Source organism: Vreelandella lutescens, from assembly GCF_014640815.1.
Classification (GTDB): Bacteria; Pseudomonadota; Gammaproteobacteria; order Pseudomonadales; family Halomonadaceae; genus Vreelandella; species Vreelandella lutescens.
The window spans coordinates 55,491-113,161 of sequence record NZ_BMHM01000003.1 but is presented as its reverse complement, the minus strand read 5'-3'; the positions used below and the strand labels follow the sequence as shown (position 1 = coordinate 113,161).

The 57,671-nt window shown below is 57.5% G+C and carries 52 protein-coding genes and 2 tRNA genes (2 of these 54 cut by a window edge); 28 read left to right on the top strand and 26 right to left on the bottom strand.

Translation table 11 applies throughout. The features are described from left to right. From nadA to purL, 8 genes are all read right to left on the bottom strand, one after another. Positions 1 to 188: the 5' portion of a quinolinate synthase NadA gene (gene nadA / locus IEW65_RS08115; RefSeq protein ID WP_188638985.1), read on the bottom strand. Its footprint begins 841 nt before the window's first position; the window shows 188 of its 1,029 coding nt (coding positions 1–188); it begins with the start codon at positions 186 to 188; its stop codon lies off the left edge, out of view. A gap of 353 nt (positions 189 to 541) precedes the next feature. Further along, positions 542 to 617 (bottom strand) — tRNA-Lys (locus tag IEW65_RS08110). Between the two features lie 103 nt (positions 618 to 720). Further along, positions 721 to 796, bottom strand: a tRNA-Lys gene (locus IEW65_RS08105). 138 nt (positions 797 to 934) lie between these two features. Beyond that, positions 935 to 1,810: a 23S rRNA pseudouridine(2605) synthase RluB gene (gene rluB / locus IEW65_RS08100; protein ID WP_062361996.1), complete on the bottom strand. Its 876-nt coding sequence runs from the start codon at positions 1,808 to 1,810 to the stop codon at positions 935 to 937. Next, on the bottom strand, positions 1,803 to 2,597 hold the full coding sequence (scpB, locus tag IEW65_RS08095) for an SMC-Scp complex subunit ScpB (RefSeq protein ID WP_188638984.1): 795 nt from the start codon (positions 2,595 to 2,597) through the stop codon (positions 1,803 to 1,805). The genes rluB and scpB overlap by 8 nt, the downstream gene beginning before the upstream one ends. After that, positions 2,594 to 3,550 carry a segregation and condensation protein A gene (locus tag IEW65_RS08090; RefSeq protein ID WP_188638983.1) on the bottom strand — a complete coding sequence of 319 codons (957 nt, stop codon included), beginning with the start codon at positions 3,548 to 3,550 and terminating at the stop codon, positions 2,594 to 2,596. Before IEW65_RS08090 ends, scpB begins: the two co-directional genes overlap by 4 nt. 66 nt (positions 3,551 to 3,616) lie before the next feature. Then, positions 3,617 to 5,425, bottom strand: a complete 1,809-nt coding sequence (gene radD, locus IEW65_RS08085; protein WP_188638982.1) for a DNA repair helicase RadD — start codon at positions 5,423 to 5,425, stop codon at positions 3,617 to 3,619. Positions 5,426 to 5,454: 29 nt separating this feature from the next. After that, the gene (gene purL / locus IEW65_RS08080) at positions 5,455 to 9,381 is read right to left on the bottom strand and encodes a phosphoribosylformylglycinamidine synthase (RefSeq protein ID WP_188638981.1); all 3,927 of its coding nucleotides are present in this window, start codon (positions 9,379 to 9,381) and stop codon (positions 5,455 to 5,457) included. A gap of 176 nt (positions 9,382 to 9,557) precedes the next feature. Between purL and mltF the strand changes: the two genes are divergently transcribed. Next, on the top strand, positions 9,558 to 11,024 hold the full coding sequence (mltF, locus tag IEW65_RS08075; RefSeq protein ID WP_188638980.1) for a membrane-bound lytic murein transglycosylase MltF: 1,467 nt from the start codon (positions 9,558 to 9,560) through the stop codon (positions 11,022 to 11,024). Positions 11,025 to 11,029: 5 nt separating this feature from the next. On the opposite strand, the gene tadA is transcribed toward mltF, so the two are convergent. After that, positions 11,030 to 11,485 (bottom strand): tRNA adenosine(34) deaminase TadA, encoded by a 456-nt coding sequence (tadA, locus tag IEW65_RS08070; RefSeq protein ID WP_268234714.1) that lies wholly within the window; start codon positions 11,483 to 11,485, stop codon positions 11,030 to 11,032. Between the two features lie 108 nt (positions 11,486 to 11,593). Between tadA and IEW65_RS08065 the strand changes: the two genes are divergently transcribed. Beyond that, positions 11,594 to 12,415 carry an acyl-CoA thioesterase gene (locus IEW65_RS08065; protein ID WP_188638978.1) on the top strand — a complete coding sequence of 274 codons (822 nt, stop codon included), beginning with the start codon at positions 11,594 to 11,596 and terminating at the stop codon, positions 12,413 to 12,415. Between the two features lie 76 nt (positions 12,416 to 12,491). Here the strand turns inward: IEW65_RS08065 and IEW65_RS08060 are convergent, their stop codons facing one another. Next, positions 12,492 to 13,763: a malic enzyme-like NAD(P)-binding protein gene (locus IEW65_RS08060; protein ID WP_188638977.1), complete on the bottom strand. Its 1,272-nt coding sequence runs from the start codon at positions 13,761 to 13,763 to the stop codon at positions 12,492 to 12,494. A 487-nt stretch (positions 13,764 to 14,250) separates the two neighbouring features. After that, positions 14,251 to 14,466, bottom strand: coding sequence for a 50S ribosomal protein L31 (rpmE, locus tag IEW65_RS08055; RefSeq protein WP_106373773.1), 216 nt, complete (start codon positions 14,464 to 14,466; stop codon positions 14,251 to 14,253). A gap of 145 nt (positions 14,467 to 14,611) precedes the next feature. Between rpmE and IEW65_RS08050 the strand changes: the two genes are divergently transcribed. The 13 genes from IEW65_RS08050 (at position 14,612) to tatC (ending at position 27,103) form a co-directional block, all read left to right on the top strand. Continuing rightward, on the top strand, positions 14,612 to 16,867 hold the full coding sequence (locus tag IEW65_RS08050; protein WP_229755507.1) for a primosomal protein N': 2,256 nt from the start codon (positions 14,612 to 14,614) through the stop codon (positions 16,865 to 16,867). Positions 16,868 to 17,010: 143 nt separating this feature from the next. Further along, positions 17,011 to 18,696, top strand: a complete 1,686-nt coding sequence (argS, locus tag IEW65_RS08045; RefSeq protein WP_188638976.1) for an arginine--tRNA ligase — start codon at positions 17,011 to 17,013, stop codon at positions 18,694 to 18,696. 3 nt (positions 18,697 to 18,699) lie between these two features. Next, entirely contained in the window at positions 18,700 to 19,458 is a 759-nt protein-coding gene (locus IEW65_RS08040; RefSeq protein WP_188638975.1) for an SPOR domain-containing protein, read from the top strand. A gap of 161 nt (positions 19,459 to 19,619) precedes the next feature. Beyond that, positions 19,620 to 20,153 carry an ATP-dependent protease subunit HslV gene (gene hslV, locus IEW65_RS08035; protein ID WP_044630495.1) on the top strand — a complete coding sequence of 178 codons (534 nt, stop codon included), beginning with the start codon at positions 19,620 to 19,622 and terminating at the stop codon, positions 20,151 to 20,153. Positions 20,154 to 20,163: 10 nt separating this feature from the next. Further along, positions 20,164 to 21,486, top strand: a complete 1,323-nt coding sequence (gene hslU / locus IEW65_RS08030; RefSeq protein WP_188638974.1) for an ATP-dependent protease ATPase subunit HslU — start codon at positions 20,164 to 20,166, stop codon at positions 21,484 to 21,486. Positions 21,487 to 21,573: 87 nt separating this feature from the next. After that, the gene (locus IEW65_RS08025) at positions 21,574 to 21,957 is read left to right on the top strand and encodes a gamma-butyrobetaine hydroxylase family protein (RefSeq protein ID WP_054641528.1); all 384 of its coding nucleotides are present in this window, start codon (positions 21,574 to 21,576) and stop codon (positions 21,955 to 21,957) included. A gap of 121 nt (positions 21,958 to 22,078) precedes the next feature. Beyond that, positions 22,079 to 22,834, top strand: a complete 756-nt coding sequence (gene ubiE / locus IEW65_RS08020; RefSeq protein ID WP_188638973.1) for a bifunctional demethylmenaquinone methyltransferase/2-methoxy-6-polyprenyl-1,4-benzoquinol methylase UbiE — start codon at positions 22,079 to 22,081, stop codon at positions 22,832 to 22,834. 43 nt (positions 22,835 to 22,877) lie between these two features. Next, a complete protein-coding gene (locus tag IEW65_RS08015) occupies positions 22,878 to 23,531 on the top strand; it encodes a ubiquinone biosynthesis accessory factor UbiJ (RefSeq protein WP_188638972.1) in 654 nt (217 codons plus the stop codon). After that, positions 23,531 to 25,153 carry a ubiquinone biosynthesis regulatory protein kinase UbiB gene (gene ubiB, locus IEW65_RS08010; RefSeq protein WP_188638971.1) on the top strand — a complete coding sequence of 541 codons (1,623 nt, stop codon included), beginning with the start codon at positions 23,531 to 23,533 and terminating at the stop codon, positions 25,151 to 25,153. Before IEW65_RS08015 ends, ubiB begins: the two co-directional genes overlap by 1 nt. 52 nt (positions 25,154 to 25,205) lie before the next feature. Then, complete coding sequence (locus IEW65_RS08005) at positions 25,206 to 25,559, top strand: phosphoribosyl-ATP diphosphatase (RefSeq protein WP_188638970.1); 354 nt, start codon at positions 25,206 to 25,208, stop codon at positions 25,557 to 25,559. Between the two features lie 24 nt (positions 25,560 to 25,583). Continuing rightward, positions 25,584 to 25,856, top strand: coding sequence for a Sec-independent protein translocase subunit TatA (tatA, locus tag IEW65_RS08000; protein ID WP_044630489.1), 273 nt, complete (start codon positions 25,584 to 25,586; stop codon positions 25,854 to 25,856). Between the two features lie 3 nt (positions 25,857 to 25,859). Further along, a complete protein-coding gene (gene tatB, locus IEW65_RS07995) occupies positions 25,860 to 26,324 on the top strand; it encodes a Sec-independent protein translocase protein TatB (protein WP_188638969.1) in 465 nt (154 codons plus the stop codon). Continuing rightward, on the top strand, positions 26,321 to 27,103 hold the full coding sequence (tatC, locus tag IEW65_RS07990; protein WP_188638968.1) for a twin-arginine translocase subunit TatC: 783 nt from the start codon (positions 26,321 to 26,323) through the stop codon (positions 27,101 to 27,103). The genes tatB and tatC overlap by 4 nt, the downstream gene beginning before the upstream one ends. A gap of 88 nt (positions 27,104 to 27,191) precedes the next feature. Here tatC and elbB read toward each other — a convergent pair whose 3' ends face one another. Continuing rightward, positions 27,192 to 27,851 (bottom strand): isoprenoid biosynthesis glyoxalase ElbB, encoded by a 660-nt coding sequence (gene elbB / locus IEW65_RS07985; protein WP_188638967.1) that lies wholly within the window; start codon positions 27,849 to 27,851, stop codon positions 27,192 to 27,194. A 160-nt stretch (positions 27,852 to 28,011) separates the two neighbouring features. On the opposite strand from elbB, the gene hemB reads away from it, so the two are divergent. Beyond that, entirely contained in the window at positions 28,012 to 29,019 is a 1,008-nt protein-coding gene (gene hemB / locus IEW65_RS07980; RefSeq protein WP_188638966.1) for a porphobilinogen synthase, read from the top strand. A gap of 124 nt (positions 29,020 to 29,143) precedes the next feature. Beyond that, on the top strand, positions 29,144 to 31,345 hold the full coding sequence (ppk1, locus tag IEW65_RS07975; protein WP_188638965.1) for a polyphosphate kinase 1: 2,202 nt from the start codon (positions 29,144 to 29,146) through the stop codon (positions 31,343 to 31,345). A 55-nt stretch (positions 31,346 to 31,400) separates the two neighbouring features. On the opposite strand, the gene metE is transcribed toward ppk1, so the two are convergent. After that, positions 31,401 to 33,698, bottom strand: a complete 2,298-nt coding sequence (gene metE, locus IEW65_RS07970; protein WP_188638964.1) for a 5-methyltetrahydropteroyltriglutamate--homocysteine S-methyltransferase — start codon at positions 33,696 to 33,698, stop codon at positions 31,401 to 31,403. A gap of 99 nt (positions 33,699 to 33,797) precedes the next feature. On the opposite strand from metE, the gene IEW65_RS07965 reads away from it, so the two are divergent. Next, positions 33,798 to 34,736, top strand: a complete 939-nt coding sequence (locus IEW65_RS07965) for a LysR family transcriptional regulator (protein WP_188638963.1) — start codon at positions 33,798 to 33,800, stop codon at positions 34,734 to 34,736. On the opposite strand, the gene IEW65_RS07960 is transcribed toward IEW65_RS07965, so the two are convergent. Together IEW65_RS07960 and IEW65_RS07955 are read right to left on the bottom strand one after the other, a co-directional pair. After that, positions 34,699 to 36,321, bottom strand: a complete 1,623-nt coding sequence (locus IEW65_RS07960; RefSeq protein ID WP_188638962.1) for an ATP-binding protein — start codon at positions 36,319 to 36,321, stop codon at positions 34,699 to 34,701. The two genes, IEW65_RS07965 and IEW65_RS07960, sit on opposite strands and share 38 nt — an antisense overlap. Positions 36,322 to 36,336: 15 nt before the next feature. Then, complete coding sequence (locus IEW65_RS07955) at positions 36,337 to 37,095, bottom strand: winged helix-turn-helix domain-containing protein (protein ID WP_159343173.1); 759 nt, start codon at positions 37,093 to 37,095, stop codon at positions 36,337 to 36,339. Positions 37,096 to 37,322: 227 nt separating this feature from the next. Between IEW65_RS07955 and IEW65_RS07950 the strand changes: the two genes are divergently transcribed. Further along, complete coding sequence (locus tag IEW65_RS07950; RefSeq protein ID WP_188638961.1) at positions 37,323 to 37,466, top strand: hypothetical protein; 144 nt, start codon at positions 37,323 to 37,325, stop codon at positions 37,464 to 37,466. Positions 37,467 to 37,543: 77 nt separating this feature from the next. Here the strand turns inward: IEW65_RS07950 and IEW65_RS07945 are convergent, their stop codons facing one another. The 3 genes from IEW65_RS07945 to IEW65_RS07935 form a co-directional block, all read right to left on the bottom strand. Beyond that, positions 37,544 to 37,723 carry a PLDc N-terminal domain-containing protein gene (locus tag IEW65_RS07945; protein WP_188638960.1) on the bottom strand — a complete coding sequence of 60 codons (180 nt, stop codon included), beginning with the start codon at positions 37,721 to 37,723 and terminating at the stop codon, positions 37,544 to 37,546. A 71-nt stretch (positions 37,724 to 37,794) separates the two neighbouring features. Beyond that, complete coding sequence (locus tag IEW65_RS07940) at positions 37,795 to 38,310, bottom strand: retropepsin-like aspartic protease family protein (RefSeq protein WP_188638959.1); 516 nt, start codon at positions 38,308 to 38,310, stop codon at positions 37,795 to 37,797. Between the two features lie 15 nt (positions 38,311 to 38,325). After that, the gene (locus IEW65_RS07935) at positions 38,326 to 39,672 is read right to left on the bottom strand and encodes an MFS transporter (protein WP_188638958.1); all 1,347 of its coding nucleotides are present in this window, start codon (positions 39,670 to 39,672) and stop codon (positions 38,326 to 38,328) included. A 143-nt stretch (positions 39,673 to 39,815) separates the two neighbouring features. Between IEW65_RS07935 and IEW65_RS07930 the strand changes: the two genes are divergently transcribed. The 3 genes from IEW65_RS07930 to IEW65_RS07920 are packed head-to-tail and all read left to right on the top strand — an operon-like array spanning position 39,816 to position 42,611. After that, the gene (locus IEW65_RS07930) at positions 39,816 to 40,619 is read left to right on the top strand and encodes a substrate-binding periplasmic protein (protein WP_188638957.1); all 804 of its coding nucleotides are present in this window, start codon (positions 39,816 to 39,818) and stop codon (positions 40,617 to 40,619) included. Next, entirely contained in the window at positions 40,612 to 41,349 is a 738-nt protein-coding gene (locus tag IEW65_RS07925) for a substrate-binding periplasmic protein (protein WP_229755506.1), read from the top strand. The genes IEW65_RS07930 and IEW65_RS07925 overlap by 8 nt, the downstream gene beginning before the upstream one ends. Further along, positions 41,346 to 42,611, top strand: coding sequence for a GGDEF domain-containing protein (locus tag IEW65_RS07920; protein WP_229755505.1), 1,266 nt, complete (start codon positions 41,346 to 41,348; stop codon positions 42,609 to 42,611). Before IEW65_RS07925 ends, IEW65_RS07920 begins: the two co-directional genes overlap by 4 nt. A gap of 34 nt (positions 42,612 to 42,645) precedes the next feature. On the opposite strand, the gene IEW65_RS07915 is transcribed toward IEW65_RS07920, so the two are convergent. Next, the gene (locus tag IEW65_RS07915) at positions 42,646 to 42,792 is read right to left on the bottom strand and encodes a hypothetical protein (protein WP_188638956.1); all 147 of its coding nucleotides are present in this window, start codon (positions 42,790 to 42,792) and stop codon (positions 42,646 to 42,648) included. Between the two features lie 44 nt (positions 42,793 to 42,836). Next, entirely contained in the window at positions 42,837 to 44,462 is a 1,626-nt protein-coding gene (locus IEW65_RS07910; RefSeq protein ID WP_188638955.1) for a BCCT family transporter, read from the bottom strand. Positions 44,463 to 44,730: 268 nt separating this feature from the next. On the opposite strand from IEW65_RS07910, the gene IEW65_RS07905 reads away from it, so the two are divergent. Further along, positions 44,731 to 45,081, top strand: a complete 351-nt coding sequence (locus IEW65_RS07905) for a hypothetical protein (protein ID WP_188638954.1) — start codon at positions 44,731 to 44,733, stop codon at positions 45,079 to 45,081. On the opposite strand, the gene IEW65_RS07900 is transcribed toward IEW65_RS07905, so the two are convergent. From IEW65_RS07900 to trmB, 6 genes are all read right to left on the bottom strand, one after another. Further along, positions 45,078 to 45,971 (bottom strand): AEC family transporter, encoded by an 894-nt coding sequence (locus IEW65_RS07900; RefSeq protein WP_188638953.1) that lies wholly within the window; start codon positions 45,969 to 45,971, stop codon positions 45,078 to 45,080. The genes IEW65_RS07905 and IEW65_RS07900 overlap by 4 nt on opposite strands. Positions 45,972 to 46,190: 219 nt before the next feature. Beyond that, a complete protein-coding gene (gene glnE, locus IEW65_RS07895) occupies positions 46,191 to 49,181 on the bottom strand; it encodes a bifunctional [glutamate--ammonia ligase]-adenylyl-L-tyrosine phosphorylase/[glutamate--ammonia-ligase] adenylyltransferase (RefSeq protein ID WP_188638952.1) in 2,991 nt (996 codons plus the stop codon). A 53-nt stretch (positions 49,182 to 49,234) separates the two neighbouring features. Further along, entirely contained in the window at positions 49,235 to 49,606 is a 372-nt protein-coding gene (locus IEW65_RS07890; protein WP_188638951.1) for a diacylglycerol kinase, read from the bottom strand. A gap of 26 nt (positions 49,607 to 49,632) precedes the next feature. After that, the gene (dacB, locus tag IEW65_RS07885) at positions 49,633 to 51,111 is read right to left on the bottom strand and encodes a D-alanyl-D-alanine carboxypeptidase/D-alanyl-D-alanine endopeptidase (RefSeq protein ID WP_188638950.1); all 1,479 of its coding nucleotides are present in this window, start codon (positions 51,109 to 51,111) and stop codon (positions 49,633 to 49,635) included. Positions 51,112 to 51,122: 11 nt separating this feature from the next. Then, positions 51,123 to 51,452 carry a DMT family transporter gene (locus IEW65_RS07880; RefSeq protein ID WP_188638949.1) on the bottom strand — a complete coding sequence of 110 codons (330 nt, stop codon included), beginning with the start codon at positions 51,450 to 51,452 and terminating at the stop codon, positions 51,123 to 51,125. Then, positions 51,449 to 52,114, bottom strand: a complete 666-nt coding sequence (gene trmB, locus IEW65_RS07875; RefSeq protein WP_188638948.1) for a tRNA (guanine(46)-N(7))-methyltransferase TrmB — start codon at positions 52,112 to 52,114, stop codon at positions 51,449 to 51,451. Before trmB ends, IEW65_RS07880 begins: the two co-directional genes overlap by 4 nt. Before the next feature lie 220 nt (positions 52,115 to 52,334). On the opposite strand from trmB, the gene IEW65_RS07870 reads away from it, so the two are divergent. The 5 genes from IEW65_RS07870 to IEW65_RS07850 all read left to right on the top strand — a co-directional run. Continuing rightward, complete coding sequence (locus IEW65_RS07870) at positions 52,335 to 54,215, top strand: beta-ketoacyl synthase (protein WP_188639441.1); 1,881 nt, start codon at positions 52,335 to 52,337, stop codon at positions 54,213 to 54,215. Next, positions 54,215 to 54,709: a pantetheine-phosphate adenylyltransferase gene (coaD, locus tag IEW65_RS07865; protein WP_188638947.1), complete on the top strand. Its 495-nt coding sequence runs from the start codon at positions 54,215 to 54,217 to the stop codon at positions 54,707 to 54,709. The genes IEW65_RS07870 and coaD overlap by 1 nt, the downstream gene beginning before the upstream one ends. A 72-nt stretch (positions 54,710 to 54,781) precedes the next feature. Further along, positions 54,782 to 55,030 (top strand): YfhL family 4Fe-4S dicluster ferredoxin, encoded by a 249-nt coding sequence (locus IEW65_RS07860; protein WP_039182874.1) that lies wholly within the window; start codon positions 54,782 to 54,784, stop codon positions 55,028 to 55,030. A 3-nt stretch (positions 55,031 to 55,033) separates the two neighbouring features. After that, a complete protein-coding gene (locus tag IEW65_RS07855) occupies positions 55,034 to 56,350 on the top strand; it encodes an MATE family efflux transporter (RefSeq protein WP_188638946.1) in 1,317 nt (438 codons plus the stop codon). A gap of 173 nt (positions 56,351 to 56,523) precedes the next feature. Then, a protein-coding gene (locus IEW65_RS07850; protein ID WP_188638945.1) for a short-chain fatty acid transporter crosses the window boundary here: on the top strand, positions 56,524 to 57,671 show its 5' portion. Its footprint extends 163 nt past the window's final position; the window shows 1,148 of its 1,311 coding nt (coding positions 1–1,148); it begins with the start codon at positions 56,524 to 56,526; the stop codon falls past the right edge of the window.

Genomic DNA, 57,671 nt, shown 5'->3' with positions numbered 1-57,671 from the left:
CCGGTCTCTTCAGCCAGCTGCTGAATAGCATCGTCGGTGTAGTAGTGTGCGACCAGTACAGCGTTATTGGCCTTGAGCAACTGCTTGATTTCAGCCACTCGCGCCTCGTCTTCCGCAGGAATACGGGTAGGACAGTACGGGCTTGGTAGCGGAGCGTCTAGCTCAGCTTGGGAGGTCATAATAGTCATCGTGTCTACCACTGTGACGAACAGGGAATCCCCCTGTTAAACACCAGTCACGGCGTATGCGCTCCGCATGCGCCGCACTCGGGGTAACGGCCGCTGCGTCTCTCGCGGTGGCACGTCACCAGCCTGGCTCCATAAGAGCCAGGGCTGCCGTGACATCTTCGGCAGCCAAACGATCTATCGATTCTTAAATCACCACCACGTTGTTAACCACTCTTCCACTATGGCGATCACGCAATTGTCATGACATTGTGGTGGAGAATGGCTGCCTGCTGCAAGCAGAAAGTCACGCTGCGGCGCGGCAAAACGTGCATAGCAAAACGCCCCTGGCAGCAAGCTACCAAGGGCGTTAAATTTGGTGGGTCGTGTAGGATTCGAACCTACGACCAATTGATTAAAAGTCAACTGCTCTACCAACTGAGCTAACGACCCAAATTTTGCTGCACTAACATGCAATGACTAGCAATACACTGCTAACTTTCATCAAAACAAAGCATTGAGCAGATCACTACCTGATGCGTTTGTCTGTTTCGGATGGTGGGTCGTGTAGGATTCGAACCTACGACCAATTGATTAAAAGTCAACTGCTCTACCAACTGAGCTAACGACCCGTCCGAACGGATGCATATAGTACGGATACGGCTTGTGAATAGCAAGCCCTTTTTTACCTTTCGTCTATATTCATTACTCTGCACGACACCAAAAAACCGCCACGCCGTGCAGAGCGTACTGCTTGAACCGCGCCTAGCTTAACCGCGTTTAGGTTTCGGCTTGCGCATCGCCTGCACCGGACGACGCTTATGCTTGTCGCGGCTCCAGCGATTTTTCTCATCCGGCGTCAACTCAGGCACTTTGCGCGTTTCCAGGTTGGCAAGCGTCGCTAGGTCGTCCACCTCATCCTGGGATAGCTCTACCCACTCGCCCGCTTTGGCGCGCTTATCGAGGAAGATGTTGCCGTAACGCACACGCTTCAGGCGGCTCACCGTAAGCCCCTGGGATTCCCACAGACGGCGTACTTCGCGGTTGCGGCCTTCCAAGATCACCACGTGGAACCAGGTGTTGATGCCTTCTCCACCAAACTCCTGCACGTCGGTAAAGCGCGCCGGACCATCTTCCAGCATCACACCGTCGACCATCGCGACAATATGTTCACGCTTGACGTCGCCCATGACGCGCACCGCGTATTCACGCTCTACCTGGGTAGAGGGGTGCATCAAGCGGTTGGCCAGCTCACCGTCGGTGGTGAACAGCAGCAAGCCGCTGGTGTTGATGTCCAAACGGCCAATCGCAATCCAGCGCTCGCCTTTCAGGCGCGGCAGGCGTTCAAACACCGTGCGGCGGCCTTCCGGGTCTTTACGGGTGCACAGCTCGCCTTCTGGCTTGTTGTACATGATCACGCGGCGCGGCACTTCTTCTTCCGGGCGCAGCGTCACCGGGCGGTCATCAAAGCTGACCTTATCCCGCGCTTCCACTCGGTCGCCTAGCTTAGCGACTTGGCTATTGACCTTCACGCGACCGTCGGAAATGGCGGTTTCCATTTCACGGCGGGAACCAAGCCCGGCGCGGGCCAGCACTTTCTGCAGCTTTTCGCTGGTGGGCGGCGTGGTGTTGTTACTTTCACTCATGGTCGTCTGACCTCACATCGTTGGTCTGCGTGCCAGCGTCCTCATGTTGGCGCTGCGCACGTGCCGCTAGCCGTGCCTCTAAATCGGCAAAACTGAGCGGCTGGGTTAACGCCGTCTCGGCGTGGCGGTCGGCACTCTCTGCCGACGTGTTCTCATCTTTCTGGGGTGGCGCATCCTGCACGCTTTGCGTCGTTTCGTCCAGTGCTGGCGGCGGGTTTTGTTCAGTTGACGCCTCCCCTAGGGAAAGCGCTTCGCTATCGTCGCCGTTGACCAAGGTATGCATGGGCGGCAGCGCATCTAAGGTTTTTAGGCCGAAGTCATCGAGAAAGCTGCGCGTGGTGGCATACACCGAGGGGCGGCCTGGCACGTCCCGGTGGCCTACCACGCGTATCCAGCCGCGCTCCATTAGCGTGCGAATAATCGAACTGCTAACGCTGACACCGCGCACCTCTTCGATATCGCCCCGAGTAACCGGCTGACGGTAGGCAATCAGCGCCAGCGTTTCCAAGAGTGCTCGAGAGTAGCGCTGGGGGCGCTCGTCCCACAGCCGCGACACCCAGTGAGCCAAGCGCGGACGAATGCGTAGCTGGAAGCCAGAGGCGGTCTCTACCAGTTCGAGCGCGCCATTATCGTGGCGCAGCGCCAGCCGCGACAGCGCGTCCCTAAGCGCTTTTCGGCTGGGGCACTCTTGTTCTAAAAATAGCGTTTCCAGGCGCTCAACCGGCAGCGGCTCACCCGCGGCCAGCAGCGCTGCTTCAATAATATCGTCTAACGTGGTGTCTCTCACCGCGACTCCTCGTCAGATTCAAACGCGGACTCTTCAAATGCCGAGGTGGCATCGCCCTGCTCCTCTTCCAAACGCTCGAAAGCGTCCTCTTCCTCATCGGCCAGCGCTGCTTGGCGGGCGCGAACGTGAATGGGTGACAGCGGCGCGTTTTGGACAATCTCAATCATGGCTTCTTTGGCCAGCTCTAAAATAGCCATAAAGGTCACGACCACACCGGCCTTACCCTCTTCCAGGGTAAACAGCGCCTCGAAGGGGGTGTAGCGACCGCTCGCGCCATCCTGGCTGAGCTGCTCCATGATTTTCAGCATCCGCTCGCGGGTAGAAAGCACTTCCCGGCTGATCTGGTGGGCCTGGGCCAGCTCGGCGCGCTTGAGAATATCGGAGAGCGCCCCCAGCAGCTCATCAAGCTCTACATCGGGATGGATCACCCGCGTTTCCAGCGGCGGAAGGCCCGCCTGTACGCTGAACCAGTCCCGACCTACTCGGGGTAGCGTATCCAGCGCCTCAGCGGCTTCTTTCAGGCGCTCATACTCCTGTAAGCGACGAATCAGCTCGGCACGAGGATCTTCTTCCTCCTCGCCCTCTGCTTTTGGCGGGCGCGGCAGCAGCGTGCGGGATTTAATCTCTGCCAGCATCGCCGCCATCAGCAGGTACTCCCCGGCCAGCTCAATCTCCATGGACTTCATCAACTCCACGTACTCAATGTACTGGTGGGTAATGGTGGCCACGTTAATGGTCAGGATATCCAGGTTTTGGCGACGAATTAAATACAGCAGCAGATCCAGCGGCCCTTCAAAGGCTTCCAGAAACACCCGCAGCGCTTCCGGAGGAATATAGAGGTCTTCCGGCAGCTGAGTAATCGGCTCGTCAAACAGACGCCCAAGCGCCTCCACGACCGGTTCGGCAGCAAGGTCGATCATGGGATTATCAATGGCGCTTGGCGTCTCGCTCACGCGGGTCGAATCCTTGGTTAGTGTCTCAAACAACGGCAGTGTAGCAGCGCACCTAGGGTGCGGCATCTAACCCGCCTCAGCGGCTTTACGGTAGCGGCCCGTATAATCAAACAGTTTATCGCGAATTTGAAAATGGCGGCCCACCTTTCGCCCCACTACAAAGTCCGGATGGCGCAGGCGTCGCTGCTCGCTCACTACCTCTTCGGGCGTCATCGGCTGCCATTTGCCGCCGGGTGCGCGCAGGTGAGAACGCAAAAATACGGCATAAAACGCACGGCGTTGGGCTGGGGTTTCCAGCGCAAACCACTCACTCAGGCTTTCGCCATCTTCATCATGGTAGGTGGCTTTCAGGCGCGGCAGGCCACGCCCATTGGCGGTCGCCTCCAACTGCATACCACTCACTCGCAGCACTTTGGCATCTTTAAGCTTCAGCGCATCCTTCAGCTTATCGTCGGCGTCCACCAGCAGCTTCTCGCAACCGTGGCAGCGGCGAGCGGCAATATCGTTTTCAGCACCGCACTCGTCGCACACTTTAAAGCGAAAACGAAACTCGCACTGGCGGCGGCGACCCGCGTCATCCTCCATCAGCCCCTGGCAGCGGCGGCCAAAGTGCTCAATCACCAGCTCGCCATCACGCTTTCCCCAGAACAGGTTTGCGTGCCCACAGTCCGGGCAGGCCACTTGCACCGGTTCGCTGTCGCTATCCGGCTTGGGCTCGCCGACTTCCGGGGCGTAAAGGTCCCAAGGGTTGCCTGCATAGTCGAGAATCAAGCACTCTTTTTTGCCGGGCGAGAGACGCAGCCCTCGCCCTACCATTTGCTGATAAAGGCTAACCGACTCGGTCGGCCGCAAAATCGCAATGAGATCCACATGGGGGGCATCAAAGCCTGTCGTCAGCACCGCCACGTTCACCAGATACTTCAACTGGCGCGCTTTAAAGGCGTCAATCAGCGCGGTGCGCTCGGCCGAGGCGGTCGCACCGGTAATCAGCGCGGCCTGCTCGGTGGGCAGGTAGCCCATGATCTCTTCGGCGTGAGCCACCGTGGCGGCGAAAATCATCACCCCCTGGCGGTCGGCAGCGTACTCCACCACCTGGGCAATGATGCCCGGCGTGGCGCGGCTGCCCGCCACCACACGGTTGAGCTCTTCTTCCCGAAACAGCCCGCTGGACGAGGGCGCAAGCGCCGAGAAGTCGTACCCCTCAATGGCCATATCCAGCCGCTTGGGCGCGGCCAAAAAGCCCTGCTTGACCATCAGGCGCAGCGGCTGCTCAAACACGCAGTCGGCAAAAAAGCTCTCTTCTGAACCACGCACCATGCCGTGGTGGTGGCGATGGTAGATAAATCCTTGGCCCAGGCGAAATGGGGTGGCCGTGAGTCCGAGAATTTTCAGCTGTGGGTTTTGGCGCTGAAGATGTTCAATCACCTGTCGGTAGCTGGAATCCTCTTCTAACGACACGCGGTGGCACTCATCGATCACCAGCAGCGTGAAGCTGGCATCGTTAAACTGCTCCAGGTTGCGCACCACCGACTGCACCGAGCCAAACACTACTTGGCGGCTTGCCTCTTTGCGCTTTAATCCGGCGCTGAAGATATCCGCCTCCAAGCCGTAGGCTTGATACTTAGCGTGGTTCTGCTCTACCAGCTCGCGCACGTGCGCCAGCACCAGTACCCGCCCACGGGCAAGTCTCGCCAGTTCAGCGATCACCAGTGACTTGCCGCTGCCGGTGGGCAGCACCACCACGCCTGGGTCGCTGGTGGCGCGAAAGTGGCCGACCACCCGCTTCACCGCCTCTTTTTGATAGGGGCGCAGCGAAGGCGCGGCCGCGTTAGCCAAGAAAGGCGGCCCGGAGGCCGCCTTTTCAGGATGTGTCATCCATCACCTTTCGGGTTGGTCACATAACGTTAGCCCAGCCATACCCGCGCATTGCGGAACAGGCGTAGCCAAGCGCCATCGTCGGTCCACTCCGCCGGACGCCAGGAGTTAGTGACCGCACGGGTCACCCGCTCGGGGTGAGGCATCATGATCGTCACCCGGCCATCCGGCGTGGTCAGGCCAGTGATGCCTGACGGCGAGCCGTTGGGGTTGGCCGGGTAGCGAGTGGTCACCTGGCCGTAGTTGTCGATGTAGCGCAGGGCAATTTGGCTGCTCGACTGCATGCTGCGCAGGTGCGCCGTGTCGCGGAACTCGGCGCGGCCTTCTCCATGCGCCACGGCGATGGGCAGCGTTGAGCCTTCCATGCCTGCCAGCAGAATCGAGGGGCTTTTCTCGACGCGTACCATGGCCACTCGAGCCTCGAACTGCTCCGACTCGTTGCGCACAAACGCAGGCCAGTTTTCTGCACCGGGGATCAGCGTTTTGAGCTGGGAGAGCATCTGACAGCCGTTGCACACACCCAGCGAGAAGCTGTCGTCACGGGTGAAAAACGCGGCAAACTGCTCGCGGGCGCGCTCGTTGAACAGTACCGATTTCGCCCAGCCGCCGCCTGCGCCGAGTACATCGCCGTAGGAGAAACCGCCACAGGCCACTAAGCCTTTGAACTCCTCCAGCGAGACACGGCCTTCGAGGATGTCGCTCATGTGCACATCCACCGCGTCGAAGCCCGCTTTGTGGAAGGCCCAGGCCATCTCTATCTGACCGTTAACGCCCTGCTCACGCAGCACGGCCACCGCCGGTTTCGCGGTGTTGATATAGGGCGCGCTGATATCGTCGTTGATATCGAAGGTCGGCGCGGCGCTGAGGCCCGGGTCGCGAACGTCGAGCAAGTTGTCGAACTCGTTCTTCGCACACTCCGGGTTATCCCGCAGCGCCTGCATGCGGTAGCTGGTTTCTGCCCAGGTGCGCTGGGTTAGCTGGCGGGTGGTTTCCAGCAGCGGCTCTTCAAACAGCGTCACCCGCACTTGGTCGTCGTAACGCGGGCGAGCAATCACGCCGCAGGTTTCAATACCCGCCATGGCGAACTGGGTCAGCACCTCTTCGGTGTGCTGACGATTGACCTGAATCACCGCGCCCAGCTCTTCGGAGAACAGCGCGTTAAAGGCTTCTACCGGCTCATCGATCAGCCAATCAAGCTTGATCTCAAGCCCTGCGTGCCCTGCAAACGCCATTTCCAACAGGGTGACCAGCAGGCCGCCGTCGCTGCGGTCGTGGTAGGCCAGCAGCTTGCCGTCGCGATTCAGGCCTTGGATCACTTCAAAAAACGCTTTCAGATCTTCCGGGTCGTCCACATCTGGGCAGGCGTCACCCACCTGACCATACACCTGCGCCAGCGCCGAGCCGCCTAAACGGTTCTGGCCGTTACCCAGGTCGATCAAAATCAGATCAGACTCGTCTTGCTCCAGATTGATCTGCGGGGTGAGCGTCGCCAGCGCGTCGGTCACCGGCGCAAAACCGGTCACCACCAGCGACAGCGGCGAGGTAATGCTCTTCTCGTCAGTATCGTCGCCCTCTTGCCACGCGGTGCGCATGGACATGGAGTCCTTGCCCACCGGCACGGCAATACCCAGCGCCGGGCATAGCTCCATACCAACGGCATGAACCGCGTCATACAGCGCCTGGTTTTCACCGGGGTGATCAGCCGCGCTCATCCAGTTAGCGGAGAGCTTGATATCCGACAGCTTGGCAATCGGCGCAGCCGCGAGGTTAGTAATGGCTTCCGCCACCGCTAAACGCGCGCTGGCGGCAGGGTTAATCAGCGCCACCGGCGGGCGTTCGCCCATCGCCATGGCTTCACCGGCGTGGGTGTCGAAACTCGCGGTGGTGACCGCTACGTCGGCCACCGGCACCTGCCAGGGCCCGACCATCTGATCACGAGCCACTTGGCCGGTGATGGAACGGTCGCCAATGGTAATCAGGAAGCTTTTCGAGGCCACCGTAGGCAGACGCAGCACCCGATCCATCGCTTCGCGCAGGTCCAGGTTATCCAGCATCACGCCCGACAGCTCAGGGGTCTGGCGCTCAAACGAACGAGTCATCTTCGGCGGCTTGCCAAACAGCACGCTCATGGGCAGATCGACCGGTTTGGTCTCAAAGTGGCCGTCGCGCACTTCCAGGTGATGCTCCGCCTGGGCTTCGCCCACCACCGCGTAGGGGCAGCGCTCGCGCTTACACAGCGCGTCGAAGGTGTCCAAATCGTCAGGGGCCACTGCCAGTACGTAGCGCTCCTGAGCTTCGTTACACCAGATTTCCAGCGGGCTCATGCCGGGCTCGGCGTTGGGCACCGCGCGCAGGTTAAACAGGCCGCCACGGTTGCCATCTTTAACCAGCTCCGGCAGGGCGTTAGACAGCCCGCCTGCCCCCACGTCGTGAATAAAGCGAATGGGGTTGTTGTCGCCCAGCGCCCAGCAGCGGTCGATGACTTCTTGGGCACGACGCTCGATTTCCGGGTTCTCCCGCTGAACAGAGGCGAAATCCAGATCCGCACTAGACTCGCCGGACGCCATGCTGGAGGCCGCGCCGCCACCCAGGCCAATCAACATCGCCGGGCCGCCCATCACGATTAGCTTGCCGCCGACCGGAATCTCGCCTTTTTGTACGTGCTGAGCGCGGATATTGCCGTAACCACCGGCAATCATAATCGGCTTGTGGTAGCCGCGACGCTCGATGCCGCCTTCGCTTAGCGCATCCTGCTCGTAGGTGCGGAAGTAGCCGGTCAGGTTAGGGCGACCAAACTCGTTGTTGAACGCGGCACCGCCAATCGGGCCATCCAACATGATATTCAGCGCGGACTGCATACGCTCGGGCTTGCCGTAGTCGAAGGCTTCCCAGGGCTGGACAAATTCAGGAATGCGCAGGTTAGACACGGTAAAACCGGACAGGCCTGCCTTCGGCTTACCGCCAATGCCGGTCGCGCCTTCGTCACGAATCTCACCGCCGGAGCCCGTCGCAGCACCCGGGAACGGCGCAATTGCCGTGGGGTGGTTGTGGGTTTCCACCTTCATGAGAATGTGGATTGGCTCTTGGTGAGCGTCGTAGCTGGCGCGCTCGCCTTCGGCACCGGTAAGCGGCGTGGGGAAGAAGCGTCCGCCGTGGCTGCCTTTGATGACCGCCGCGTTATCGCTATAGGCGGAAAGCACGTTATCCGGAGAGGTCGCGAAGGTGTTTTTAATCATCTTGAACAGCGAGTGGCTCTGGGCCTCGCCATCGATGATCCAGTCCGCATTGAAGATTTTATGGCGGCAGTGCTCTGAGTTCGCCTGGGCGAACATCATCAGCTCCACGTCGCTTGGGTTGCGGCCTAGCTCAATAAACGCCGCAACGAGGTAGTCGATTTCATCATCTGCCAGCGCAAGGCCAAGTTCACGGTTAGCGTTAACGAGAGCATCGCGCCCGCCTTCCAGAATATCCACGCTGCCCAGAGGGGCCGGCGAGTGGTGGGCGAAGAGCTTGGCAGCCTCTGCGACATCGGCCAACACGTTTTCCGTCATGCGGTCGTGGAGCAGCGCGCTAATCGTCTCCAGCTGTTCAGCGCTGGGCGTACCGCGCAGCCCGACACGGTAATCGATACCGCGCTCAATGCGGCTGACCTGAAGCAGCCCACAGTTATGGGCAATATCGGTTGCTTTAGAGGACCACGGTGACTGGGTGCCTAAGCGCGGGACGACCAGAAAGCGCTGAGCGTTATCAGGGCTCTCTTGATGCTCGCGGTTGCCGTACTCCAGCAGTTTTACCAACCGCTCCTGGGCGGACTGATCAAGCTCTTCGTGGTGGTCAATGAAGTGGACGTAATGGGCAGACAGCGCCTCCACCTCCGGAACACGGTCACGCAACACCGTTAACAGCCGTTCATGGCGGAAGGCAGAAAGGGCGGGTGCGCCTCGCAGTTCGAGCATATCTGGGAGCCTCTAAAGCAGGAAGAGTTCGAGCAGGAAATCACCGGGCCGCAAAGCGACCATCACACGGACTAAGCCCTATGATACTGGAAAGCGGCGGTCACACGAAATCAACAAGGTGACAGCGTCTATCAGGCTGGGTATCGTGGCAGACTGTTCCATGTTGACAAGCCACCATGCCGACATTGATTTACCAACATTTTATCGCCTCTTACCGGGCGTATTTCGCGATGATCGCGACACTTTTCCTTATTTTGGTGCCGCGCAGCGCGTCGATACCAAGCGGTGAACATTTAGCGCAGATTAACGCCAAAGAGTTCATCACGATCCATACCCGTAATACGCCCACCACCTATTATGAAGGCCGACAAGGGCCTACCGGCTTTGAGTATGAGCTAATGCACCGCTTTGCGGACTATCTGGGCGTTAGCCTCAATCTCAATGCAAGCCATCATCCAGAGAGCGTACTTCCCGCTGTGCGCGCACAGGGGGACCTAGGTGCCGCCGCCCTGCCACTGCTGGCCGATTCACCCGGCATTCACTACACCCGCTCCATTATTCAAATGCAGCCGCTGGTGGTATATCGCCGAGGACTTAACGGCATTGATGAACCCGCTGATCTCGTCGGCCTGGAGCTTGGCACGCTGAGTGAAGCGGGCACCAGCCAAGCGCTGTTAGTGCTACAGCGTGACTACCCCAACCTCACCTGGAAGGAGTCTCACGAGCTGGAAGTCGCTGAGCTGCTGGCCCGGGTAGAGAGCGGTATATTAGACGCAGCGATTATTTTTGATCACCAGTTCCGCTTAAACCGGCTATTTTTTCCTAACGTCGAACGCGGATTCTTCTTAGGTGAGCCGCTCTCTTTAGCCTGGGCAGTGCCCAGCGGCCGTGGGCTGGGGCTATTAGAGGCTGCTAACCGGTTTTTGCAGGGACTTCAGGAAAACGGCACGCTGGAGCAGCTTGTGAGCCGCTATTTTGGCCACGACGACTACCTTGAGTACGTAGGTACACGCACGTTTCTTGCCCACCTCGATGAGCGCCTGCCCAACTATACCGAGCTATTTAAGCAGGCTGCCCGTGACACTGGTTTTGATTGGAAGCTGCTGGCCGCTGTGGGCTATCAGGAGTCGCACTGGGACCCAACGGCCGTCTCCCCCACTGGCGTGCGCGGCCTGATGATGTTGACTAACCCCACCGCCAGCGAAATGGGCGTAGCCGACCGTACCGACGCCGCACAAAGCATTGATGGTGGTGCGCGCTATCTGCGCAGTATTAAGGACCGCCTACCGGAAAGCATCACCGGGGATGACCGCCTTTATATGGCCATGGCGGCTTATAACGTAGGGCTTGGGCATCTTTATGATGCGCGTAAAATTGCCGAGATGCGTGGCGGCGACCCGGATAACTGGCAGGATGTGCGAGCAGCGCTACCGCTATTACAGCAGCGTGAGTGGCATAGCCAGACCCGTCACGGCTATGCCCGTGGCGGCGAGCCGGTGATCTATGTGCGTAATATTCGTCGCTACTACGAGATGATTGAGTACGTGGAGCGCAGTCGACAGCAGTTCTTCCAACTAGAACAAACGCCCACCAGCGAAGAGCCGCTCCTGCTGTTCGATATTATTCCACCGATTGAGCAGTAGCCGCGCTAACGCTTCTCGGCAAAAAACTGCTTGAGTAGCCTTTTGGCAGGTGCCGCTAGCACGCCGCCCGTAATCTCTATCTGGTGATTGAACCAGGGCTGGGCAAGCAGATTCGCTTTTGATTCCACCATACCGGTGCGCGGCTCGGCCGCGCCATACACCAGTCGGGCAATACGGGCATGCACCATGGTGCCTGCGCACATCATGCAAGGCTCTAGCGTCACAAACAGCGTGCAGCCTTCTAAACGGTAGTTGCCCAGCCGCTGCCCCGCCTCGCGCAGGGCACGCACTTCGGCATGCCCGCTGGGGTCGCAGCTTGCCAGCGGCGCATTATGGCCTGCGCCAACTACCTCGCCATGGGCATCGACTACCACGGCCCCCACAGGCACTTCGCCAGCGGCAAACGCCAGGTGCGCTTGGTCCATGGCACGGTGCATGTAAAATTCATCGCTGCGTAACAAGGCAAACTCCGCTAAGGTAGCAAAACGATCGTTTTAATAGCGTGATGGCCGCACTGGGTGCGCTTGCAATCATCGGCGGGAAAACAGACAGCACCAAGGATACAGAGAATGAACGACGCGCTGAAGTCACTGGTCAACTTGTTAGAGCTTGAGCCTCTTGAAGAGACGCTATTTCGCGGCCAGAGCCAAGATTTGGGCTTTCCCCAACTGTATGGCGGCCAGGTTCTGGGCCAAGCGCTTGCCGCCGCGGCGCGCACGGTGCCGGATGAGCGTCGCCCGCACTCCCAGCACGGCTATTTTTTGCGCCCTGGTGACCCGCACCGCCCGGTGGTGTACCAAGTCGATACCATTCGCGACGGCGGCAGTTTTACCACTCGCCGCGTCACCGCCATTCAAAAAGGGCGACCGATCTTTTTCTGCAGCGCTTCTTTTCAGAGCGCTGAAGAGAGCATCAATCATCAGCGGGCCATGCCACAAGTGCCCACGCCGGAAGCGCTTATCGAGAGCGGCGATGCCAAGCACGCGCGCTTCCCCGGCCACCCAATCGAGTTTTTACACTTGAAGGATAACCCGGACAGCGCGTCACCCGCTGGCCAGTGCCTGTGGTTCCGCTTTGCCGGTGGGCCGCTACCGGATGACCCGGCGCTGCATCGTCACCTGCTCTCTTATGCGTCAGATTTCAATCTGCTGACCACCGGCCTGATTCCCCACGGCATTAAGTACACCGACCCCAAACTGCGCATTGCCAGTCTCGACCATGCGATTTGGCTGCACGAAGATACACGGCTGGATGAGTGGCTGCTCTACGCCATCGATTCCCCCTGGACAGGCGGCGCACGGGGCTTGGCGCGGGGCCATATTTATCGCCGCGATGGGCGTTTAGTCGCCTCGACGGCGCAAGAGGGGCTGGTGCGCTATCCGCAGCCTTGAACCGCTGAAGCGATAAAAACAGCAACGCCCGCAGTCAGCGGGCGTTGATGATGTCGTTCTGAACTCAGCGGCCTAATTACCCACCATACACATCATTAATAGTTTTCAGCGGGTAGTGGGCTGGGTACGGCTTGCGGGCAACGCCGGAGTCGACCGCTGCCTGGGCTACTGCAGATGACACACGCGCCAGCAGGCGGATATCCACCGGGGTGGGAATGATGTATTCGCGGCCAAAGCTCATCTCGGTACGCTCGTAGGCGTTCAGCACTTCCTGGGGCACCGGCTCACGGGCCAGGTCTTTCAATGCATGAACAGCGGCCAACTTCATGGCTTCATTAATGCGCGTTGCGCGTACATCCAGCGCGCCGCGGAAGATGAACGGGAAGCCCAGCACGTTGTTCACCTGGTTCGGGAAGTCCGAACGGCCGGTGGCCATGATCACATCCGGGCGCGCTTCGCGGGCTACGTCCGGGTGAATTTCCGGGTCGGGGTTGGTGCAGGCGAAAATCACCGGGTCAGCGGCCATTTTCTTCACCTGATCCGCAGAGAGCAGGCCCGGGCCAGAAAGGCCGATAAACACGTCCGCGCCGTCGATGGCGTCGTCCAGCGTGCGCATGTCGGTATCACGGGCGAACTCAGCCTTGTACTCGTTGATGCCGTCACGGTCAGTGTGAATGACGCCGCGACGATCCAGCATGACCAAATTCTCTTTCTTGGCACCACAAGAGATCAATAGGCGCATGCAGGCAATAGCAGCCGCCCCTGCGCCCATGCAGACGATTTTCACATCTTCGATGCGCTTGCCCGCGATATCCAGCGCGTTGAGCATACCGGCAGCGGTCACAATCGCCGTGCCGTGCTGGTCATCGTGAAAAACAGGAATGCTGCAGCGCTCAATCAACGCTTTTTCGATCTCAAAGCACTCAGGCGCTTTGATGTCTTCCAGGTTAATGCCGCCCCAGGTATCGGCAATACGGGCAACGGTGTCGATAAACGCCTGCGGGTTCTCGGCATCTACTTCGATATCGACGGAGTTAATGCCCGCAAAGCACTTAAACAGCACGCCTTTGCCTTCCATCACCGGCTTACTGGCCAGCGGGCCAAGGTTACCCAGACCCAGAATAGCGCTGCCATCTGAAATAACCGCGACTAGGTTACCTTTGCCGGTATAACGGTACGCATTTTCCGCTTCGCGAGCGATTTCGCGAACCGGTTCAGCGACGCCTGGGCTATACGCTAGCGCCAAATCCCGCGCTGTCGCGGTGGGCTTGGTCAACTCCACGGAAAGCTTACCGGGGATCGGCTTAGCGTGATAATCCAAAGCTGCCTGCTTATTTGCATCCGTCATAGTTAAGGTCTCATCAGCCTAAAGTAGAAAAGTTGTATCAGAATATAGAAAAAACCTAGGCGCCTCAAGCACGTAGTAAACTTACCTACGAAACGACCGTTTTAGCTACATTCCCCTCAATTTCGGAACTTTTCCACGTTATTTGCTGCAACTTATGCATCCAGCCATCAGCTATAAAGGTTTCCTTATTGATGCAGCGCAGTATTTTTGGAAATAAATTCCAATACGAACAACAGAGGTTATCCACACCCCGTTGGCGCAAACACCCTGTGGAAAAGATAACAAGAGGCAGGAAAAGGACCGCGCTAGAGAAGCAACACGTTAAGCAACGTGCAGTTCGCAAGTGGCAACACACTCAGGTAGCAGGAGCGCTAATAAAATGAAGCAAATAAAAAGGGTAGCCCCTTAGGGACAAAAAGCCCACGCCATGGCGTGGGCTTTTGCACAGAGCACAGTGTGTGCCTGCGATAGGCTAAATCCGTTAGGATTAGCCGCGCTTGACTGCAGCGCCGAAACGCTTGTTGAAGCGCTCTACGCGGCCACCAGTGGTCGCTTGCTTCTGCTTACCCGTGTAGAAAGGGTGGCAGTTGGAGCACACGTCCAGAGAGAAGTCCTGACCAGAGGTAGAACCGACCTGGAAGCTTGCACCGCAAGAACAGTTGGCGGTGACCGTGTTGTAATTCGGGTGGATACCTTGTTTCATCTTGAGCCTCGTAAGCTATATGCCGCCACCTGATCCATTGCCAGGCACCGCATACGGGTGTGAAAAAACTGCTAACCGGTTAGCCGCTTGATCCGATAGATTCAGAGCGGCCGCGCATTCTAGCAAACTAAACGCCGGAGGCCAATTGTCCGATTCTGTTTCTGCCCAGCCATCGTCACCTGGGCTGCCTAAGGGCGCTTTTCAGGTGCTCAAGGTCGCGCTACCGTCGCCACTAAGACGCCTGTTTGACTATTTACCCGCACCGCGGGCACCCGCCTGTGGCTGGCAGCCTGGGCTGCGGGTCAGGGTGCCGTTTGGTCGCCGCGATGTCGTCGGTGTGGTGGTGTCTTTGGCTTCCGGCAGTGAACTGCCGCGCTCGCAGCTGCGGGCCATCGGTGAAGCGCTGGATGATGCCCCGCTACCCAGCGACTGGCAGTGGCTGTGCCACTTCGCGGCGCGTTATTATCAGCACAGCCTGGGCGATACCCTGCAGCATGCCATGCCCGCTAGGCTGCGCCAGGGCCACCCCATGGCGGGGCGCACCCAAACCCTGTGGCTTCCGCTACCCAACGATGAAACAGCGCTGGCACGCGCGCCTAAACAGGCAGAGCTTTATGCGCTTCTTCGCCAGCACCCCCACGGGCTGCCGGGCCGGGCCGTGAGCGCCCACGGCTTCACGCGGGACCAGCTATTAGCCTTGCAAAAAAAAGGCTTTACCCAACCACAAGAGATCACCCTCACCGCCGCTCAGCCTACCGGCGGAAGTTTACTCGCCTCGCCGTCGCTGCCGCTCAACCGTGAACAGGCCACTGCGCTATCCGTGCTGCATGAAAAACTCGACGGCTACCACCCCTGTTTACTGGAAGGCGTGACCGGCAGCGGCAAAACCGAGATTTACCTACAGCTCATCGAAGCGCTCGCTGCCAAAGGAAAGCAGTCCCTGGTACTTGTGCCTGAAATCGGCCTTACACCGCAAACGCTAGCGCGGTTCAAAAGCCGCTTTCGCGTACCGGTGGTGGCGCTGCACTCCGGGCTTACCGACCCAGAGCGCCTGGATGTATGGGAAGCCGCTGCCAGCGGCCGCGCGCTGGTGATTATTGGCACCCGCTCAGCCATTTTTACCCCGCTGGCGAACCCCGGCGCGATCATCGTCGATGAAGAGCACGATGGCTCTTACAAACAGCACGACGGGCTGCGCTACCACGCTAGGGATTTAGCCGTTGCCAGGGCGCACTACCACGGCATTCCCCTATTATTGGGCAGTGCGACGCCCTCGTTTGAAAGCCTGCAGCAGGCGCTTACGGGCGCTTATCGACACCTGCGGCTAACCCAGCGGCCCAGCCGTCACCCGCCCGCTAAGTTAGAGCTGATCGACCTGCGCCACCAGCGCCGCCAAGGGGGGCTGCTGCCCAACGCGATTAAAGCGATTAAGAGCACGCTCGCGGCGGGCAAGCAGGCGCTCATCTTTATCAATCGGCGTGGCTTTGCGCCGAGCCTGGCCTGCCACAGCTGCGGTTGGATGGCCGAGTGCAGCCAGTGCGATGCGCGCATGACGCTACACCGCCAGCCGCCGCTGCTGGCCTGCCACCACTGCGACAGCCGCCGCGCCCTGCCGGATGCCTGCCCAGACTGCGGCAGCGGCGACTTACGTGCGCTGGGTAGCGGCACCGAACGCACCGAGGAGACGCTACAAGGGCTGTTCCCTGACACCACCGTCCACCGCATTGACCGCGACAGCACACGCAAAAAAGAGAGCTTTGAGCAGGTGCTCAAGGAAATTCAGCGCGGCGAGCCCTGCCTACTGGTGGGCACTCAAATGCTCGCCAAGGGCCATCATTTACCGCATGTCACCTTGGTGGTGGTCGTCAATGCCGATGGCGGCCTTTATGCCGCGGACTTTCGCGCCCTAGAGCACAGCGCACAGCTGCTTGAGCAGGTTGCCGGGCGCGCAGGCCGCGCCGCCCACCCTGGCCGCGTGCTGGTGCAAACCCTCCACCCGGATGACCCGCACCTAGGCCAATTGGCCGAACATGGCTACGGCGCACTGGCCCGCAACCTGCTGGAAGAGCGCCGCATCGCCAAGCTGCCGCCGTTTTGCTTTATGGCACTGCTACGCGTAGAAAGCCCGCAGGAGCAGGCGGCGCTCGCTCTGGCTCAGCAAGCCGCACAGGCGCTGCGCCAGTGGCTGAAGGACGCCCAGGTACCCGTGCGCTGCCTGGGCCCCGTACCCGCCCCCATGGAGCGTCGCCAAAACCGCTACCATATCCACGTCATGCTCACCGCTGACAAACGCAGCCACCGCCACGCCGCCGCTAACTGGCTAGTGCAGTGGTTAGAAGCCAACCGAGAGGCGCGCAAAGTGCGCTGGTCGATCGACATTGACCCACAAACGCTGGCCTAGCGGCTAGCCTTGTCATAAGGCTTCCCCCGTACGTAACGGAATACGGCTTTGAAACTGCGCGCCAATTGCCGATAATGAGCGCTTTGCCGCTGCATTACCTGGGCGCATGCACACGCCGCCACCGACGACATCCGGATATTTAAATGAAAGATACGATTATTTCTCTGCTCGAAGGCGCGGTTGACGCGCTCAAGCACCAAGGCGTGCTGCCCGACGATTTAAAACCCGCCATTAAGGTGGACCCCACGAAAGACAAGGCCCACGGTGACTACGCCACCAACCTCGCACTGATGTTGGCGAAGCCTTCCGGCATGAAGCCTCGCGAGCTGGCCGACACCCTCGTCGCCGCGCTGCCCGCCAGCGACGCCATTCAAAAAACCGAGATTGCGGGCCCTGGGTTTATCAACTTCTTTGCCGCCGCCGACGCTGCTGCACAAATCGTTGCTCAAGTGTTGGATAGTGGCGATGCCTTTGGCCGCAGCCTGATCGGCAAAGGCGAGAAAGTGCAGGTGGAGTTTGTCTCCGCTAACCCTACTGGCCCGCTCCACGTCGGCCACGGCCGCGGTGCAGCGATTGGCGATAGCCTTTGCCGCCTGCTGGAAGCCACCGGCTACGATGTCACCCGCGAGTTTTACTACAACGATGCCGGTGCTCAGATTAAAAACTTGGCGCTGTCCGTTCAGGCACGTACCAAAGGCCTTGGCCCCGACGATGCCAGCTGGCCGGAAGATGGCTACCGCGGCGAGTACATCGTGGATGTTGCCAATGACTATATGGCGGGCAAAACGGTCACCGCAGATGACCGCGAAGTGACCGCTAAAGCGGATGCGGATGATTTAGACGCCATTCAAGCCTTTGCCGTTGCTTGGCTGCGCCGCGAGCAGGATTTAGACCTCAAAGCCTTTGGCGTTGAGTTTGACGTCTACTTCCTGGAGTCCTCGCTTTACGAAAAAGGCAATGTCGACGCCACCGTCGAGAAGCTGGTCGCCAACGGCCACACCTATGAAGAAGACGGCGCGATGTGGCTGCGCACCACCGACTTTGGCGATGACAAAGACCGCGTGATGCGCAAGCGCGAAGGGGGTTACACCTACTTCCTGCCCGACGTCGCCTACCACCTGAATAAATGGCAGCGCGGTTTTAAAACCGTGATCAATGAACAGGGGGCTGACCACCACTCCACCGTCACGCGCGTACGCGCAGGCCTGCAGGCGCTGGAAGTGGGCATCCCACAAGGCTGGCCCGATTACGTGCTGCACCAAATGGTGATGGTGACCCGCTCAGGCGTTGAGGTAAAACTGTCCAAACGCGCGGGCAGCTACGTCACCATTCGCGATTTGATTGATGAAGTAGGCCGCGATGCCACGCGCTTCTTCCTAGCCGCTCGCCGCGCCGATTCCCAGCTGACCTTTGACATTGATCTAGCGCGCTCGCAGTCAAACGACAACCCGGTGTATTACGTGCAGTACGCCCATGCGCGGGTATGCAGCATGCTGCGCAAAACCGAAGATGCCGGCCAACCGTTTGACCACAGCGTCGCCATGGCCAATTTAGCACTACTGGATAGCGACCAGGAGAAAGCCGTTCTTAACCGCTTGGCCCGTTACCCAGAAGTGGTTGAGCACGCCGCAAAAAACCGCGAGCCTCAGCAGGTTGCCCAGTACCTGCTGGATTTAGCCGGTGACTTCCACACCTGCTATAACGCGGTCAAGGTCATGGTTGATGACGACACGCTGCGCAACACCCGCCTAGCCCTTGGCCTGGCAACCCGCCAAGTGCTGCGCAATGGTCTGGACCTTATGGGTGTTAGCGCACCCGAGGAGATGTAGTCCATGGCCAGCCCGCGCACTAAGCCCACCCGCCGTGGAGCCACGTCGCAGCGTAAGTCCGCCCGCCGCTCTGGGGGCGGGCTACGCATTCCCGGCTGGCTGTGGGGGATTGTAGGGGTGGCCGCTGGTTTTTTTCTCGCCCAGCACCAGCACGGCACCGCCCCCTGGCAAGATCAGCAGGAGGTTCCTCAGGCGACGGTACTGCCAAAACCCTCGGGTAGCGATGAGCGCAGCGCCGCACGGCAAACCGAAACGCCCGCCGAGCCCGCTATGCCTACGTTCGAGTTCTACACGCTGCTGCCTGAAACTGAAGTCATTGCTCCCGGCGGAGCGATTCCTTCGACTATCACGCCCCCGACCATAGCAGCCAGTGATGCAGACGCAGGCGATACGGCAACCGATCGCACAGAACCAGCCACCAGCAGCGCGGATGATGACCCCATTGCGCAGGTGATTGCCGCCAACACCCGCCCCAACGAGCAGGCCGCTGCCGCTCAGCAGGCACCGGCGGCCAATACCAGCACGCCCAACCGCTATATGCTGCAGGCCGCGTCATTTCGTGAAATTGGCGATGCCGAACAACTGCGCAGCCGGCTGCGTAACCTAAGCCTGCTGGCACAGATCAGCGAGGTGCAGGCCAACGGCGATACCTGGCATCGGGTTCAGGTTGGCCCTTACGATGATACCCGTGAGCTCAACCGCGCTCAGGACTTGATGAGCACCCAAGGCATTGAGCCGCTGCTGATTCAGCTACAGAATTAGCCAGCAGGGCTTAGCAGGCCCGCTTAATCTTGATGGCTTTCGCTTGCGGGCGGTTGATTTTTTATCAGCCGCCCGCATTTTGTTGGGAATCGCTTTTTTTACGGCCGCCCAGGGTGGCCGATCAGTCATCGGGAGCACGTCTCCCCCAAGGAGTTATCTCCATGACCACGATTGTTTCCGTTCGCCGCGGTAATCAAGTAGCCCTCGCGGGCGACGGCCAAGTCTCGCTTGGCAACACCGTGATGAAAGGCAATGCCAGCAAAGTGCGCCGCCTTTACCGTGGCAAAGTGTTAGCCGGTTTTGCCGGTGGCACCGCTGATGCCTTTACTCTGTTTGAGCGTTTTGAAGCGCAGCTTGAAAAGTATCAGGGCCATTTAACCAAGGCAGCGGTTGAGCTTGCCAAAGATTGGCGCACCGACCGCGCGCTGCGCCGCTTAGAGGCCCTGCTGGCCGTGGCTGACCACAGCGCCTCGCTGATCATTACTGGTAACGGTGATGTGGTTGAGCCAGAGCGCGGCATTATCGCGATTGGCTCAGGCGGCAACTTTGCCCAGGCCAGCGCCCGCGCGCTGCTTGAGAACACCGAGCTTTCCGCCCGGGAAATTACCGAAAAATCCCTCGCCATCGCTGGTGACATCTGCGTATTCACCAATCACCACGTGACGCTCGAAGAGCTGAACATCAACGAACGTTGAGGCCACTTTAATGACCCAGATGACACCCCGCGAAATCGTCCATGCGCTGGATCAGTACATTATCGGCCAGCAAGATGCCAAGCGCGCCGTTGCCATTGCTCTGCGTAACCGCTGGCGTCGCATGCAGCTCGACGACGAGCTGCGCCCGGAAGTGACGCCAAAAAACATTCTGATGATTGGCCCCACCGGCGTGGGTAAAACCGAAATTGCCCGCCGGTTGGCGAAGCTGGCCCGCGCGCCGTTTATCAAAGTAGAAGCCACCAAGTTCACCGAAGTGGGCTACGTGGGCCGCGACGTCGAGTCAATCATCCGCGACCTGATGGAAGCGGCGATCAAGATGGTCCGCGAGCACGCCAAGGAAGAAGTCGGCCACCGCGCCGAAGACGCCGCTGAAGACCGCGTACTCGACGCCCTGCTGCCGCCGCCCCGTGGCCAGGAAGATAAGCCCCGCGAAGATAGCGGCACCCGTCAAACCTTCCGCAAAAAGCTGCGTGAAGGCCAGCTTGACGATAAAGAGATCGATATTGAGATCTCCTCTCACGGCCAAGGTATCGACATCATGACCCCGCCGGGCATGGAAGAGATGACCAGCCAACTGCAGAGCCTGTTCTCCAACATGGGCCAGCAGAAGCGTGAGCAGCGCCGCGTGACCGTGAAAGAGGCGCTGGTGCTGCTACGTGATGAAGAGGCCGGCAAACTGGTCAACGAAGAAGAGATCAAAGCCCGCGCGGTGGAAGCCGTTGAGCAGCACGGCATTGTGTTCCTGGACGAGATCGACAAAGTCGCCAAGGGCAGCGGCCAGTCCAGCGGTGGCGAAGTCTCCCGTGAAGGCGTGCAGCGCGACCTGCTGCCGCTGATTGAAGGCTCGACGGTCTCAACCAAGTACGGCATGGTCAAAACCGATCACATTCTGTTTATCGCCTCCGGTGCTTTCCACCTCTCGCGCCCTTCTGATCTGATTCCGGAACTGCAGGGTCGTTTGCCGATTCGCGTTGAGCTGGATGCACTAACGCCGGGCGACTTCAAGCGGATTCTCACCGAGCCGTCTGCCTCACTGACCAAGCAGTACCAAGCGCTGCTGGCCACCGAAGGGCTGGACCTTGAGTTCACCCCAGACGGTATTGAGCGCATTGCCGAAATCTCCTGGCAAGTAAACGAAGGCACTGAAAACATCGGCGCACGCCGCCTGCACACCGTGCTGGAGCGTCTGCTGGAGGAGGCCTCGTTCAAGGGCGGTGATATGGACAGCCCCTTGGTGATCGACGCCGACTACGTCAACGCTCAGCTAGGCGAACTGGCGGTCGACGAAGACCTGTCGCGCTATATTCTGTAAGCGCTACTATCGGTAAAGCCACCGGCAGCTTGCCCGCTTTGCGGGCAGGCTGCTTTTGCTACTTATCGTCACGAGGTTCCCGTATTCATGAACGCCCCGACGCCCACACGGGTTCACTACCATAAACAGGCTCGCGAGCTTGAACTTGGCTATGCCAGCGGTGACACCTATCGGCTGCCCGTTGAGCTGTTAAGGGTTTACTCCCCTTCTGCCGAAGTGCGCGGTCACGGCGGCGATACGGCCGTACTGCAAGTCGGTAAAAAGGAAGTGGGCCTGCAAAACATTACTCAGGCCGGTAACTACGCGCTCAAGCTGCATTTTGATGACGGTCACGACAGCGGTCTCTTCAGCTGGAACTACCTGTTTGATCTTGCCACACACCAAGACGCGTATTGGCAGAACTATCTCAAACGCTTGGAAGAGGCAGGTGCCTCCCGCGAGCCTGCGGGCATTCAATTCAAGCAGCTGTGACGCGGTGCCCCAGGTGAAGCGCAGACAAATTGGGGTCGGGAAGGCTACAATGTTGCCAACCATTTATTGCGATGACCTAACGGTCGACAACTACCGCCTCGAACTCGGGAGCTAAAGCCCCATGAGCCCCACCGAAAAGCGCACTACCCATTTCGGCTACCAAGAAGTACCGGTCGACGAGAAAGCCTCTCGCGTGGCCGATGTGTTCCACTCAGTCGCCGCCCGCTATGACGTGATGAACGACCTGATGTCCATGGGCATCCACCGGGTGTGGAAGCGCCTCACTATTGAGCGTGCAGGCGTTCGCCCAGGGCACCATGTGCTGGATATTGCTGGCGGCACAGGCGACCTCACTCTCAAGTTCTCCCGTTTAGTCGGCCCGCGCGGTAAAGTCGTCTTGGCCGATATCAATGCCTCCATGTTACGCGTTGGCCGCGACAAGCTGATGGATAATGGCGTGGGCGGCAACGTGGAGTACGTGCAGGCCAACGCCGAGTGCCTGCCCTTCCCAGATAACAGCTTCGACTGCATCACGATTGCTTTTGGCCTGCGCAACGTCACGGATAAAGATGCCGCGCTGCGCTCCATGGCACGGGTACTGAAGCCAGGTGGCCGCCTGCTGGTGCTGGAGTTCTCCAAACCCAACAATCCGCTACTTTCCAAAGCCTACGATGAGTACTCCTTCCGCCTGCTGCCGAAAATGGGCGAGCTGGTGGCGGGTGACGGCGAGAGCTATCGCTACTTGGCCGAATCGATCCGCATGCATCCGGATCAAGAAACGCTGAAAGGCATGATGGAAACAGCCGGGCTTGAGCGGGTTGAGTACACCAACCTGACCGGCGGTATTGTCGCCCTCCACCGCGGCATCAAGCTATGACACAGCAGCATCAAGCGATCATCCCCTGGCACCAGAGGTCAGCATGCTAGTCACCCCGACCCTGCTGCTGGCCGGATGTGAACGCACGTTAAATGCTCTACTTGCCCGCGACCCAGCCGCACCGACGCGGCTGGCGGCGCTGGCGGGCAGTCGCCTGCTGGTGCGGCTTGAGAAACCTCATTTAGCGCTGCTTCTGTGCTACCACGCGACGGGCATTGACCTGCAGCATGGCGATGAGGTGGAAGAGACCGACGTTGATGCCGTCGTAGAGCTAACCCCTGAAACGCTCTCCGAGTGGCTGAGCGGCGCTTCTATTGAACGCCTGATGTTTGATGGCAAGCTCGCGGTGCGTGGCCGTATTCACCTGCTAGAAGCAACCCGCGACCTGCTGTTTGACCTGGATATCGACTGGGAGGGCGAGCTGGCGCGCTGGCTAGGTGACCTGCCCGCCCACTCACTGGCCGAAGGTATTCGCCGCGCTGCCCGCTGGGGGCTGCGTGCTAAAGATGAGCTTTTTCAGGATGTGTCAGAGTACGTGTTTGAAGAAGCTCGCTTATTGCCCGGCCGCCAGCAGCGGGACGTGCTACGCGACCATCTGACTGAGCTTGAGATCGCCACTGACAGGCTAGAAGCGCGACTTACTCGCTTGCATAAGCGTCTAACAGCGGCGCAGCCAACGCCTAAGGAGCAGCGCTGATGAGCCTGCGGCTGTTTAAAATTGTCTGGGTGGTCACTCGGCACCGTTTAGACACCTTGCTGCCCATTGAGCGCCTGCCGTTATGGATGCGTGTGTTGCTGCGGTGTTCACCGCTCAAGCTAGTGCCGGTGGGCCAACGCAGCCGTGGCGAGCGCCTGCGTTTAGCACTTGAAGCGCTAGGGCCGATTTTTATTAAATTTGGCCAGATGCTCTCTACCCGCCGCGACCTGCTGCCCGAAGATATCGCCGACGAGCTTAAACGCCTGCAAGACCAGGTGCCGCCCTTCCCCGGTGAACTAGCCGCGGCGCGGGTAGAGAAAGAGCTGGAGATGTCGCTTCAAGAGGCGTTTGCCGCCTTCGATCAGGTGCCGCTAGCTTCAGCGTCGATTGCGCAGGTGCACGCCGCTACGCTGCACAGCGGCGAAGACGTGGTGGTCAAAATTATCCGTCCCGGCATTGACCGCATCATGCGCCAAGACATGGGCTTGATGTATCAGGTCGCCAAGCTACTGGCCAAAGTGCCTGAAGCTAAGCGTTTGCGCCCCGTGGAAGTGATCCGTGATTACGAAGCCACGCTGTTTGATGAGCTGGATCTCTATAAAGAAGCCGCCAACACCTCGCAGCTAAAGCGTAATTTCAAAGACTCACCGCTGCTGTTCGTGCCCACTATCTACTGGCCCTACACCCGCCGCCATGTCATGGTGCAAGAGCGTATTCGCGGCGTACCGGTGGCCGATTTGGACACCCTCATCGCCCGCGGCACCAACCTGAAAAAGCTCGCCGAGCGCGGAGTAGAAATCTTCTTCACCCAGGTATTTCGCGATAACTTTTTCCATGCGGACATGCACCCTGGCAACATCTTTGTTAATTGCGATGACCCAGATGACCCGCAATATATTGCGATTGACTGTGGCATTGTGGGCAGCCTAACGCGGGAAGATCAGGACTACTTGGCCCGTAACCTGCTGGCGTTTTTTCACCAGGATTACTACGAGGTCGCGGCGCTGCACATTGAGTCGGGCTGGGTAGGTGAAAACACTCGCGCCAACGAGTTTGCCGCAGCCATTCGTACGGTATGCGAGCCGATTTTAGAGAAGCCACTGAAAGACATCTCGTTTGGGCAGGTGCTGCTAGGACTTTTCCAAACTGCGCGGCGCTTTAACATGGAAGTGCAGCCCCAACTGGTGCTGTTGCAAAAGACGCTGCTCAATATTGAAGGCCTGGGCCGCCAACTCTACCCCGACCTGGACCTTTGGAGCACCGCCAAGCCCTACCTAGAGAAATGGATGAAAGAGCGAGCAGGCATTGGCGGGCTATGGGAGTCCCTCAAGCGCCAAGCACCAGAGCTTTCTCATCAGCTGCCTGAACTGCCAGTACTGGCTCATCAGGCGCTTAGCCGCATGGAGCATGAGCATCGTCAGCGCCACCAGCAGGTGACCGCCATTAGCCAAATGCGTCGCCAGATAAGCCAACAGGGCAAACGCCAGCATCGGCTGCGCATTGGCCTTGCCTTAGTGGCCATTGCGTTGGCTTGGCAGCCGCTCAGCAACTGGGCCGCTACTCAGGATTGGCCAATACTCGCTGCTGCCGGGGCTGGCTTAGTGCTGCTATTGTGGAATTGATGCACCCGCACCCCTTGACGAATCGACGCCGCCGATTGATAAAGAGTACACCATGACCGACGCTACCCACGCCCCTGTGCTTGACGCTCTTGCTGACGTTTTAAAGCAGCGACGCCACGCCAATCCAGAAGATTCTTATGTTGCCTCCTTGCATCATAAGGGTTTGAACAAGATACTCGAAAAAGTCGGCGAAGAAGCCACTGAAACGCTGCTGGCAGCCAAAGACGCAGAGCACGGTAGCGAGCAGCATCGTGAAGCGTTGATCGCCGAAACGGCCGACCTGTGGTTTCATAGCCTTGTCATGCTGTCGCACTTGGATCTTGACCATCAGCGGGTACTTGATGAACTCGCGCGGCGGTTCGGTATTTCTGGCCACGACGAAAAAGCGTCCCGATCACAACGTTAACCCTGCACCGATGAGGAAATGCATATGTTAGGTGGTATCAGTATTTGGCAGTTGCTGATTGTTCTGGGCATTATCATCCTGATTTTCGGCACCAAAAAACTGCGGAACGTAGGCACCGACCTAGGCGGTGCTGTGAAAGGCTTTAAGAAAGCCATGCACGAAGAGGAAAAAGAGGGCGACAAGAAAGACGCCGACCAGCCTCAAGCGAAGGTAAGCCACGAAGAAGCAGGCAACACCTACGACGTACAGGCGGAAGAGAAACGCGCTGCCGCTGACCGCAACGAAGAGCGCAAATAAGCCATGCTGGATATCGGTTTTCTTGAACTCATGCTCATTGGCATCGTGGCGCTTCTGGTGCTCGGCCCTGAGCGCCTTCCCAAGGCAGCACGCACCACGGGGTTATGGATCGGCAAGATCAAGCGTACGGTATCCGGCATGCAGCGTGAGATCAGTGCACAGCTGGAAGCGGAAGAGCTACGTCAAAAGCTGAACGAGCAGCAGCAGAAGCTTGACGATAGCCTGAAGAAAGCAAAACAGGAGGTGGAGAGCATCACTGACGCGCCTTCTCCTAACCGCACGGCCACTAGCAATATCGACAACAGCACTACGGCTCAGGCAGCGGCCCAGGACGCCACCGAACAGCGGGTTGCCAAGGCCAGTGCACGGCTGGATGACGCGCTACAAACTGTACGTGAAGATCTCCCAGCGCCTTCTTCAACTCCTTCCGACAAAGCCGAACAGCAAAAGGATAGCAACCACCAATGAGTATGTCTGGCGATTCCCAGGAGCCGCACAACGACCAAAGCCAAGCGCCTCTCATTGAGCACCTCATTGAGCTGCGTTCGCGCTTGATGAAGGCGGTGGTGGTTATCTTGGTGGTTTTTCTAGGGCTTTATGCGTTTGCAAACGACATCTACACCTTTGTGGCAGAGCCGCTAATGGCGCTGCTGCCAGAAGGCTCGCAGATGATCGCCACCGAGGTTGCCTCACCGTTTTTAGCGCCGTTTAAGCTTACCCTGGTGGTGGCTGTCTTTATTGCCATTCCATTTGTGCTGCATCAGGCCTGGGCGTTTGTCGCGCCGGGGCTCTACGATAACGAGAAGATGCTGGCCATTCCTATTTTGGTCTCTAGCGTCGCGCTGTTTTATGCCGGTGCAGCGTTTGCCTACTACGTCGTATTTCCGCTGCTGTTTGAGTTTTTTACTCAAACCGGCCCGGAAAACGTCGCGGTCATGACCGATATTAATCAGTACCTCAACTTTGTATTGAAGCTATTTTTCGCATTTGGGGTAGCGTTTGAGATTCCCATCGCAACGTTTTTGCTGATTTTGTCTGGGGCAACCACAGTTGAGAGCCTCTCCAAAAAGCGTCCCTATATTATTTTAGGCTGCTTTGTCGTCGGCATGCTGCTCACGCCGCCGGATGTGATTTCCCAAAGCCTGCTGGCGATTCCCATGTACCTGCTTTATGAAGTGGGGCTGCTGTTTGGCCGCCTGGTTCGTAAGCGCCGGGTAGAAGAAGACGCCGAGGAGCAGGAGTCGTAAACACGCGACGCTAAGCGACACTAAAAAGCCTCTGTCATCCCACGATGACAGAGGCTTTTTTCCCTACGGATAGTGACTGCGCTATTGCTCAGCCCATCATTTCATCAATGCGGTCTACCAGCTTAAAGATCCCTGTCGCGGCTTCGCTAATACGCGTAGCAAGCATATACGCAGGCGTGGTCACTACGCGATGCTCGTGATCCACGACGATATCTTCCACACCGCAGCTGCGGTGCAGGCCGCCCATGGCGCTGATGGCGCCAGACACGCCCGGATCATGGCCAATGGTGACTGAAATCCCGTCGCCCAGCAGACGCGGCACCATAACAGGCGCAATGCACATTAAGCCAATAGGCTTAGCGTCCTCTTTAAAGCCCGCTAATGCCTCTTTAACACTCTCAAGCACCTGCATATTGTCGCCCTGCATGGCGAAGTCAGAGAGGTTTTTGGCAACCCCAAAACCACCCGGCACAATCACTGCATCAAACGCATCGGAATCCAGCTCAGTGATCGGGCTAATATCACTGCGCGCCAAGCGGGCTGACTCTTGCAACACATTACGGCTCTCGCCTTCTACCGGCGTCTGGTCCAGATGATTAATCACATGGTGCTGCGCCACATCCGGGGCAAAGCAGCGATAACCGATTCCCAATTGATCTAGGCGAAGCAGCGTCAAAGTGGTCTCATAAATTTCCGAGCCATCAAACACGCCACAACCTGCCAGTACGACTGCTACCTGCTTCGTCATGCCTCTCTCCTTGTCCAAGCCATCCGTGTGGCTGAATGGCTCACTTTAGTCAGTCTCTATCGCCGCCACAAGGCGGCTTTCGCTGCATGGCATGACTGATATACTCACACTAAGCCCTGATACACGGGGCAGCCACTATGCGATTGTCTGGAGATAGCCGTTGAATACCCCAAGCCCACGCCATTTCCCCGCCACCCGAATGCGCCGTATGCGCCGGGATGACTTCTCCCGCCGCTTAATGCAGGAGTCTACGCTGACGCCCAGCGACTTGATTCTGCCGGTGTTTGTTTTAGAGGGTGAAAATCAGCGCGAAGCGGTCGCTTCCATGCCCGGCGTCGAGCGCCTCTCAATTGATCTGTTAATTGAGCAAGCCCGCGAAGCCTATGCGCTAGGTATTCCCGCGCTGGCGCTGTTCCCAGTGATTGGCCCTGAGCAGAAAAGCGAGCTGGCCGAAGAGGCCTATAACGCCAGCGGCTTGGTACAGCGCAGCGTGCGCGCTCTCAAAGAGGCGCTGCCGGAGCTAGGCATTATTACCGATGTGGCGTTAGACCCCTACACCAGCCACGGCCAGGACGGCATTCTGGATCAGCACGGCTACGTACAGAACGACCGCACGGTGGATACGCTGCTCAAGCAGGCACTTTCTCACGCCGAAGCAGGCGCAGATGTTGTAGCTCCATCTGACATGATGGACGGCCGCATTGGGGCCATTCGTCAGGTGCTGGAGCAGGAGCATCTGCACAACGTGCGCATTATGGCCTACAGCGCTAAGTACGCTTCCCACTACTACGGCCCCTTCCGCGATGCGGTCGGCTCAGCGGCCAATCTGGGCAAGGCGGATAAACGCACCTATCAGATGGACCCCGCCAACAGCGATGAAGCGCTGCACGAGGTGGCAATGGACATTGCCGAGGGTGCCGACATGGTCATGGTTAAACCGGGCATGCCCTACCTAGACGTGGTGCGCCGGGTGAAAAGTGAGCTTCAGGTGCCCACTTTTGCCTACCAGGTCAGCGGTGAGTACGCCATGCACCGCGCCGCGTTTGATAATGGCTGGCTAGAAGCAGAACCGGTGATTCTTGAATCGCTAATGTGCTTTAAACGCGCCGGTGCCGACGGCATTTTGACCTACTTTGCCCTAGAGGCCGCCCGCCTGCTACAGCGTTAAGCGCCATAGATGCCATTAAGATGACAAATCGGTGACACCTGTTTGTCATCTTCCCTCTGCATACTCCCTTTACTAAACGTTATAACGCTATGATGGGCAAGAACCACTACCGCGGGGGGCAACCATGGACGACAATGCAATAGATTCCACGCCAGCACTACCAGTACCGCCCAATGATCAAACGAGCGGCGAATCCGATATTGCACCGCTGCGTATTAACCGCACGCCCACCGGGGTTCAAGCCAAAGAGGTTCATACAGAAGCGGACCTTGACGACCCTCAGCTCTACTTTAACCGCGAGCTTTCTCACTTACAGTTCAATATTCGCGTCTTAGAGCAGGCGTTGGACGACGCGCACCCGCTGCTTAACCGGTTGATGTTTTTGCTTATTTTCTCATCGAACATGGATGAGTTTTTCGAGATTCGCGTGGCTGGGCTGAAGCACCAAATGGCGTTAGGTGACGACACCACCGCTGCCGACGGCCGCTTGCCAAAAGCGGTGTTAGCTGAAATTTCCGAGATCGCCCATCAGCAAATAGCCCGCCAGTACCAGATCCTCAACGATACCCTGCTGCCTGCGCTGGAAGCTCAGGGGCTGCGCTTTCGCCGTCGTGATCAGTGGACCGACGAGCAAAAAGCCTGGGTACGGGACTTTTTCGATAACGAAATCATGCCGGTCATTAGCCCTATTGGCCTTGACCCTTCCCACCCGTTCCCACGGCTGGTTAATAAGAGCCTCAACTTTATTGTCGAGCTTGAAGGGAAAGACGCCTTTGGACGCGCAGGCGGCATGGCGATTCTGCCCGCACCACGCTCGCTGCCCCGCCTAATGGCGCTGCCGAAAGAGCTCTGCGCAGAAGGCTTTTCCGAATACGTTTTCCTATCGTCGATGATTCACGCACACGCCGAAGAGCTGTTCCCCGGCATGCGCGTGCGCGGCTGTTACCAGTTCCGTCTAACCCGCAACGCGGATATGACCGTCGACCCTGAAGAGGTCTCCGACCTAGCCTCGGCGCTACGCGGTGAACTGTTAGCCCGACGCTACGGCAGCGGCGTACGCTTGGAGGTGGCCGACAACTGCCCAGACGATTTAATCAGTTTCTTACTGCGTCAGTTCGATTTAGAGAGCGGCGACCTGTATCGCGTGCAAGGGCCAGTGAACTTAACGCGCATGATGGCGGTGTTGGGCGACGTTGATCGGCCAGAACTCCTGTATCGCCCCTTTACCCCTAGCGTTCCTAAAGCGCTAAAAGGCGGTAGCCTGTTCACCGCTATCGCTAAAAGCGATATTTTGCTGCACCACCCTTTCCAATCCTTCTCACCGATTGAAGATCTACTCCGGGAAGCCGCCCGAGACCCCGACGTGCTGGCCATCAAGCAAACGCTCTACCGCACCGGCTCAGACTCTCCCATTGTCAGCGCGCTGGTAGATGCTGCCAGCCAGGGTAAAGAAGTCACGGTGGTGATTGAGCTGCGGGCACGCTTTGACGAAGCCGACAACCTGCAGTTGGCGTCACGGCTGCAAGAGGCGGGCGCTATCGTGATTTACGGCATTATGGCCTATAAAACTCACGCTAAAATGCTGCATATCGTGCGCCGTGAAAAAGGCGAACTGCGCCACTACGCCCACCTGGGCACCGGTAACTACCACTCCAAAACCGCCAAGCTGTACACCGATTACAGCCTGCTCACTGCCAATAAGCCGCTGTGTGCCGATGTGCATAAAGTGTTCCAGCAGCTTTCCGGGATGGGCCGAGCGCGCAAGATTGATACGCTGCTGCATGCGCCCTTTACGCTGCACGAGCGCTTAGTCGAGATGATTGATCGGGAAGCCCAGGTGGCACGTAAAGGCAAACGCGGCCATATCATTATCAAGTGCAACTCGCTCACTGAGCCCAAGCTGATTAAAGCGCTGTATCGAGCCTCCCAGGCGGGCGTGGAGTGCGACCTGATTATTCGCGGTATGTGCTGTTTGAAACCAGGCGTGCCGGGCGTCTCAGAAAATATTCGCGTTCGCTCGATTATTGGCCGCTTCCTAGAGCACACGCGGGTGTTTCACTTCCACAACGACGGCAAGCCGGAAATCTGGTGCTCTAGCGCGGACTTTATGTCGCGCAACATGTTCCACCGGGTAGAGACCTGCTTCCCGCTGCTGGATAAAAAGCTCGCCACCCGGGTACGCAAAGACCTGGAGACCTACTTGGTGGATAACTGCCAGAGCTGGCTACTGCAAAGCGACGGCAGCTACCAGCTACAGGACCCAGGCAACGGCGATGCGATTAGCGCCCAGGAAACGCTGCTTTACGCCTACGCGTCTAAGAGTTAATACAACCGCCCCGCTGCCGTAGCAGCGGGGCAGTCACCTCAGCGTTTTCAGTGCGTTATGCGTAGCGTTGGCGCAGTTGATGAGCGGCTTCCACCATATTGGCCAGGGCAGGCTCTACTTCTGCCCAGCCACGGGTCTTCAAGCCACAGTCTGGATTCACCCACAGCCGCTCTGCAGGGATCTTCTCTAGCGCTTTCTCCATCAGCGTCACCATCCACTCGATATCAGGAATATTGGGCGTGTGGATATCATAAACCCCCGGCCCTATTTCATTGGGGTATGCAAAGTCTTGGAAGGCATTAAGCAGCTGCATATCCGAGCGGGAGGTCTCAATGGTAATCACATCGGCATCTAGCGCGGCAATGGCCCCAATGATGTCGTTGAACTCCGAATAGCACATGTGGGTATGAATCTGGGTGCTATCGGACACGCCTGCCGCGCTTAGCTGGAAGCTCTCAACAGCCCAGTCCAGGTACGCTTGCCACTCGCTTTGGCGCAGCGGCAGTCCTTCACGCAGCGCCGGCTCATCAATTTGAATCACATGAATACCGGCTTTTTCCAAATCGCACACCTCATCACGCAATGCCAAAGCAATTTGGCGGCAGGTTGTCGCGCGGGGCTGATCATCGCGCACAAACGACCACTGCAGAATCGTCACCGGCCCGGTGAGCATGCCTTTCATCGGCTTTTGCGTCAGCGACTGGGCATACTCGCTCCAGCGCACGGTCATCGGCGTGGGGCGTGTTACATCACCAAAGATAATCGGCGGTTTCACGCAGCGGGAACCATAGCTCTGCACCCAGCCGAAGCGAGTAAACGCAAAGCCGTCCAACTGCTCACCAAAATACTCCACCATATCGTTACGTTCGGCCTCGCCGTGCACCGGCACATCTAATCCTAATGCTTCCTGGCGCTCTACTGCGTAGGCAATCTCTTCGCGCATCCGCGCTTCGTAGTCCGCTTGGCTGAGCTCACCGGCTTTGAAAGCCCGGCGTGCGGCACGAATGGCATCCGTCTGGGGGAATGAGCCAATGGTGGTCGTGGGGAACAGCGGCAGCGCAAGTAGCCGACGCTGGGCGTGGGAGCGCTGGGCATAGGGCGATTGGCGCTGGCTATCCTGGGCCGTGATAGCGGCTAAGCGCTCACTTACTGCAGGCTGATGAATACGCGCGGACTCCCGACGCTCATCCAAGGCGCGTGTCGCGGCGCTCAAGCGCTGCTCATCTGCCGGCGTAGTGCGGTTATCTATTAGCCGGGCCAACGTCACCACTTCGTCCAGCTTCTGGCGGGCAAAGGCCAGCCAGTTCACCAGCTCAGCGTCCAGTTCGGTTTCTTGTCGAAGATCTACCGGTACGTGAAGCAGCGAACAGCTGGGCGCTAGCCACAGCCGCTGCCCCAACCGAACCTTTAACGGCAGCAAGCGCTCGCGCAGCGCTGCCAGGTCAGCGCGCCAAATATTTCGTCCATCCACTAACCCCACCGACAGCACTTGATGAGGGCTTAATCGGTCAATCACACTCTCTACTTGCCCTGGCGCTCGCACGGCATCAATATGAAGACCATCCACCGGTAGCCGAGTGGTGAGCGAGAGATTGTCGCCTAGAGCACCAAAGTAGGTCGCCACCAAAAGCTTCACCGGTGCCGATTGCAAGCGGTGATAAGCACGCTCATACGCTTGCTGCCAAGCCAATGGCAAATCTTGTACTAGCGCAGGCTCATCCAACTGCACCCACTCAATGCCTTGGGTCGCTAGGCGCGAAAGAATGTCGCTGTAGACATCCAATACACTATCGAGAAGTTCAAGGCGGTCAAACTCTTGCCCTTTGGTCTTGCCCAGCCACAGCCACGTTAGCGGCCCGGTGAGCGTGACTTTAGGCGTAAAGCCCGCCTGCAGTGCTTCCTCTACCTCGTCAAAGAGACGCTGGGAAGCCAAGGTAAAGGCTTGCCCTTTATGCAGCTCAGGGACGAGGTAGTGATAATTGGTATCAAAGTATTTAGTCATTTCACACGCAGCAGCGGGCGTGCCGCTGGGGGCGCGGCCTCGGGCCATGCGAAACGCTGTGTCCAGATCCACGCTGCCAGTGCTCACTTCTTGTTGGGCGTTGAAGCGGGCAGGCACCGCACCCAGCATAACCGAGACGTTAAGCACTTGATCATAAAACGCAAAATCGCCAACGCTCACCATATCCAGACCAGCGGCCTGCTGGGTTTGCCAGTGGGAAAGACGCAGCGCTTGGCCAGTCGCCTCTAGCGCTTCACGGGTAACATCGCCCTTCCAATAGGCTTCAGTGACTTTTTTCAGTTCGCGCTGCGCGCCAATGCGGGGATAGCCGAGAATATGAGAAACTGTCATGATGAATCCTTCCAACGTGAATGATTTCACACAGTTTGGGCATCCACTCAACGTGAATCAAACTAAAGTTTTTAATACCAACCATGAAAATTACTCACAATGATTGAATTACGCCATCTGCGCACGCTGCTGGCACTGCGCGAAACCGGCTCGCTGGTAGAGGCCGCAGAGCGGGTACACCTTACCCAGTCGGCCCTTTCCCACCAGCTAAAAGATTTAGAAAGCCGGGTAGATAGCGCGCTGTTTGTGCGCAAAACGCGGCCAGTAGAATTTACGCGGGCGGGGCTGCGGCTTCTGGCGCTGGCCGATGAAATTTTGCCGGAGGTACGCAAAGCCGAGCGGGATTTAGCACGCCTTGCGGGTACCGAGCAGGGGCGTCTGCATATGGCCATTGAGTGCCATAGCTGTTTTCAGTGGCTAATGCCGACAGTGGATTACTTTCGCGACCACTGGCCGGAAGTAGAGATTGATATTCCTAGCGGCCACCACTTTGACCCGCTGCCGGCCTTGGCCAGAGAGCAGTTGGATTTAGTGATTACCGCCGACCCTCAGCCGTTGGATGGCGTTCACTACGTGCCGCTATTTCGTTATGAGGGGCTGCTAGCGGTGGCCCGCCAGCACGCTTTTGCCGGTCAGCCGTTTATTACCCCTCAGGCCCTGGCTGAAGAGACACTGATTACCTACCCGGTAGAGCAGTCGCGGCTGGATGTGTTTACCCAATTTTTGGCTCCGGCCAATGTGCGGCCCAAAGAGATCCGCACGGCAGAGCTAACGATTATGATGATGCAACTGGTGGCGAGTGGGCGCGGCGTGTGCGCACTGCCCAACTGGGCACTCACGGAGTATTTAGAGCGCGACTATGTCAGCGCAGTAAAGCTGGGCGAGCACGGCATTTGGAGCACGCTTTACGCCGCCATTCGGGAAGAGTCGGCGGAAGCGCCGTGGATGCAGGATTTTTTGCGCACCGCCAAGGAGACCTCCTTTGCGGTGTTGTCAGGTATTAAACCGGCGAATCGCGACGAGGAATCAGCAGCGTAAAACGTGCGCCGCCCAGCGCCGGGCTGCTATCCACGGTGACACTACCGCCATGGCCTGTCATGATTTTCTGCACAATCGAAAGACCAAGCCCGTAACCACCGGAGCTGCGGGCCCGGCTATCATCTAAGCGCGCAAAAGGCTTGAAAACATCGGCACGCGCGTCGAAAGGGATACCCGGCCCATCATCTTCTACATCAATACGCACAAGTTGCGGCTCATCCCACAGACGAATCACTACCTGAGATTTACCATAGCGGCAGGCGTTCCCCACTAGGTTTTGTAGCGCCCGCTGTAGGTAACGCGGCTCTGCCAGAAGCTCAATATCTGGCCCAGGTACCAAGGTTAATGTCTGCCCACTGTGCAGCGGTGCCAGGGTATCAATCACCCGTTCGGCCATGGCACGACAATCCACTAGCGCCATTTCCAACTCAGCCCCGTTAACCGTTTCGCCGCCTAACCGCGCGTAGGTTAAAATTTCATCTACCAACTCATCCAGCTCCGCGATATCCGCATCAATGCCCTGGAGCTGACGCTGAATGGCGGGCTGGTCGGTCATATCCTCCACCATCTGTACCGCAAAACGAATACGTGCCACCGGGGTGCGCAGCTCATGAGACACCGCACGAATCATCTCCTGCTGGCCGCGCAGCAGACTCTGCACCTGATTCGCCATGCCGTTAAACGCCATGCCTAAACGCCCGAGGAAATCGCCACTTTCCACTTTGACGCGGGTTTCCAAGCGACCGCTGGCAATTCGCGTGGCCGCTAACTCTAGCCGCGACATGCGCGATTCAATGCTGCGCATAATCAGGTAAATGATCAGGCTTAACACGACCATCAGCGCAACCAATAGCGGCAAGTGCAAATTAAGCGGAAGCGTGTCACCCCGAGAAATGGGGCCTGCCTGAAGCCATTGATCAGCACCGCCAGAGGTATTTGGCAGTTGATACAGCAGGGTAATAGCGAGCTTGTCAGAGACCAGCCGAGTAATCACGCCCCCCAGTGTTAGCTGAAACTGCTGCTCGGTGGTTAAGTCATCGGGCAGTGCATTGAGCAGACTGAGTGGCCAACTTCCAGGACGCAATTGCGCCAGGGCGTGTTGCCTCTGCTCAACAGGCATAGCGGAAAGCCACTCACCAAGTAAAACCATGCTGCCTTGCCACTGGCGCTCACTCCATGCTCCAAACGTGGCTTCCAGCATCCATTGTTCACCACCTGTGTTGGCCATGGGCAGCCGCTGGCGTAGTTGCCACGGCTCCTCTGAGACCAATACCGTGCCTCGCTCAATTCTTGCTCGCTCAAAATAACCGAGCTGAGCGTCGCTCGTGCTTCGCAATGCGAGCTGCATCCCTAGCTGTTCAGAAAAGTGACCCAGCAGCGCTTCCCGCTGCTCTATCGCCACGCTAGCCAGCTGCTGGGTCATTAAGGACATAGGTAGCGCGGCGAGCTGCTCACGGTAATCTTCACGCCTTACCTGCTCAATAAACGAACGACCGCCTAACGCGATAAAAAACACCACGCATAGTGCTAGGCCCAGCAGTAAGTAGAAACGCAAAAACGTGCCGTGGCTAAGCACTCGGCGCATTAGATAACCTCTCTTTTAGCTATCCTTCACAAACAGGTAGCCTTTACTGCGCACCGTTTTAATGCGGTGTGGCTGATTAGGGTCGTCGCCGATTTTAGGTCGAATACGCGAGACGCGCACATCAATTGAGCGGTCTTGGCCGTCGTATTTAATGCCTCGCAGGTCACTGAAAATCTCTTCGCGGGTCAACACGCGACCAGCGTTACGCGCCAGCAACCACAAAAGGTCAAACTCCGCGCTGGTGAGATCAATGCGGTCACCCGAGAGCCAAGCTTCTCGGGTGGCATTATCAATTTCCAGATTTTCGAACTTCAGGCGCATCTCGCCATCAGGTGCAGGCCCGTCGGCTCGGCGTAGAAGCGCTCGCATACGCGCCAGCAACACTCTAGGCTGCACGGGTTTCGGCACGTAGTCGTCTGCGCCCATCTCTAGCCCCAGCACCTGATCAAGATCATCGGTGCGGGCGGTTAGCATCATAATGGGGCCGGCAAAATTAGGCCGCACACGGCGACAGATCGCCAAACCATCTTCGCCAGGCAACATGAGATCCAAAATCACCAAATCAGGCTGAAGCGTTAAAATACGATCTACGCCTTTTGCGCCATCCGCTTCTAACGTGACTTGGAAGCCATTCGCTTCCAGGTAGTCGCGGGTGAGCTCCGCCAAGCGCTGATCATCTTCAATAATCAGCACGTGATCCTGATCGGGGTAGTCGGGGGTGACCGAATCCTGTGCCCCAAGTGCTTGAAATTGCTGTTCCAAGTGATCTACCATCCTTTTTCTTCACTCCGCTTAGGCAGTTTGTAATATCACCCGCTCACCCGTTGCAAAAGCAGGTTGTGATAGCTCCCAGGATACCTTAAAACCTTGCTAACGCCTGCCCCTTCATCAACGTTCGCAAGGCTTCCTTCACTTGACGCTATGAGTCAGCTTGATTCTTCTAACATCAAGCGCTAATGTGAAGTGGCAAACTGTCGACAATCTGACAGGAGGAGATCGCCATGGGAAGTGGCAAAGCTAAAAGTGTCATTAAACGTGTCTATGTTCCAACACAAGTGCGCGACCTGCCCAACGGTGAGAAGCTGAGAATCCCTGGGCACTACAAAGCACCGCCGAGCGATGGCAACGCCTCGCTTGATGAATAGCACTGTTTATCGCTGCATAAAAAAAGGCAGGCCAACAAGGCCTGCCTTTTTTTATGCGCATCTTGCTATGACCTTGGCTACCCTTTAGGGCCAAATAAGAACCAAGCGATTAACCCCACCAAAGGAAATACCAGCAGCGCGAGAATCCAGAGCAATTTGGCCAACCCACCGGCCGAGCTTTTGGCAACTTTAACGATGGCCCATACCACGATGACGAGCCAGATCAGACCTAATAAACCGCCGACTTCAATACCCATTGTCACTCCTTGCGTTTTAGCATCCATGAGCCTTTAGCTAAGCACATCACTGCTACACACACAAGTCGCCATTACGGTTCTGGCAGGCGTAGAACCATTTCTCCGCCGCGAATTTCAATCGCCAACTGGTTTAAAAAGCTCATCCCCAACAGCACCGTATCGCGCTCCATGCCGGGGCTAATTGAGCCTTGCACGCTGTTCATCCTGATGCCTCCCAACACGACTTCATCAAGTTGAGTCAGGTTGCCCTCCACACGACCATTGGCAGTGTTAAACCAAGCGCTGCGACCCGGTTCAAGGCGCAGCCGTTTAGCCAGCTCCCCAGGTACCGCCACGTAAGTCGCCCCGGTATCCAACAAAAAGGTGACGGGTTCACCGTTAATTTGCCCTGGCGCTTCAAAGTGCCCAGCTCGATTACGCTTGAGCGTAACGGGGCCGTTATCAGGTGAAGTGTTCATGATGTTCACGTTGGGGTGCAAGATCTCTTCAAGCCCGCCCTGTATCCACCACGTTCCCACCGCCATCAAGAGCACCCAAAATAGCAGCATCATCACAATGCCGCCCCGCTGTGGCCTGTGTGTCGCCATTGCTCACCTCATGTATTAGGAGCTTTTCCAGGCCATTGCCGCTTCGCGGCCACGACGCTCGTTGACGCCAACACAAATCAGCATCGCTGCAATAAACAGCCCTACACAGAGAAGAATAGACGCTTGCAGACCAATCAGCGTTTGCAAAACACCTAACATGACAATGCCTAACACCCCCGCCAGCTTGTTGGCCAACCCCCAAAAGCCGAAAAACTCTGCGGATTTCTCTAGTGGCGAGAAGACGCCCACCAAGGCGCGACTTGCCGATTGGCTAGAACCTAAACTCAACCCGGCTAAGCAGCCAACCACCAAAAACACATGCTGAGCCTGCCACTGCCACCCAAACTGCTCATTGAGCCATACGGTTAACTCGGGCGTTGCCCAGATCGCGATAATAGCGGCCACCCACAGCGCCAGGGTCATTTGATAGGTGTGCTTGGCTCCCAACTTATCTTGTAAGAAGCCAAATCCGATGGCCCCAGCAGCGGCGGTGACTTGCACAATAATAAACATGATATTGCGCACACTCTCATCCCAACCAATGACCTGAGCGCCATAGATAAATGCAAACGCGATAATGATGTAGACGCCCGCCATGGAAAACAGCAATGACACTAAGAAAATACTTAAATCTTTGAAGTAGCGTAATTCATGGAAAGTACCCAACAACCGTTGCCGGGCAATATGGCGATAGGAAACGCCACGGGGTTTAGCCACTCCCCGCTCTTTCAACCATAAAAACGTGGGGATGGCGGCCACTAAAAAGAAGCCAGCAGCAAAGGGGCCTACCCAACGGATACGCTCAAAATTGTCCGCCGTGGCTTCTCCTAGCACGATCAGTGTGAAGCCTGCCGCGACAAGGCCCCCGATATAGCCTAGCGCCCAACCAAAGCCGGAAATCTTGCCCAGCGCATCGGGCGGGCCCAACTCTGGCAAAAAAGCGGCAATAAATGATTCCCCCATGGAATAGGCGTAGTTGGAGAGCACGATCAGTAAGAGGCCAAGCACTACATAGCCGGGCTCGACAAAATAGAGCATGGCCGTGGTCGCCACGGTTGCCATGTAGCTGAACAGCAAAAAGCGCTTCTTTTCAGCACGGTAATCCATAATGGCACCACAAAGTGGGGCACTAATGACGACCATTAAATAACTGATGGCTAAGGCTAAACTCCATAAAAAATTCGCTAAACGGTAGCCATCATCACGTTCACCGACGATGACCGTCGTAAATAGCTCACCAAATACCACGGTAATAATGAGCAGCGTGTAGGCTTGATTAGCAAAATCAAACATTGCCCAGCCAAAAATTTCTCGCCGTGTGGCGTAGGGTGTTGCGGCAGGAGAGGCAGTTGCAGACGGCATATCAGTGCTCGCTTAAAAAGAGGCGTAAGATTATCAGTTAGCGATGTCGCACTGCTATGGACAGCGTTAACAGAATAGAGGTGACAGAAACACAAAGTTACTCTAACTTTGCTAGATTAAATTAATAACAGGGACGCAGTTAGATGGCGCATGGCAACATTATAAAAAAGCGTTTACTCGCCACCCTGTCACTGTTGCTAGGGTGCGTGTGGTTAATCGCTTCTCTTTCTGCTGATCGTGTTGCTGCTGACGATTCAACTGTCTCGCTGGCGTCGCTTACTTTTATTACCGAAGAGTACCCGCCTTACAATTACCTAGAGGGTGATCGTTTAGCAGGAACGTCCATCGATCTTCTTCAGGCCATGCTGGCCCACACCGACACGCCGCTCGATAGACGTAATATACGCTATTACCCTTGGGTGCGTGGCTATGAACTCGCCCTTCACCGTCCTAATACGGTGCTCTTTTCGACGACGCGTACTGCTAGCAGAGAGTCCCGGTTTAAGTGGATCGGCCCTATCGCCCAGGATCATGTTGTGTTGCTGGCTCGACAAGGCGCTAATATCCAGGTGGCGTCTGTTGAAGACGCTATTGAGCAGGGCTTGAGTGTCGCCGTTATCCGCGAGGATATTGGTGCTCAAGCGCTCATCGAAGCCGGTTACCCTGACACACTGGTTCGGCCAGCCATTGATAACCGCAGCGCGCTGCATATGCTGTTACATGAACGCGTCGACCTATGGGCCTACAGCACCGACGTCGCCAAATGGATTGCCGAGCAGGCGGACTATCCCAGCGATATCGTGGAACCGCTCTATACGCTCAGCGAGTCTTATCTGTACTTTGCCATCAACCCCGACACGGACCCGCAGCTGGTGGCCCAGTTGCAGCAGGCGTTCGAGCGTGCAACGTCGCTCTCGCTAGCCGTACAGGCAGGTGGTGATGGTTAAGCACTCCCTCTCTTCTTTCAAGCCTTACTGGCTGCTTGTTGCACTGAGTATGTTACTGGTCGGCCAGCCCAACACGCTTGCCCGCGCCCAAACGCCGCCACTGACCATCAATACAGAAGAGTATCCTCCGTTTAATTATCAAAACGCACAAGGTGTCGTGGTGGGTACTGCCACGCAGCAGTTGCGTAACGCGCTGTCCCATGCAGGCGTTGAGGCGCATTTTCGCATACTGCCTTGGGCACGTGCTTATACTGAGGCAAGGCTGCGCGACCATCATTGCGTTTACTCCACCACCCGCACCCCCGAAAGAGAGCAGCAGTTTCATTGGGTGGGGCCACTCGTGATTAATGAATGGGCTGCCTTTGGCCTCGTCGAACGGCAGCTTGATGTGACACAGCTTGACGACTTAAACGAGTGGCGAGTGGGCAGCTTTCGCGAGGACGCCGTAGGGGATTACGTTGCCAGCAAAGGCGTTACGGTGCTGCGAGCCCCCACTGAGCGGGAGAATATGGCACGCTTGGCGGCCGGTCTACTGGATGTGATTGTGACCGGTAGAGCCACGGGGCAATACTTTGCTGATGAGCGTGAACTAGCGATTGAGCACTTATTCACGTTTTATTACGCGCCGCTCTATCTTGCCTGCCACCCTAGCGTTGAACGTAACATCATTGAAGGCCTTCAGCGCCACCTAGACGCACCCCCCACCCTTCAGCAGGAGCTATTGCCTTGAGCGCTGCCAAGCCTTCTCTCGCCAGCGGTCGCTTGACGCTCAAGCAAGCCCTGCTAACGCTGTTAATCGCCGTGATGATCAGCCTGGTAGCGGGCAGCATCGAACTCCTCGGGCACGCCAGCAGCATGCGTGAAGACGTTCAAAAGCGCACTCTTCAGCAGTTAGCCATTGTGAACGGCGCAGCTGCTGAGGCGGCTTTTCAACTTAATCCGGACCTAGCCCACCAAATCGCCTTTGGCTTATTTAGCAATAGTGAAATTTCACAGGTAGCGATCCGAGACGATTTTGGTCGTGCCCTGGCAGAGTTTCACCCCTCTCAGAACACCTCACCCAGCTGGCTCAGCCAACGGCTTTTTGGCGACATTGTGTATCATGAGATGCCACTACGCTATTACATGGGCAGTGAGACCCCGGAAGCCACCGTCGGTGAAATAGCCCTCTCACTGGATACGGTGTATCTCACCCGAGAGTTCTTAGCCCGAGGCTATGCGATCGTTGGAAGAAGTGTCTTGGAGGCATTTTTACTCAGTGGCTTGGTCATCGCGCTATTTCATATTTTTATTACCCGCCCGCTATTGAAGGTCCACGCCGCCATTACCCTAACGGACCCAACGCGACCCGGCCAGTGGCCCAAACCCACTCTCAAGGGCCACCATGATGACGAACTGGGTCATTTGGTAGAGAGTCTGGATCATCTGCTTAACGCGTTTCAGTCAGGCTTAGAGCAGCGCGACCATCTGCACCAGCTTTCCCAGTATGACGGCTTAACCGGCGTAGCAAACCGTCGTCACTTCGATATGTTCATGGCGCAGCAGTGGCAATGGGCTAAGCGCGCCAAACGGCCTCTGTCCGTCATCTTTATTGATATTGATAATTTTAAAGAATTTAACGATCACTATGGCCACGCTATGGGCGATGACACGCTGCGTGCGGTCGCCGCTGCGCTTAATCAGTGTATTGACTCAAGCCGTGACCTGCTGGCTCGCTACGGCGGCGAAGAGTTTATTTGCGTACTGCCAGGTAAAGACGACAAAGAAGCGGTACGGGTTGCTCAATGCCTGCGCCAAGCGGTGCTCTCTCTTGCCATTCCCCACGCCTACTCCAGCACTCATTCGCACCTAACGGCGAGTATGGGCGTGGCCAGCATGTCGCCCATGCGACCACTGAGCGCCGATGACTTGCTTAGCCAAGCCGATGAACAGCTCTACCTGGCCAAGCGTCGTGGACGTAACCGCATCGAGATACACGAACGCCCGGCTTAGCCGGGCGTTCGTGTAGGCATCAATAAGCTCTGCGTCACAGCAGCCAATGCGCAATGACTGCGGATAGACCCACCACCATCGCTGTTACGACAGCAACGGTAACCACTCGATCTAACCAGCGGTCAAAGGCAACCCCTTTGGGCTGCCGACGCGTTGCTCCGTGACGTCCCTGTCGAGCCATTAGCACGCTGTTTCCATAGGTGCTTCCTCTACTGAAGCCGTTGTTTAGCTATTAATGCGCCGATTTACCACGCTGGGCGCACGGCGCAGCCGCTCCTCTTCTCCGAGCTGCTCCGCTTCAAAGGCGTCTGCACCAACGGGGGTTTCGCCATGACGACGGTAGAGCTGGGTCAACATCGCTTTACGATCCGCACGCAGCTCACGCACCAGCACAATCACCATCATATACAGAATAAAGGTAAACGGCAGCGCTGAAAGCACCGCTGCGGACTGCAGCCCAGAGAGGCCGCCAGCCACAATTAGCGTCAGACAAATCGCGGCAATCAGTACGCCCCACACCACGCGCTTATAAAGCGGCGGATTGATGGAGCCATTATCGGTCATTTGCGCCACGATGTACGAAGCAGAATCGGCTGACGTCACCAAAAAAATGAAAATCAGCATCATCGCCACTACCGACAGCACGCCTGAGAAAGGCATCAAATCAAACATCTCAAACAGCGCGACGGTAATATTTGCCTCTGTCGCTGCTGCAAGACCTACGTCCGTGCCGTTCAATTCCAGATGAAGCGCCGCACCACCAAAGACACCGATCCAAAGGCACGCTAATAAAGGCGGCACAAACAGCACCCCAAACACGTACTCTTTAATGGTGCGCCCGCGAGAAACGCGTGCCACAAAGGTGCCCACAAAAGGCGACCAGGCAATGACCCACGCCCAGTAAAAAATCGTCCAACTGCTGGCCCATTCATTATCACCATAGGGAGAAATACGCAGGCTCATACCAATAAAATTTTGCAGGTAATCACCAATACCCAGCGTTATCGTTTCTAAAATAGCGATGGTGGGGCCTGTCACCAACACATAAAGCATCAGGCCAATACATAGCACCATGTTTAAGTTAGATAAGCGTTTAATCCCTTTATCTAACCCAGACCACGTAGACGCCATATAGGCACAGAACATCACAAATAGAATGACAAACTGCCAAAAGCCGTTCTCCGGCAGGCCAAACACAGCGTTAAGGCCGCCATTCATTTGTAATACACCAAGCCCTAGCGATGTTGCCACGCCCATGACGGTGGCAACGACTGCAAACACATCCAACCAAGAAGCATATGGGCGTACACGAGGATGCTTAGCCGTTACTGAAGAGAGCACGGAGGACACCAAGCCCGCCTGCCCCTTACGGAACTGAAAGTAAGCAATAATCAGCCCCACCACGGAGAATGCCGCCCACTGATGAATCCCCCAATTAAAGTAGCTGTACTGAATGGCATAGCGCGCAGCCGCTTCGCTTTCAGCCGGCACATCGCCGTAAGGCGGGTTAATGTAGTGCGTCATGGGTTCGGCCATGCCGTAAAACACCAGCCCTACCCCAAAGCCTGCGGCCAGTAGCATGCTAATCCATGAGAAAAAGCTATAGCTTGGCGTACTGTCCTGAGGCCCCAAGCGCACTTTGCCGTATTTACTCAGCGCTAAACCAATCAAAAATACGACGAAGCCAAATACTGAGAAAAGATAAAACCAGCCAAACAACTCGGTAATCGATGCAAGGGCGGCTTCCGCAGCGCTACCAAACGCAACTGGAAATGCGGCCCCCACGACGACTAGGCCAAAAATAATTACCGTCGATGCGATAAACACCGACTTACCTCCATGGTTTGTCATAGCACCACCCTGGTTAATGAACAAAGAGATTCATAAAAGCGATCGCTCATAAAATCAGCTTATAAAACGTTAGCTCACAAAAAAATGGCACCTACCATTAGTGCGCTCATTTAAATCCTAACATCCAAGAGTAGTCATCGCATGTTAAGGGCTTAATACAGCAGAATTAGATAATCCTGATATAAACGCGAGTGATGCCTAAAAAGAAGCAGTGAACTTGCATGCTCGGCTATGTTCCAATGGAGGCAAACGAACGATGGAGGCTTTCATGCCACAGATGAACCGTGAACAACGTAATGCCGCTTGGCAGGCCGCCCACCAGTGGCGCGCTCGTGCTACCCAAACGCAGCCCAATGGGATGATGGGTAGTGTAAAACTGCTACTTACATGGCTAGCGTTCGGCGCACTGATGATCGTTGGCGTTGTGCTTGGGCTATTTTTCCTGCTTATTGGCTGGGCGATGATGCCCTTTGTCCGCCATAAAATGAAAAAGCGCATGGAGCAGATGCGCGCTGACCAAGCTCAGGACATTGGCGGCGGCTACGCAGGTGAACAGCGCGCCGGACAGCATGACGCGCTTGAAGGTAGTTACGAAGTCAAGGACGAGCCCCGCCGTTAGGGCGGTGGTTGAATCCAGGCAAATGTGGCCGCAAGTATCAGCGGCATGACAATCAAGCTGCCTAAGTTACCTATTAACACCAACGATGCCACCTTGTGCGGGGCTAGCTTGTACTGCTCGGCCACTAAGTAGTTAAGCACCGCGGGTGGCAGCGCAGCAAACACCAACAGAACAGCGGTTTGCAGTGGGTTGAGTGGTAGTAACCACATGAGTGGTAACGCAATCACCAACCCAGAAAGCGGGCAGAGTACGGCACCCAGCAAGCCTGTCCGCCAGTCGCTAAAGTCAATTTCCAAAAGGCGTACGCCCAGCGCAAAAAGCATTAGTGGGATGCACACTCCCCCCAGCATATGCATGGCTTCCAGCAGCCAACCGGGTAACGCTACGCCCCCCACATTAACCAACAGCCCCGCGACGCTCGCGGCCACAATCGGCATACGCAGCATTCGCCACAGCGAGGTGCGCGGGTCTAACATATAAAGCCCTACCGAGAAGTGCAGCAGCATCTCGACGATAAACACCACTACCGCCGCGGGCAGCGCTTCTGGCCCAAACGCTAACACCAGCAGCGGCACGCCCATATTGCCGGAGTTATTGAACATCATCGGCGGCAGGAAAACCTTACTGTCCAACCCAAGCCACTTCACCACCGGCCATAACACTAACCCTGACCCCAACACCACCAGCGCGGCAGCGCTGGCGAGCCAGGCATACTCTGCAAGCGGCGCTTGACGATCGGCTAGCACTGCAAACACCAGCAGTGGCACAAATAGCTCCATATTGAGGGTGTTTAAACTGCGGATATCGGGGGTTCGGAAACGTCCGTAGGCGGCACCGCTGCCAGCAATCAAAAAGACCGGCAGCAGCGTGGCTAAAATTTGCCCAATCATCGGCGAGCTACCTCAATGGGTAACAGAATAGGGGTCTGGGTGCGCATTCCTTCGTCCTTATTTTTATAAGTACCGCGAGTTTTTATAAGTACTGTGAGTTGTTATAAGCACTGTAAATTTTTATAGGTACTGTGAATTTTTATAGTTGCCGCTCGTATCGCTCAGTGGTTAACAGGCTAGCTTTTTACTGATGCTACTGAAAAACTCGCAGCTCGCCAATCAAGGCTCTAGAAACCGCTGCCAAAGTGCAGTGACCACTCGGCGATGTTCCGCAAATTCGCTGACTAAGCCCAGCGTCTTTTCGCCCGTTAATGCCGCCCGGTGGGTGCGGCTACGGTAGGCCAGATACGCCTCGCGAAGCTGCTCAGCCTCCGCCTGGGTGATGTGCCCGCTCTCCGCCAGGGTTTCCAGAATGCGAATGTTGTCGCTATAGGTGATCAGCGCAGGCGTTTGATGAGAGAGCGCGAGCACGGCGTACTGGCAGAGAAACTCAATATCTACCATGCCGCCTGCATCGTGCTTCAAGCTAAACGTGGCGTCTGCACTGGCATGTTCACCATCACCCCGCTCAGACTTGGCACCCTCTCCTTTCGTGCCCAAATGATCACGCATTTTGTGGCGCATGCTCACCACATCATCACGCAGCGCCTGCGGGTCGCGCTCGCGGCATAAAATCGAGCCTCGCAGCTCATCAAACTTGTCGGCCAGCGCCTCACTGCCCGCCACCACTCTGGCCCGCACCAGCGCCTGATGCTCCCAGGTCCAGGCGTTTTGATGCTGATAATCGGCAAACGCGTCCAGTGATGTAACGAGCAACCCCGCATTCCCCGACGGGCGAAGGCGCATATCTACTTCATACAGACTGCCTGCCGGCGTCACTGCAGTTAGCAGATGGATAATACGTTGGCCTAAGCGGGTGAAAAACACCGGCGTATCTAAGGGTCGGGGGCCGTCGGTACTGCCTTTACCGTCGCTATCGTGCAGGAACACCAGATCCAGATCAGAGCCGTAACCCAGCTCAATACCGCCCAGCTTGCCGTAACCAATAATCAAAAAGGCAGGTTCGCGGTTATTACACCCCGTAGGCGCGCCGTGCTTGCGGGTGACATGCTTCCACGCCATCGCCAGCACCGCGTCTAAAATAACTTCTGCGATATAGGTTAAGTAATCGCTTACTTTCATAAGATGACGCGTACCGGCCACATCTGAGGCGGCCACGTGCAGCATCTGGGCATGCTTGAACACCCGCAGTGCTTCTAGCTGCGCTTCTTCATCATCCTCAGGCAAACGATTGAGCGTTTGACGCAGCTCATCGGCAAGGCGCGATTTGTCGGCAGGTGTGTAGAGCGTATCGGGGGTAAGCAGCTCATCTAGCAAGATGGGGTAGCGTGCCAACTGCTCGGCAATCCAAGGGCTCGCCGAGCATAGCCGCATCAAATGCTCAAGGGTATGCGGATTTTCGCGCAGCAGCGCCAGATAGGCCGTGCGTCGCAGCACTGCCTCAATCAGCGGCTGCACACGTGCCAGCGCCGTATCCGGCGTTTCACTCTGCGCCACGGCAGCCAGCAGCAGCGGCATCAGTGCATCCAAGCGCTCAAAACCAATACGCTGCATGCTCTGCACGGCGCGCGAGTGGTAAAGGCTCTTTAATCGTTTGAGCGCTCTTTCCGATTCATTAAAGCCCGCTTCGCTGAGAAGGGCCTGCGCCTCATCCTCTTCGAGCTCACCGCGCCACAAGAGCCGCCACTGGGAGAGGCTGGCGTCGCTTTGCTCTTCATCGGCCTCCTCTTCAGGGTCAGCGATCACCGCATCGAAGTGCTGGCGCACCCGTTCGCGCACTTCATCCAACTGGGCAATGAGCCCGGGCCAATCCTCATGGTTCATGGCGAAAGCGACGCGTTCCCGGTCTTCATCGTCGCTGGGCAGCATCTGGGTTTGACGATCTTCCAGCGCCTGAAGGGCGTGCTCCACATCACGCAGGAAGGCGTAGTCTGGCAGCAGCTCATCCACTACCGCCTGGGGCAGTAGCCCAAGCTCCGGCAACCGCTTAAGCGCCGTTTGCAGTGAAGTGACCTGAAGCTCGGTGTCGCGTCCACCGCGAATCAGCTGAAACGCCTGCACCACGAACTCCACTTCGCGAATACCACCAGGCCCCAGCTTAATATTGCTCTGCATGCCTTTGCGCTTCACTTCGCGATTGATCATCGCCTTTAGCTCGCGCAGCGACTCAATGGCCCCGAAATCCAAATAGCGGCGATACACAAACGGACGCAGGCTAGCCAGCAGCTCGTGACCCGCATCGATATCCCCCGCTATTGGGCGCGCCTTCAGCATCGCATAGCGTTCCCACTCACGGCCTTGGTCTTGATAGTAGCTGGAGAGCATCGAGAAACTGCCCACCAGCGGCCCTCCGTCGCCCAGCGGGCGCAGGCGCATATCCACGCGGAATACAAAACCATCCGCCGTCATGGCATCGAGGGCAGCGATCAGGCGTTGGCCAAGCTTGGTGAAGTACTCTTGATGCTCAAGCGGCTTGCGGCCGCCTTCGGTGTCGCCCTTTTCAGGAAAAGCAAAAATCAGATCGATGTCGGACGAGAGATTAAGCTCCCCCGCGCCGAGTTTACCCATGCCGAGTATGACCAGACGCTGGGGTGAGCCATCACTGCGAGCGGCAGGGGTGCCCCAGCGAGATGCGTAAAAACGCTCCAGCCAACCAAGCGCCGCCTCGGCACACACTTCAGCCAACCAAGAGACCGAGCGAGCGGTGTCCCACATGGTGGCACCGTCGGGGCGGTTTAAGTCACGCCAAACAATGCCCAGCATGCGGGCGCGGCGAAAGCGACGCAGTGCGCGGTGTAGCGCGTCTTCGTCCTCAGCGCTCGCTAAGGCGTCGTCTAACCACTGAGTCAGCGCCTCTTTGCTGGGGGCGCTATCCAACTCCCCTGCCGCGTCCAGCTCGGCCAGCCAGTGGGGAAAGCGCGCCAGCGTATCGAGGGCGAAGGTGGAAATCGTCACTACCCGAGCCAGCGCTTCCCGGCGGTTCGAGGAGAGCGCCTCCCAACTGCTGGAGGGCAGCGGCTGTTTGGTCATCGAGGCGATGTTGTCCGCTTGGCTTAAGGCCTCGCCCAGGCGCTGATGGGCCTGAGCGGCAGCCGGTGCGAGCGCTTTGGGTAGCGTGGCGGTAGGGAATAACGCATCGTGGGTCTGCATAAGCACCTCGTTGCCAAGCGGTTGTTATGATTATTAACGACATTCAGGGCCAACTAGCCCATCCATTTTTCCCAGCCTAACAGCCCCCAGGTCAGGCCCGCCATGATCAGCGACAGCATCACCGCCGCCGAACCAATGTCCTTGGCGCGCCCAGACAGCTCGTGGTGTTCAGTGCCAATACGGTCGACCACGTTCTCAATCGCGCTGTTCAGCAGCTCAACGATCAGTACTAAAAATAAACTGCCGACCAGTAGCAGCCAGCTTACTGGGCCTTCGCCGATCCACCAGGCAAACGGCAGCAGCACGGCGGTAATCGCCAGCTCCTGGCGAAAGGCAGACTCATTGCGAAACGCCGCTTTCAGACCTTTCCAGGAGTAGCGCGTGGAGTGCAGTAAATGGGTTAACCCCGTGTGACGTGGCTTCATGCCCGTTGCCTCAGCTAAGCGTTTAATTAATTGGCCAAAATCATTGCATCTAGATCTAACGACAGCGGGTCGAGCACCTCGGGCCAGCTTAGGTAGGGTGTACTGCCGCTACCGTTCACTAACACGCTAAACACCCCCCAGCGCCCTTGGGCCGTGCGGAAATAGCCCGCCACTGCACGCACAGCAAACGGCTGATTAAGCGTGCCGGTTTTCAGCATGACGTTATTTTGAAAGGTAGGAGAGCCGCGACGGATAAAGCGCATTACGCCGTTGGCGGGCGACTGGAAAGAGGCCACAAAGCTTGGGAACAGCGCGCTCTGGCGGAACATATCCTCCAGCATCACGTTAACGCCATGAGCCGAGGTGCGGTTATCGGTGGTTAAACCGCTGCCACTATGCAGCGCCACCGGGCCGTGCCCTGGCAGGCTCTGTACATACGCTTCAATCGCCTGACCCGACTGACGCAGCTGCGCCTGGGGTGTTTCTACCAAATTTAGCGCCAGCACATCGGCCATGTAATTATTGGAGTAATTCATCGTGCGCAGCAGCAGCTCCTGCAGCGGTTGGCTGTCCACTGCAGCAAAGCGTCGGGCGCTGCTCGGCGGCTGGGTAGAGCTCACCCGCCAGGGGTCGCGTACGCTCACCCCCGCTTGGTTAAGCATACTCAGCAGCACCTGAGCGGTTTTTTCCGCCGCGTCGCCTGCGCCACGGTACACGTCCCGCGCCGATGCATTGGTGGAGATTTGCCCGGTGACACGCATTACATCGCCACGCTCATCAGTGATGCGCTCGGCGCTGATTTCAGTGCCGCTGTTTGCAGGGCGCGTCACCACCTGATTATCAATCGCGATGAGCGGTGCTTGGCTATCGCATAGGCCAACCCGCGCAGGTTCGCCGGGGGTCGCAGCAGGTGCCACGTTGACACACCAAGTACCGAAGTTCACACCGGCAGAAGTAAGCGGCGCACTGTAGGCGTTGGTGACCCGAGTACGTGCATTGCAGCGGTCGGTGGTAATGCACTCCACCGGGCCAAAGCGCCACTGGCTGACCACCAATGCACCGTCCACTTGATTCACCCCAGCAAGCTGCAAGCGATGCACTAACCGCCATAGATCTTCGGTGGTCAAACCTGGGTCACCGCCCCCCTCAAAGACGAGATCGCCGCGCAGCACGCCGTTATCCACTTGGCCGGTACTGACTAACTGGCTGGTAAATCGATGCTGTGGGCCAAAACGATTAAGCAACGCTGCCGCCATGTACGCTTTGGTGACTGAAGCAGGCGATAGCTGGCGCTCTGGGTGGAGGCTCCCCAGTAGCGGGTTACTGCCGCTATCGGCATCTAAAAGGCGTGCTTCCGCGCTAATTGAAAACCCCTTCGCCTCTAGCTGGCTCAGGCGGCTGAAATCCGCTGATAGCACTGAGCTGGCACACAGTGCAGCCGCTGCCACGCCCGCCACTACGCTACTGCGCAGCCACTGAGCGGGTAAATTAAGAAAACACGTCACGTTCTGCTACCTCAATGCACATTCATTTTAGAGAAGACCTGAAGGGTAACCACTCCGGCCACAATCAGACTAATACCGAGTACAGCAGGCAGGTCGGGCTTTTCACCAAACACAATCATGCCCACCAGCGTGACCAGCACAATACCTAAGCCCGCCCAAATGGCGTAAGTCACTCCCACCGGCAGCGTGCGTAACACTAAGCTTAATAAATAGAACGCCACCCCATAGCCGCCTACCACTAGAAGGCTAGGCAAGGGGCGGGTAAAGCCCGCCGACGCTTTCAGTGCACTGGTTGCAATGACCTCAGCGACGATGGCAAGAATGAGATACACAAACGTCATAGGCGCTCCAGATCGATACACAAACGCCAAAGCGTTTGGCCACTTTGGTCATATTTAGCTTCAAACGGGGTCAAATAGTCTGCGCCAGGCACCACCTGATTCACGCTCGCCTGCTTCCCTGTCGCTACCGCCACCGCTTGGGCAAACTCTTCAACATACAGCCGCCAGTTTGAGCGCAGCTCTAGCCGCCCGCCCAGCGCTAACAGTGTGGGGAAAACAGGATGCCCATGCCAGCGCATTTTCAGATGCGCCGCTTTAGGATAGGGGTTGGGATAAAGAAGATAGTGGCGCTCGGGAGCCCAGCCAACCTCTAACGCTAGCCGCCAAAAATCCACCAAGTCTGCGCGCACTAACAGTGCGTTCTGTGGCAGATCGCCATGCTCCCGCCCCAGCCGATCCTCACTACGGTCAACCCCCACCACCGTATGCTGAGGGAACTGTAGCGCTAACCTGCGGGTCGATAGCCCAACCCCGCAACCCGCATCGAGAATTAACGGTGCTGGACGCTGCTGGCACCATGCATCGGCCTGCTCGAACGCTTGGCGTGTGTGATCAGCAATGGGTTTACGCAGCGGATGCGCTAACGCACGCTCGACCCGGCGCGCCACATCATGATGTGGCCCAGGCTGGTTAGACGTCACTGGCCGTGAAGTGTACTGCATGCCATCCCCTGCATTAAAAAAGCGTGATTCTACCAGTCTCCCGCGTGCGCGGCATGACGCCGTTGCACGCCCGGTGCTATGATCACGCCAGAGTATTTTATGAAACTGAACATTAAGCTCAGGTCGGCCATGTGATTCAGGACGATCTGACAATAACTGTTATTAAAAACCACCGCACCACGAGGAACCCGGCTTGTCACACTTACCGGTGATTGTCGGCATGGGCGGCATCAATCCCGCCGGCAGAACCTCGGGCCATCAGGCCTTCCGCCGCACCGTGCTTGATGCTCTTCCTGCTGACCAGCAGCGCCAAACCCTGGAGGGGCTGGCAGCGCTTATGCGTCTTGCCGCGCACTCCGATAACGGATGGCACGACAGTGCAGGGCAGCCTATTGACGACCCTGCCCAGAGGCTGCGCGATCAGGTGCTTAAACACACCTTAATCCGCCGCAATGAAGACCCGCGCTTTCTAGCACCGGGCATGCCCGCCAATCGCCGAGCCGACCTCGCCTTGGCCGAGCCGCTACGCGTGACACTCCGCCGTCGCCAATTGCCAGAGCAATTGCCGGATGGCTGGCAGGTGCGCGAGATAGACGCTCGTGAGGTTGAAGTCACGATTCCAGCAGGCACGTTTGACGTGCTGTTGCCGGATGCCCAAGAACCCAAAGTACGCGCCGCCGCGCAGCTGCCCTCAGGCTTTGACCCGGCGAGCCTATACCGTAGCGTGCACCATCCGCGGGGGCTCTCCATGGCGGTCTTTGGTGCTAGCGACTGTTTGGGTGCCAGTGGCCTTTCATGGGAAACCCTGCGCCAGCAGCTCAACCCTGATCATATCGCTGTTTATGCAGGCAACTCGATTGGCCAGCTGGACGACGAAGGCTGGGGAGGACTGCTGAAAAGCTTGGTTAGCGGCCAGCGCGCCACGTCTAAACAAATGCCGCTGGGCTACGGCCAAATGCCCGCCGACTTCCTCAACGCCTATGTGTTAGGCAGCGTGGGCGGCACCGGCGCGGCACTCGGTGCCTGCGCCAGCTTCTTATACAACCTGCGCTTGGGGATCGACGATATCCGCGCAGGCCGTCGCCGCGTGGTGATGGTGGGCACGGCCGACGCGCCGATTACGCCAGAGATTATCGAAGGCTTTCGCGCCATGGGTGCGCTAGCGGACGATGCCAGCCTAAAAGCCCTGGATGCGTTAGAGCTGCTAACCGATGCCGATTACCAGCGAGCCTGCCGCCCGTTTGCCCGCAACTGCGGCTTCACCATGGCAGAGGCCAGCCAGTTCGTACTGCTGATGGACGACAGCCTAGCGCTAGAGCTGGGCGCCGATATTTTAGGCGCGGTACCGGAAGTATTCGTGAACGCTGACGGTTACAAGCGCTCTATTTCGGCACCCGGCATCGGTAACTACATTACGCTGGGCAAGGCGGCCGCCTTCGTGAAGGACATGCTGGGAGACACCGCGTTAAAGCAACGCACCTTCCTGCATGCCCACGGCACTAGCACGCCGAAAAACCGTACCACGGAATCCCACGTGTTCGACGAAATTGCCCGCGCCAACGGCATCGAGCAGTGGCCTGTGGTGGCCATTAAAGCGTTTATCGGCCACTCCCAGGGCTCTGCGGCAGGCGACCAACTCGCCAGCGCCTTAGGCAGCTTCGCCCACGGCCTGCTGCCAGGTATCCCGACGCTCGATGCGGTTGCCGATGATGTCTACGCCGACCGGCTACGGTTCTTCACCACGCCTCAAGCGTTTAGCGCCGATGCGGCGTTCATTAACGCCAAAGGCTTTGGCGGCAATAACGCCACCGGCGTAGTGCTCTCGCCAGAGATTACCGAGCGGCTGCTTACCAAGCGCCACGGCAGCGCGGCTATCGATGCCTGGAAAGCACGCCGTAAAAGTGTGCGCGCTAACGCCGCCGCTTACCTAGCCCAAGCCGACCACGGCCATTACGCACCCCGCTACCAGTTTGGCGAAGCCGTACTGGAAGGCCCGGAGCTTGAGATTCACTCAGACCGCATCAAAATCCCCGGCTACGAACATGCGGTGTCGCTTGCCACCGACAATCCGTTTGGCACGCTAGACGAGGAGACGCCGTGATGAGCACCCGTCGTGAGAATATCGCCGTCTACCCTGGGACGTTCGACCCCATCACGAACGGTCATTTTGACCTGATTGAGCGCGGCGCACGCATGTTCGATAAAGTGGTGATTGCCGTGGCGGCCAGCCCCGGCAAGCGCCCAAGCCTTGAGCTGGATACTCGCATTGCCTTAGCGCAGTCGGTGTGCGCGTCGCTGCCTAATGTTTCGGTCATCGGCTTTTCGACCTTGTTGACCACCATGATGCATGAGCAGGGCGCGACGATTATTCTGCGTGGCCTGCGCGCGGTCTCCGATTTTGAGTACGAGCTGCAGCTAGCCAATATGAACCGCGCTCAAAATCCTGAGCTTGAGAGCGTGTTTCTTACCCCGGCGGTGGAAAACTCCTATATCTCCTCGACCATCGTGCGGGAAATTGCCAAGCTGGGCGGCGATATTTCTCCGCTGGTACACCCGCAGGTCGCAGAGGCGCTGCGTAAGCACTACACTACCTAGCTATCGATATTGTTGAGTAAAACACTCGGGTATCAAACTACCCGAGTGACACGCCCTTCGTGAGGTATATCCATGGCCCTGATGATCACCGACGAATGCATTAACTGCGACGTCTGCGAACCAGAATGCCCTAACGACGCGATCTCTCCCGGTGAGGAGATTTACGTGATCAACCCCAACCTGTGCACCGAGTGCGTCGGCCACTTCGACGAGCCCCAGTGTCAGCAGGTGTGCCCGGTAGACTGCATTCCCCTGGACCCAGAGCGCCCAGAGACCCAAGAGCAGTTAATGGAGAAGTACCGCATCATTACTGCCGCTTAACTTGTGCGTATTTGGACCCTAGCCTGGCCCATCATTTTGTCAAATATCACCGTGCCCCTGCTGGGGCTGGTGGACACAGCCGTGGTCGGGCATCTGCCCGACTCCCGCTATTTAGCCGGCGTTACCCTCGGTGCCACCCTCTTTAGCTTCCTTTATTGGGGCTTTGGCTTTTTGCGCATGGGCACCACCGGGCTGGTGGCCCAGGCGATAGGGCGCGAGTCGCCTAGTGACGTGCGCAACTTGCTAGGCCAGTCGCTGATCATGGCAGGCGTGATTGGCACGCTTCTCATCGTGTTTGGCACACCGCTCATCTCGTTTGGCCTGTGGCTACTGGATGGCAGCGTGCAGGCCACGCCACTGGCTCGCGAGTATGCCGAAATTCGCCTCTGGTCGGCCCCCGCAGTGCTTGCCAATTACGCCATACTGGGCTGGTTCTTAGGTCAGCAGAACTCCCGCGTCACGCTCATGATTCTGGTGCTCACCAACAGCGTTAATATCGTGCTCGATCTATGGTTTGTGATGGGCTTGGGGATGACCAGTAATGGCGTGGCGCTGGCCAGCGTGCTCGCCGACTACAGCGCTCTGATGTTCGGTGGCTATTTGGTGCTGCGTCAGCTAGGCCATTTAGAAGGCCACTTTCAACGCCAGCGCTTGCTGGCACTGAAAGCCTATTCGGCGTTATTGAATGTTAACGCCAACCTGTTCGTGCGTACCCTGGGGCTGCTGTTTGCCATGGCGTTTTTTACCGCTCAAGGTGCCCGCCAGGGCGATACCGTGCTCGCGGCTAATGCCGTACTGCTGCAATTTATTATGCTCACTAGCTACGCGCTGGATGGCTTTGCCCACGCGGCTGAGTCGCTGGTAGGGCGTGCCTACGGGCGTCGCGATTGGCAGGAATTTGCCGCCACGGTGCGGGCCACGGCGCAGTTTTCTTTCTGGACAGCCGCTGCTGCCGCGCTGCTCTTTGCGCTGGGCGGCAATCAGCTCGTGGCGCTACTGACAGGGCTTAGCGAAGTGCGTGACACCGCCGCCAGCTATCTGCCGTGGATGGTGGCGATGCCGCTGATTGCCGTCTGGAGCTACCTGCTTGACGGCGTGTTTATCGGCACCACGGCAGTGCGAGAGATGCGCAACAGTATTTTTGCAGGCCTTGCGGTCTACCTGCCCACCTGGTGGCTATGCCAAGGTCTTGGCAATCATGGCTTATGGCTGGCGTTTACGCTCTTTACGCTTACCCGCTCGGCCGTGCTGATTGCCTACTACCGCCGCTACCGGCTCACCCGCTGGCGTGAAGCACCCATCACGACTCATCTTCGTTAAGCAGCGTTGAACCCCGCAACGGGCAGGACCTAAAAACTGCGCTAACGTAACCTTATGCATAAAAATGCACAAAAGCTAAGCGCCCTGCGCGTTAGCCGTTGAGGGGTGAAAATTGTGCCGCACCGCCGTATATTAGCCGCGCACTTCCTAATAACGAATAAAGTGAGCACTCCATGCTAAAACTCATATCAAAACCAGCGGTTAAGCTGGTCGAGCGTTATTTGCCAGACCCGTATATCTTCGTTCTATTGCTGACCCTTGTTGCTGCCGTGGCCGCTATTGCGGTGGAGCGCCAAACGCCCTTGGCCGTCCTGCGCATGTGGGGCGACGGCTTCTGGGGCTTGTTAACCTTCTCCATGCAGATGCTGCTGGTGCTGGTCACCGGCTTTATGCTGGCAAGCTCGCCGCCGGTAAAACGTATTCTGCAAAAAATTGCCAGCACCGCGAAAACCCCTGGTGGCGCGATTATTCTTGTGACGCTGGTATCGCTTGCAGCTAGCTGGATTAACTGGGGCTTTGGCCTCGTTGTGGGTGCCCTGTTCGCCAAAGAGCTGGCTCGCCTGATTAAGGTGGACTATCGCCTGCTGGTCGCCAGTGCCTATTCCGGCTTTGTGGTGTGGCATGGCGGCTTGGCAGGTTCGGTGCCGCTGACCATCGCCACCGAAGGGCACTTCTCTGCCGACCAGATTGGCGTGATTGGCACAGGCTCCACCATCTTCGCGTTCTTTAACCTGGCCATCGTGGTGTGTCTCTTTATTGCCGTGCCGCTGGTCAACCGCTTAATGCTGCCGGATGAAAAAGACAGCGTTTATGTAGACCCGAAACTGCTCAATGACGAGCCAGAGCCTGTAGGCCGCATTACGCGCCCGGCAGAAAAGCTCGAAAACAGCATGCCGCTGGCTCTATTAGTCGGCGTACCGGGACTACTGTTCTTGCTGGATCACTTCTTTCTGCGTGGTGGCAGCTTGAACCTGAACGTGGTGAACTTCCTGTTCTTGTTCCTCGCCATTGTGCTCCACCGCACGCCCCGCAACCTGCTGAACAGTTTGAACGAAGCCATTAAAGGCGGCGCGGGTATCGTGATCCAGTTCCCCTTCTATGCGGGCATTATGGCCATCATGGTGCAGTCGGGCCTGGCGCAAAGCATGTCCGAATGGCTGGTCTCGTTTGCCACTGCCAACTCGCTGCCCTTCTGGTCGTTCCTCAGCGCTGGCATCGTGAACCTCTTCGTACCTTCTGGCGGCGGCCAGTGGGCAGTACAGGCACCGGTTATGCTGCCCGCCGCAGAAGCGTTAGGCGCAGATATCGCCCGCGTGGCGAT

Coding starts and splice junctions, on each gene's coding strand:
- ubiB (WP_188638971.1), top strand. CDS start 23,531: ATGAGCCTGCGGCTGTTTAAAATTGTCTGGGTGGTCACTCGGCACCGT.
- IEW65_RS08005 (WP_188638970.1), top strand. CDS start 25,206: ATGACCGACGCTACCCACGCCCCTGTGCTTGACGCTCTTGCTGACGTT.
- elbB (WP_188638967.1), bottom strand. CDS start 27,851: ATGACGAAGCAGGTAGCAGTCGTACTGGCAGGTTGTGGCGTGTTTGAT.
- tatC (WP_188638968.1), top strand. CDS start 26,321: ATGAGTATGTCTGGCGATTCCCAGGAGCCGCACAACGACCAAAGCCAA.
- IEW65_RS07925 (WP_229755506.1), top strand. CDS start 40,612: ATGGTTAAGCACTCCCTCTCTTCTTTCAAGCCTTACTGGCTGCTTGTT.
- trmB (WP_188638948.1), bottom strand. CDS start 52,114: ATGCAGTACACTTCACGGCCAGTGACGTCTAACCAGCCTGGGCCACAT.
- hslV (WP_044630495.1), top strand. CDS start 19,620: ATGACCACGATTGTTTCCGTTCGCCGCGGTAATCAAGTAGCCCTCGCG.
- IEW65_RS07960 (WP_188638962.1), bottom strand. CDS start 36,321: ATGCGCCGAGTGCTTAGCCACGGCACGTTTTTGCGTTTCTACTTACTG.
- IEW65_RS08015 (WP_188638972.1), top strand. CDS start 22,878: ATGCTAGTCACCCCGACCCTGCTGCTGGCCGGATGTGAACGCACGTTA.
- IEW65_RS07870 (WP_188639441.1), top strand. CDS start 52,335: ATGGGCGGCATCAATCCCGCCGGCAGAACCTCGGGCCATCAGGCCTTC.
- metE (WP_188638964.1), bottom strand. CDS start 33,698: ATGACAGTTTCTCATATTCTCGGCTATCCCCGCATTGGCGCGCAGCGC.
- IEW65_RS07890 (WP_188638951.1), bottom strand. CDS start 49,606: ATGAAGCCACGTCACACGGGGTTAACCCATTTACTGCACTCCACGCGC.
- rluB (WP_062361996.1), bottom strand. CDS start 1,810: ATGAGTGAAAGTAACAACACCACGCCGCCCACCAGCGAAAAGCTGCAG.
- purL (WP_188638981.1), bottom strand. CDS start 9,381: ATGCTCGAACTGCGAGGCGCACCCGCCCTTTCTGCCTTCCGCCATGAA.
- IEW65_RS08060 (WP_188638977.1), bottom strand. CDS start 13,763: ATGACGGATGCAAATAAGCAGGCAGCTTTGGATTATCACGCTAAGCCG.
- IEW65_RS08025 (WP_054641528.1), top strand. CDS start 21,574: ATGAACGCCCCGACGCCCACACGGGTTCACTACCATAAACAGGCTCGC.
- IEW65_RS07930 (WP_188638957.1), top strand. CDS start 39,816: ATGGCGCATGGCAACATTATAAAAAAGCGTTTACTCGCCACCCTGTCA.
- IEW65_RS07965 (WP_188638963.1), top strand. CDS start 33,798: ATGATTGAATTACGCCATCTGCGCACGCTGCTGGCACTGCGCGAAACC.
- glnE (WP_188638952.1), bottom strand. CDS start 49,181: ATGCAGACCCACGATGCGTTATTCCCTACCGCCACGCTACCCAAAGCG.
- hslU (WP_188638974.1), top strand. CDS start 20,164: ATGACCCAGATGACACCCCGCGAAATCGTCCATGCGCTGGATCAGTAC.
- radD (WP_188638982.1), bottom strand. CDS start 5,425: ATGACACATCCTGAAAAGGCGGCCTCCGGGCCGCCTTTCTTGGCTAAC.
- IEW65_RS07940 (WP_188638959.1), bottom strand. CDS start 38,310: ATGGCGACACACAGGCCACAGCGGGGCGGCATTGTGATGATGCTGCTA.
- coaD (WP_188638947.1), top strand. CDS start 54,215: ATGAGCACCCGTCGTGAGAATATCGCCGTCTACCCTGGGACGTTCGAC.
- rpmE (WP_106373773.1), bottom strand. CDS start 14,466: ATGAAACAAGGTATCCACCCGAATTACAACACGGTCACCGCCAACTGT.
- IEW65_RS07905 (WP_188638954.1), top strand. CDS start 44,731: ATGCCACAGATGAACCGTGAACAACGTAATGCCGCTTGGCAGGCCGCC.
- IEW65_RS08065 (WP_188638978.1), top strand. CDS start 11,594: ATGAACGACGCGCTGAAGTCACTGGTCAACTTGTTAGAGCTTGAGCCT.
- IEW65_RS07950 (WP_188638961.1), top strand. CDS start 37,323: ATGGGAAGTGGCAAAGCTAAAAGTGTCATTAAACGTGTCTATGTTCCA.
- IEW65_RS07900 (WP_188638953.1), bottom strand. CDS start 45,971: ATGATTGGGCAAATTTTAGCCACGCTGCTGCCGGTCTTTTTGATTGCT.
- argS (WP_188638976.1), top strand. CDS start 17,011: ATGAAAGATACGATTATTTCTCTGCTCGAAGGCGCGGTTGACGCGCTC.
- ubiE (WP_188638973.1), top strand. CDS start 22,079: ATGAGCCCCACCGAAAAGCGCACTACCCATTTCGGCTACCAAGAAGTA.
- IEW65_RS07880 (WP_188638949.1), bottom strand. CDS start 51,452: ATGACGTTTGTGTATCTCATTCTTGCCATCGTCGCTGAGGTCATTGCA.
- mltF (WP_188638980.1), top strand. CDS start 9,558: ATGCCGACATTGATTTACCAACATTTTATCGCCTCTTACCGGGCGTAT.
- tatB (WP_188638969.1), top strand. CDS start 25,860: ATGCTGGATATCGGTTTTCTTGAACTCATGCTCATTGGCATCGTGGCG.
- IEW65_RS08040 (WP_188638975.1), top strand. CDS start 18,700: ATGGCCAGCCCGCGCACTAAGCCCACCCGCCGTGGAGCCACGTCGCAG.
- IEW65_RS07955 (WP_159343173.1), bottom strand. CDS start 37,095: ATGGTAGATCACTTGGAACAGCAATTTCAAGCACTTGGGGCACAGGAT.
- IEW65_RS07915 (WP_188638956.1), bottom strand. CDS start 42,792: ATGGCTCGACAGGGACGTCACGGAGCAACGCGTCGGCAGCCCAAAGGG.
- IEW65_RS07935 (WP_188638958.1), bottom strand. CDS start 39,672: ATGCCGTCTGCAACTGCCTCTCCTGCCGCAACACCCTACGCCACACGG.
- IEW65_RS07910 (WP_188638955.1), bottom strand. CDS start 44,462: ATGACAAACCATGGAGGTAAGTCGGTGTTTATCGCATCGACGGTAATT.
- ppk1 (WP_188638965.1), top strand. CDS start 29,144: ATGGACGACAATGCAATAGATTCCACGCCAGCACTACCAGTACCGCCC.
- IEW65_RS07945 (WP_188638960.1), bottom strand. CDS start 37,723: ATGGGTATTGAAGTCGGCGGTTTATTAGGTCTGATCTGGCTCGTCATC.
- tatA (WP_044630489.1), top strand. CDS start 25,584: ATGTTAGGTGGTATCAGTATTTGGCAGTTGCTGATTGTTCTGGGCATT.
- IEW65_RS07860 (WP_039182874.1), top strand. CDS start 54,782: ATGGCCCTGATGATCACCGACGAATGCATTAACTGCGACGTCTGCGAA.